Origin of the sequence: Marinibacterium profundimaris, from assembly GCF_002210095.1 — a bacterium.
GTDB lineage: Bacteria > Pseudomonadota > Alphaproteobacteria > Rhodobacterales > Rhodobacteraceae > Marinibacterium > Marinibacterium profundimaris.
Genome location: NZ_AQQR01000007.1, coordinates 1 through 57,441, shown reverse-complemented (window position 1 = coordinate 57,441; position 57,441 = coordinate 1). Strand labels below are relative to the sequence as shown.

53 protein-coding genes (1 of these 53 only partly in view) are annotated in these 57,441 nt (G+C 68.4%); 30 read left to right on the top strand and 23 right to left on the bottom strand.

Annotated features, from left to right (window positions below; all coding sequences use genetic code 11):
• From ATO3_RS16815 to ATO3_RS16805, 3 genes are all read left to right on the top strand, one after another.
• Positions 1–1,499 carry the 3' portion of an ATP-binding protein gene (locus ATO3_RS16815; RefSeq protein ID WP_088651047.1) on the top strand. It extends 790 nt beyond the left edge of the window, so 1,499 of the gene's 2,289 nt are visible here — the last part of the coding sequence; its start codon lies beyond the left edge, outside the window; it ends in the stop codon at positions 1,497–1,499.
• Entirely contained in the window at positions 1,486–2,091 is a 606-nt protein-coding gene (locus ATO3_RS16810) for a response regulator transcription factor (RefSeq protein WP_088651046.1), read from the top strand. Before ATO3_RS16815 ends, ATO3_RS16810 begins: the two co-directional genes overlap by 14 nt.
• A 432-nt stretch (positions 2,092–2,523) precedes the next feature.
• On the top strand, positions 2,524–3,390 hold the full coding sequence (locus ATO3_RS16805; RefSeq protein WP_158217988.1) for a cobalamin B12-binding domain-containing protein: 867 nt from the start codon (positions 2,524–2,526) through the stop codon (positions 3,388–3,390).
• Between the two features lie 9 nt (positions 3,391–3,399).
• On the opposite strand, the gene idi is transcribed toward ATO3_RS16805, so the two are convergent.
• The 6 genes from idi to ATO3_RS16775 all read right to left on the bottom strand — a co-directional run bounded on the left by idi (position 3,400) and on the right by ATO3_RS16775 (position 9,647).
• Complete coding sequence (gene idi / locus ATO3_RS16800; protein WP_088651044.1) at positions 3,400–3,933, bottom strand: isopentenyl-diphosphate Delta-isomerase; 534 nt, start codon at positions 3,931–3,933, stop codon at positions 3,400–3,402.
• Positions 3,930–5,102 (bottom strand): geranylgeranyl diphosphate reductase, encoded by a 1,173-nt coding sequence (locus ATO3_RS16795; protein WP_088651043.1) that lies wholly within the window; start codon positions 5,100–5,102, stop codon positions 3,930–3,932. Before ATO3_RS16795 ends, idi begins: the two co-directional genes overlap by 4 nt.
• A 2-nt stretch (positions 5,103–5,104) precedes the next feature.
• The gene (locus tag ATO3_RS16790) at positions 5,105–6,388 is read right to left on the bottom strand and encodes a BCD family MFS transporter (protein WP_088651042.1); all 1,284 of its coding nucleotides are present in this window, start codon (positions 6,386–6,388) and stop codon (positions 5,105–5,107) included.
• A 1-nt stretch (position 6,389) separates the two neighbouring features.
• Entirely contained in the window at positions 6,390–7,295 is a 906-nt protein-coding gene (gene chlG / locus ATO3_RS16785) for a chlorophyll synthase ChlG (protein WP_088651041.1), read from the bottom strand.
• 83 nt (positions 7,296–7,378) lie between these two features.
• Positions 7,379–8,809, bottom strand: a complete 1,431-nt coding sequence (gene ppsR, locus ATO3_RS16780) for a transcriptional regulator PpsR (RefSeq protein ID WP_088651040.1) — start codon at positions 8,807–8,809, stop codon at positions 7,379–7,381.
• Between the two features lie 37 nt (positions 8,810–8,846).
• The gene (locus tag ATO3_RS16775; RefSeq protein ID WP_088651039.1) at positions 8,847–9,647 is read right to left on the bottom strand and encodes a cobalamin B12-binding domain-containing protein; all 801 of its coding nucleotides are present in this window, start codon (positions 9,645–9,647) and stop codon (positions 8,847–8,849) included.
• 326 nt (positions 9,648–9,973) lie between these two features.
• On the opposite strand from ATO3_RS16775, the gene bchF reads away from it, so the two are divergent.
• From bchF to ATO3_RS16700, 15 genes are read left to right on the top strand one after another with little or no spacing between them, the layout of a single operon-like run.
• The gene (gene bchF, locus ATO3_RS16770) at positions 9,974–10,462 is read left to right on the top strand and encodes a 2-vinyl bacteriochlorophyllide hydratase (protein ID WP_088651038.1); all 489 of its coding nucleotides are present in this window, start codon (positions 9,974–9,976) and stop codon (positions 10,460–10,462) included.
• Complete coding sequence (locus ATO3_RS16765) at positions 10,459–11,748, top strand: ferredoxin:protochlorophyllide reductase (ATP-dependent) subunit N (protein WP_088651037.1); 1,290 nt, start codon at positions 10,459–10,461, stop codon at positions 11,746–11,748. Before bchF ends, ATO3_RS16765 begins: the two co-directional genes overlap by 4 nt.
• Positions 11,745–13,286, top strand: a complete 1,542-nt coding sequence (gene bchB / locus ATO3_RS16760; protein ID WP_088651036.1) for a ferredoxin:protochlorophyllide reductase (ATP-dependent) subunit B — start codon at positions 11,745–11,747, stop codon at positions 13,284–13,286. Before ATO3_RS16765 ends, bchB begins: the two co-directional genes overlap by 4 nt.
• Positions 13,276–16,842 carry a magnesium chelatase subunit H gene (locus ATO3_RS16755; protein ID WP_088651035.1) on the top strand — a complete coding sequence of 1,189 codons (3,567 nt, stop codon included), beginning with the start codon at positions 13,276–13,278 and terminating at the stop codon, positions 16,840–16,842. Before bchB ends, ATO3_RS16755 begins: the two co-directional genes overlap by 11 nt.
• 58 nt (positions 16,843–16,900) lie before the next feature.
• The gene (bchL, locus tag ATO3_RS16750) at positions 16,901–17,797 is read left to right on the top strand and encodes a ferredoxin:protochlorophyllide reductase (ATP-dependent) iron-sulfur ATP-binding protein (protein WP_088651034.1); all 897 of its coding nucleotides are present in this window, start codon (positions 16,901–16,903) and stop codon (positions 17,795–17,797) included.
• Positions 17,794–18,477: a magnesium protoporphyrin IX methyltransferase gene (bchM, locus tag ATO3_RS16745; protein ID WP_408630822.1), complete on the top strand. Its 684-nt coding sequence runs from the start codon at positions 17,794–17,796 to the stop codon at positions 18,475–18,477. The genes bchL and bchM overlap by 4 nt, the downstream gene beginning before the upstream one ends.
• A 38-nt stretch (positions 18,478–18,515) precedes the next feature.
• Entirely contained in the window at positions 18,516–19,919 is a 1,404-nt protein-coding gene (locus ATO3_RS16740) for a PucC family protein (RefSeq protein WP_088651175.1), read from the top strand.
• Positions 19,920–19,968: 49 nt separating this feature from the next.
• A complete protein-coding gene (puhA, locus tag ATO3_RS16735; protein ID WP_088651032.1) occupies positions 19,969–20,742 on the top strand; it encodes a photosynthetic reaction center subunit H in 774 nt (257 codons plus the stop codon).
• Between the two features lie 2 nt (positions 20,743–20,744).
• Complete coding sequence (gene puhB, locus ATO3_RS16730) at positions 20,745–21,368, top strand: photosynthetic complex putative assembly protein PuhB (RefSeq protein ID WP_088651031.1); 624 nt, start codon at positions 20,745–20,747, stop codon at positions 21,366–21,368.
• A 4-nt stretch (positions 21,369–21,372) separates the two neighbouring features.
• The gene (gene puhC / locus ATO3_RS16725; RefSeq protein WP_088651030.1) at positions 21,373–21,867 is read left to right on the top strand and encodes a photosynthetic complex assembly protein PuhC; all 495 of its coding nucleotides are present in this window, start codon (positions 21,373–21,375) and stop codon (positions 21,865–21,867) included.
• Complete coding sequence (locus ATO3_RS16720; RefSeq protein ID WP_088651029.1) at positions 21,867–22,163, top strand: hypothetical protein; 297 nt, start codon at positions 21,867–21,869, stop codon at positions 22,161–22,163. Before puhC ends, ATO3_RS16720 begins: the two co-directional genes overlap by 1 nt.
• Entirely contained in the window at positions 22,160–23,308 is a 1,149-nt protein-coding gene (gene acsF / locus ATO3_RS16715) for a magnesium-protoporphyrin IX monomethyl ester (oxidative) cyclase (RefSeq protein ID WP_233152188.1), read from the top strand. The genes ATO3_RS16720 and acsF overlap by 4 nt, the downstream gene beginning before the upstream one ends.
• Positions 23,308–24,132, top strand: coding sequence for a putative photosynthetic complex assembly protein PuhE (puhE, locus tag ATO3_RS16710; RefSeq protein ID WP_088651028.1), 825 nt, complete (start codon positions 23,308–23,310; stop codon positions 24,130–24,132). Before acsF ends, puhE begins: the two co-directional genes overlap by 1 nt.
• Positions 24,122–25,336 carry a 5-aminolevulinate synthase gene (hemA, locus tag ATO3_RS16705; protein WP_088651027.1) on the top strand — a complete coding sequence of 405 codons (1,215 nt, stop codon included), beginning with the start codon at positions 24,122–24,124 and terminating at the stop codon, positions 25,334–25,336. Before puhE ends, hemA begins: the two co-directional genes overlap by 11 nt.
• Before the next feature lie 36 nt (positions 25,337–25,372).
• Positions 25,373–25,813 carry a c-type cytochrome gene (locus tag ATO3_RS16700; RefSeq protein ID WP_088651026.1) on the top strand — a complete coding sequence of 147 codons (441 nt, stop codon included), beginning with the start codon at positions 25,373–25,375 and terminating at the stop codon, positions 25,811–25,813.
• A gap of 118 nt (positions 25,814–25,931) precedes the next feature.
• Here ATO3_RS16700 and dxs read toward each other — a convergent pair whose 3' ends face one another.
• The 13 genes from dxs to ATO3_RS16635 form a co-directional block, all read right to left on the bottom strand.
• A complete protein-coding gene (gene dxs, locus ATO3_RS16695) occupies positions 25,932–27,860 on the bottom strand; it encodes a 1-deoxy-D-xylulose-5-phosphate synthase (protein ID WP_088651025.1) in 1,929 nt (642 codons plus the stop codon).
• Between the two features lie 104 nt (positions 27,861–27,964).
• A complete protein-coding gene (gene pufC / locus ATO3_RS16690) occupies positions 27,965–29,050 on the bottom strand; it encodes a photosynthetic reaction center cytochrome PufC (protein ID WP_088651024.1) in 1,086 nt (361 codons plus the stop codon).
• Positions 29,047–30,039, bottom strand: coding sequence for a photosynthetic reaction center subunit M (gene pufM, locus ATO3_RS16685; RefSeq protein ID WP_088651023.1), 993 nt, complete (start codon positions 30,037–30,039; stop codon positions 29,047–29,049). Before pufM ends, pufC begins: the two co-directional genes overlap by 4 nt.
• 14 nt (positions 30,040–30,053) lie before the next feature.
• Complete coding sequence (gene pufL, locus ATO3_RS16680) at positions 30,054–30,878, bottom strand: photosynthetic reaction center subunit L (RefSeq protein WP_088651022.1); 825 nt, start codon at positions 30,876–30,878, stop codon at positions 30,054–30,056.
• A 123-nt stretch (positions 30,879–31,001) separates the two neighbouring features.
• A complete protein-coding gene (pufA, locus tag ATO3_RS16675) occupies positions 31,002–31,169 on the bottom strand; it encodes a light-harvesting antenna LH1, alpha subunit (protein WP_088651021.1) in 168 nt (55 codons plus the stop codon).
• Positions 31,170–31,182: 13 nt separating this feature from the next.
• On the bottom strand, positions 31,183–31,332 hold the full coding sequence (pufB, locus tag ATO3_RS16670) for a light-harvesting antenna LH1, beta subunit (protein WP_088651020.1): 150 nt from the start codon (positions 31,330–31,332) through the stop codon (positions 31,183–31,185).
• 132 nt (positions 31,333–31,464) lie between these two features.
• Positions 31,465–31,689 carry a cytochrome PufQ gene (gene pufQ, locus ATO3_RS16665; RefSeq protein ID WP_088651019.1) on the bottom strand — a complete coding sequence of 75 codons (225 nt, stop codon included), beginning with the start codon at positions 31,687–31,689 and terminating at the stop codon, positions 31,465–31,467.
• Entirely contained in the window at positions 31,686–33,161 is a 1,476-nt protein-coding gene (gene bchZ, locus ATO3_RS16660) for a chlorophyllide a reductase subunit Z (protein WP_088651018.1), read from the bottom strand. Before bchZ ends, pufQ begins: the two co-directional genes overlap by 4 nt.
• On the bottom strand, positions 33,161–34,711 hold the full coding sequence (gene bchY / locus ATO3_RS16655) for a chlorophyllide a reductase subunit Y (RefSeq protein ID WP_088651017.1): 1,551 nt from the start codon (positions 34,709–34,711) through the stop codon (positions 33,161–33,163). Before bchY ends, bchZ begins: the two co-directional genes overlap by 1 nt.
• 3 nt (positions 34,712–34,714) lie before the next feature.
• A complete protein-coding gene (locus ATO3_RS16650; protein ID WP_088651016.1) occupies positions 34,715–35,713 on the bottom strand; it encodes a chlorophyllide a reductase iron protein subunit X in 999 nt (332 codons plus the stop codon).
• Complete coding sequence (gene bchC / locus ATO3_RS16645; RefSeq protein ID WP_088651015.1) at positions 35,710–36,651, bottom strand: chlorophyll synthesis pathway protein BchC; 942 nt, start codon at positions 36,649–36,651, stop codon at positions 35,710–35,712. The genes ATO3_RS16650 and bchC overlap by 4 nt, the downstream gene beginning before the upstream one ends.
• Positions 36,652–36,754: 103 nt before the next feature.
• Positions 36,755–37,858: a methyltransferase gene (locus ATO3_RS16640; protein WP_088651173.1), complete on the bottom strand. Its 1,104-nt coding sequence runs from the start codon at positions 37,856–37,858 to the stop codon at positions 36,755–36,757.
• A gap of 10 nt (positions 37,859–37,868) precedes the next feature.
• Entirely contained in the window at positions 37,869–38,732 is an 864-nt protein-coding gene (locus ATO3_RS16635) for a polyprenyl synthetase family protein (RefSeq protein ID WP_088651014.1), read from the bottom strand.
• Between the two features lie 93 nt (positions 38,733–38,825).
• Between ATO3_RS16635 and crtD the strand changes: the two genes are divergently transcribed.
• Together crtD and crtC are read left to right on the top strand one after the other, a co-directional pair.
• A complete protein-coding gene (gene crtD / locus ATO3_RS16630; protein ID WP_088651171.1) occupies positions 38,826–40,436 on the top strand; it encodes a 1-hydroxycarotenoid 3,4-desaturase CrtD in 1,611 nt (536 codons plus the stop codon).
• Positions 40,424–41,263 (top strand): carotenoid 1,2-hydratase, encoded by an 840-nt coding sequence (gene crtC, locus ATO3_RS16625; protein ID WP_088651172.1) that lies wholly within the window; start codon positions 40,424–40,426, stop codon positions 41,261–41,263. The genes crtD and crtC overlap by 13 nt, the downstream gene beginning before the upstream one ends.
• Before the next feature lie 4 nt (positions 41,264–41,267).
• Here the strand turns inward: crtC and tspO are convergent, their stop codons facing one another.
• From tspO to ATO3_RS16610, 3 genes are read right to left on the bottom strand one after another with little or no spacing between them, the layout of a single operon-like run.
• The gene (tspO, locus tag ATO3_RS16620) at positions 41,268–41,759 is read right to left on the bottom strand and encodes a tryptophan-rich sensory protein TspO (RefSeq protein WP_088651013.1); all 492 of its coding nucleotides are present in this window, start codon (positions 41,757–41,759) and stop codon (positions 41,268–41,270) included.
• Positions 41,756–42,802 carry a 15-cis-phytoene synthase gene (gene crtB / locus ATO3_RS16615; RefSeq protein ID WP_088651012.1) on the bottom strand — a complete coding sequence of 349 codons (1,047 nt, stop codon included), beginning with the start codon at positions 42,800–42,802 and terminating at the stop codon, positions 41,756–41,758. The genes tspO and crtB overlap by 4 nt, the downstream gene beginning before the upstream one ends.
• On the bottom strand, positions 42,799–44,391 hold the full coding sequence (locus ATO3_RS16610) for a phytoene desaturase (RefSeq protein ID WP_088651011.1): 1,593 nt from the start codon (positions 44,389–44,391) through the stop codon (positions 42,799–42,801). Before ATO3_RS16610 ends, crtB begins: the two co-directional genes overlap by 4 nt.
• 105 nt (positions 44,392–44,496) lie before the next feature.
• Between ATO3_RS16610 and crtA the strand changes: the two genes are divergently transcribed.
• The 5 genes from crtA to ATO3_RS16585 are packed head-to-tail and all read left to right on the top strand — an operon-like array spanning position 44,497 to position 49,409.
• A complete protein-coding gene (gene crtA, locus ATO3_RS16605; RefSeq protein WP_088651170.1) occupies positions 44,497–45,204 on the top strand; it encodes a spheroidene monooxygenase in 708 nt (235 codons plus the stop codon).
• Complete coding sequence (bchI, locus tag ATO3_RS16600; RefSeq protein WP_088651010.1) at positions 45,201–46,205, top strand: magnesium chelatase ATPase subunit I; 1,005 nt, start codon at positions 45,201–45,203, stop codon at positions 46,203–46,205. Before crtA ends, bchI begins: the two co-directional genes overlap by 4 nt.
• Positions 46,202–47,872, top strand: coding sequence for a magnesium chelatase subunit D (locus tag ATO3_RS16595; protein ID WP_088651009.1), 1,671 nt, complete (start codon positions 46,202–46,204; stop codon positions 47,870–47,872). Before bchI ends, ATO3_RS16595 begins: the two co-directional genes overlap by 4 nt.
• Before the next feature lie 3 nt (positions 47,873–47,875).
• A complete protein-coding gene (bchO, locus tag ATO3_RS16590; RefSeq protein WP_088651008.1) occupies positions 47,876–48,769 on the top strand; it encodes an alpha/beta fold hydrolase BchO in 894 nt (297 codons plus the stop codon).
• A gap of 13 nt (positions 48,770–48,782) precedes the next feature.
• A complete protein-coding gene (locus ATO3_RS16585) occupies positions 48,783–49,409 on the top strand; it encodes a hypothetical protein (protein ID WP_143747294.1) in 627 nt (208 codons plus the stop codon).
• A 214-nt stretch (positions 49,410–49,623) separates the two neighbouring features.
• On the opposite strand, the gene ATO3_RS16580 is transcribed toward ATO3_RS16585, so the two are convergent.
• On the bottom strand, positions 49,624–51,048 hold the full coding sequence (locus ATO3_RS16580; RefSeq protein WP_233152187.1) for a helix-turn-helix domain-containing protein: 1,425 nt from the start codon (positions 51,046–51,048) through the stop codon (positions 49,624–49,626).
• Positions 51,049–51,162: 114 nt separating this feature from the next.
• Between ATO3_RS16580 and ATO3_RS16575 the strand changes: the two genes are divergently transcribed.
• From ATO3_RS16575 to ATO3_RS16555, 5 genes are all read left to right on the top strand, one after another.
• The gene (locus ATO3_RS16575) at positions 51,163–52,341 is read left to right on the top strand and encodes a pyridoxal-phosphate-dependent aminotransferase family protein (RefSeq protein ID WP_088651006.1); all 1,179 of its coding nucleotides are present in this window, start codon (positions 51,163–51,165) and stop codon (positions 52,339–52,341) included.
• A gap of 47 nt (positions 52,342–52,388) precedes the next feature.
• A complete protein-coding gene (locus tag ATO3_RS16570; protein ID WP_088651005.1) occupies positions 52,389–53,342 on the top strand; it encodes an HpcH/HpaI aldolase/citrate lyase family protein in 954 nt (317 codons plus the stop codon).
• Positions 53,343–53,360: 18 nt separating this feature from the next.
• Positions 53,361–54,536, top strand: coding sequence for a malate--CoA ligase subunit beta (locus tag ATO3_RS16565; protein ID WP_088651004.1), 1,176 nt, complete (start codon positions 53,361–53,363; stop codon positions 54,534–54,536).
• 14 nt (positions 54,537–54,550) lie between these two features.
• On the top strand, positions 54,551–55,447 hold the full coding sequence (gene sucD / locus ATO3_RS16560) for a succinate--CoA ligase subunit alpha (protein ID WP_088651003.1): 897 nt from the start codon (positions 54,551–54,553) through the stop codon (positions 55,445–55,447).
• Between the two features lie 371 nt (positions 55,448–55,818).
• A complete protein-coding gene (locus ATO3_RS16555) occupies positions 55,819–57,354 on the top strand; it encodes an arylsulfatase (protein WP_088651002.1) in 1,536 nt (511 codons plus the stop codon).
• The last annotated feature ends 87 nt before the right edge of the window (positions 57,355–57,441 follow it).

The window sequence follows — 57,441 nt, the reverse complement described above, 5'->3', positions numbered from 1 at the left end:
GTGTCCGCGCGAGCCTGTCGATCTCGCTGATCACCAACAACCAGCTCTGGGGGCTGGTCGCCTGCCACCATTATTCGGAACGCCAGATCTCCTCCAGCCGGCTGCGCTTTGCCGAGCTGGTCGGCGGGACCACCTCGGCGCTGCTGCAAAGCATCGAGAACACCAACCAGCTGCGCAAGAGCATCGAGGCCGAGAAGACCGCCTTCCGGATCGAGCAGGAGGCCCGGCACGGCACCGCGCTGCGCCAGCTGGTGGCGGACTGGGCGCCGGTGCTGATGGAGCTGATGGACGCCCAGGGCATGATCCTCGTGCAGGGAGAAAGCGTGATCCGCTTCGGCGCGGTGCCGGAGGAGGCGCTGGATCTCTCGCCGCTGCGCGGGCTGATGTCGGACGGGGTCGCGACCACCTCGAACCTGTCGTCGGTGATCGGGATGGACGAGACGCAGATGCAGGCCGCGGCCGGCGCCGCGATGCTGGAACTGTCGGGCGACGGGCGCGACTACCTGGGCTTCCTGCGCAGCCAGTTCGAGGAAACGATCCGCTGGGCCGGCAAGCCCGACAAGATCGAGACCCAGACCGAAGACGGCGTCATCCGCCTGTCGCCGCGCGGCTCCTTCGCGCTCTGGCGCGAGGAACGGCGCGGGCACAGCCGCCCTTTCGACCAGCACGACCGCGACGCGCTGCGCATCCTGCGCCGGGCGCTCTTTGCCCTGAACAGCCTGGAACACGAACGCGCCGCGCTGGAGGCGAAGAATGCCGCCGAGGCCGAAGAGCTGCGCCTGCGCCACGTGCTGCTGGACGCCGCGCGGGCCAGTTCGATGGGAGAACTGGCCTCGGCCATCGCGCATGAGCTGAACCAGCCGCTTTCGGCCATCGCCAATTTCGTCAACGCCTGCCGTCAGGAGCTGATGAATGCCGGGACCGCCATTCCCGAACGCGCGGGGCGTTTGATGGACGAGGCCGTGGCCGAGACCGACCGCGCCGGCGAACTGGTACGGCGGGTCCGCGATTTCATCTCGCGCGGGGATCTGAACGCCGATCTGATCGATCTCAACGCCACGATCCGGCAGGGCGTGGACCTGGCTGTCATGGCCAGCCCCCTGCCCCGCCTGAAGGTGACGTTGAAGCTGGATCCCGACCTGCCGCAGGTCTGGGCCGATCCGGTCCAGATCGGGCAGGTGGTGCTGAACCTTTCGCGCAACGCGCTGACCGCCATGGGCGGCAGGGACCCGCAGGTGCTGACCGTCACCTCCAGCCGCGAGGGCGACGCGATCCGGGTCGCCGTGCACGATACCGGCCCCGGCATCCCGGCCGAGCGCCGGCGACGCCTGTTCGAGCCCTTCCACGCCTCGACGAGCGAGGGGATGGGCATCGGCCTGTCGCTCTGCCGCTCCATCGTCGAGGCGCACGGCGGCCGGATCTGGGCTTCCTGCTCCGACGAGGGCGCCACGCTCCTGTTCCAGTTGCCAATGCGGAGACCGCGCCGTGGCGAAACCTGACAGCGCCCCATGCATCTATGTGGTCGAGGATGACGAGGCGGTTCTGTCCTCGCTCTGCGCCCTGCTCGAGTCCCATGGCTACGCCACGGTGCCCTGCCGCTCGGCCGAGGCGTTCCTGCAGGTCTTCGACCCGGCGGTCCCGGCCTGCATGGTGCTGGACCTGCGCCTGCCGGGGATGAGCGGGATGGAACTGCAGGCGCACCTGGCCACGCTGGGGCTGACGCTGCCGATCGTCGTGGTCACCGCCCATGGCGACATCCGCATCGCGGTGCAGGCGATCCGCTCCGGCGCGGTGGATTTCATCGAGAAACCCGCCCGCGCCGACGAACTCCTTGACGCGATCCGATCGTCCTGCGACACCCTCGGCAACCAGGCGCCGGCCGAGATCCCCAGAAAGATCGTGGCGGACCGTCTGGCGAAGCTGACCGCGCGCGAACGCGAAGTCCTGGGTCACTTGCTGGACGGCAAGCTGAACAAGGAAATCGGCGCCGAGCTGGGCATCAGCCAGCGCACGGTCGAGGTTCACCGCGCGCGCATCCGCGAGAAGATGCAGGCGCGGGGCATCGCCGATCTCATTCGAATGCTGGGGTAACACGCCGCTGCGCAGTTTATACGTAGTTCTGCGTAGGGGACGACCCGAACTAGCTTGCGGGCTTGGCCACCCTCTAGGCTGAAATCAGGGAGAGGAATACCGGTCGTCCGGAGGCATCAGCAGTGCCTGTCCGGCGCGCGTGGAACATGTCCGAGGGAGCCATTCGGACCGCGGGATCGCAGACTGCCCGAAAGGCGGGGATCGGTGCATCGGAAAAGCATCCGTTCCGACGTCGGGCAGGCCTGACCGGCGGGCCGGCAGCCGACCGGCACAGGCGGCAGGCGCCACCGACAGTCTTGGCATGTCAGCAGGTGCAGCTTGCTCTTCCAGAGGGCCTTCTTCAGGGCCCGGCGCCTCCGCCGGTGATCGGGGGTTCGCGGGATCCCCCATGGCATGCGGGGCGCCCCGCGACAGACAGGGGGGAGAGACAAGGTGCACGACGGAAGACCACAAAGTGTCCCCATACCGTTCCTGCCGGAGCAGATCCTGGGCGAGATCGGCCGGCTCGATCCCCGCTTCCCCGAAATCCTGGTCAGCGGCCTGGCCGAAGAGGCGCTTCGGCGCGTGTCGGCGCGCGCCGAGCCCTGGCGCAACACCGCCGGCCGTCCGTCATCCGAGGATCTTGAGACCTTCTGCAAGGCGCTGGTGGCCGGGGACGACCGCGAGGCCATGGACATGATCGTCGAGATCCGCGCCGAGGGCGTCGCCTTCGAGGCGATCTACCTCGACTACCTCGCCCCTGCCGCTCGGATGCTGGGCGACTGGTGGCAGGAGGACCGGGCCTCCTTCGTCGAGGTGACGATCGGCACCGGGCGGCTGTTCTCGCTGCTGCGCGATCTGAAACCCTCCTTCGCGCCGATCCCGGCACGGCAGGAGATCTCGGTCGTTTTTGCCTCGGTCCCGGGCGAAGATCACACGCTGGGCGTGCGCATGGCCGCCGACCTGTTCCGCGAGGACGGCTGGGACGTCGCCCTGAAGGTCGGGCTTTCGCATGACGACCTGGTGGCCGAGATCGAGCGCGCCCCGCGCAGCATCGTGGGCCTGTCGGTGGGCGGGCGGCATTCGCTCGACGCGTTGTCGCGGCTGGTGGTGGCCCTGCACCTGCATTGCCCCAACGCGATGCTGCTGGCCGCCGGGCAGGATGTCGAGGAGATCCGGCCCCACCTGACGTTGATGGGGCTGGACGGCATCGCGCGCGACCTGACCGACGCGCGGGCGCAGATTTCTTCGCTGTGGGATCGCGAGATGCAGCGCCGGACCCGGCTGCGCGACAGCAGGCCGGAGGGCAAGGGCGCCTAGCGCGCGGGCTCAGCCCGGCTCAACCGCCTCGGCCGCCGCGCGGATCACGCCGTCCGCCAGGTAGATCCTGAGCCATGGCGTGTAGGCCTCCGGCCGCTGGCGCACCTGCCTATCCAGCTCGCGCAGGGCGATCCACCGGGTCTCCATCACCTCGTCCGGATCCGGTGCCAGCACCGGGCGGCGCGCGACGTGGCCCGCAAAGACATCCACCACCTCGTGTTCGAACATCCCGCCACCCACATCGGCCCGGTATTCGACGCGGCCCATCGGCGCCAGGCCTATGCCCGTCAGCCCCAGCTCTTCGCGCAGGCGCCGGCTGGCACAATCGGCGACCCCTTCGCCCCAATGCGGATGGGTGCAGCAGGTGTTCGCCCAAAGCCCCGGCGTATGGTACTTCGCCAGGGCCCGGCGCTGCAGCAGCAGCGCGTCACCGCACAGGACAAAGACCGACACCGCCATGTGCCGCAGCCCGTCCAGATGCACCTGCAGCTTGTCGACCGGCCGAAGCCGCCCGTCCACCCAGGCCGGAATCGCCCCGGTCACGTGCGCACCGCCGAGACCAGCCCCGACAGATGCGCCAGGTTCTTGAACCCGATCTTCAGATGCGCCATCGGCCGGGCGCGCACGAGGCGCTTGTTCATGTAGGCCTCGAAGGTCAACCTCTGCACATCGACATCGTGGCACAGCGACACGAAGCGTTCGCGCCGGTCGTCCGAGCGGTAATAGGCGTTCTGCATCGACGCCAGCACGCGGAAGACCGTCTTGTGTTCGCGCATGAACAGCCTGCGGGCGAGCCCCAGGTCCGAGGCCCGGCCGCTGGCCAGGCAGGCCGAGGCGGCGCTGGCCGCGACCCGCCCGCCGACCATGGCGTAATAGATCCCTTCGCCCGAGCTGGGCGCCACGACGCCTGCGGCATCGCCCGCCAGCACCACGTCGCGCCCGTTGTCCCAGCGGTCCATCGGCTTCAGCGGGATCGGCGCGCCCTCACGCCGGATCGTCTGGCACCGGTCGAGCCCGTGCGCCGCGCGCAAATCCGCCGTGGCCTGCTTCAGGTCGAAGCCGCGCTGCATGGATCCCATGCCGACGCTCGCGCGGCCCCCGTGCGGAAACACCCAGCCGTAGAAGTCCGGAGAGATCCGCCCGTCATAGACCACGTCGCAGCGGTCGGGATCGTATCCGCCGCCCTCGGGCGCGGCGATGATCTCGTGGTAGGCGATGACATAGGGCGTGGCATCGCCGCCCGGCACCTCCTCGGCCGCCACGCGCGACCGGGCGCCATCGGCCCCGATCACGATCCGCGCCCGAAGCGAACATTGCTCGCCGGTGGCACGGTCGCGGTAGATCACGATGGGGCCGTCCTCGCGCACGATGCGGATGAAGGTGCCGGTCTTCCGTATGGCCCCGGCGGCCTCGGCCCGGCTGCGCAGGAAGCTGTCGAACTCCTCGCGGTCGACCATGCCGACAAAGCCGTCCTCGATCGGGATATCCACCCGCCGGCCCGTCGGGGACACCATGCGCGCGGTGCGGATGCGCGCCACCAGCAGGTGGTCGGGCACGTGGAAATCGGCGATCAGCCGCGGCGGGATCGCCCCGCCGCAGGGCTTGATCCGCCCGTCCCGGTCCAGCAGCGCCACGCTGTGGCCCGAACGGGCGAGGTCCTCGGCCGCGGTCGCCCCGGCCGGCCCTCCTCCTACGACGACGACATCGAACATGGTCATTCTCCCGGTGCAAGCGTTGTCATGCGCGGCGGCCCTGCGGCGACCACGCGAAGCGCCATAAGGGCTGTCAGCGCGAATAGTCCGGCCTCGGCCAAAAAGACCGTGCCGAAGGCCGGCGCATCGGTCATGGCCTGGCGCGCGACATCCACGGCCGCCGCGCCGGTCAGCCCGCCGAAGCCCGCCGCGATGGCCTGCGCCGCGCCCCAAAGGCCCATCCGCGTGCCCTCGCGCCCCGCACGGCCCTGCCCGGCCAGCGCCATCATCGACCCGATCGCCGCCACGGCGAAGATCCCGTTGAAGACCCCCAGCGCCACGACCGCCGGCATCAGCGTGCCCGGCAGCGCAGGCCCGCCAAGCGCCGAAATCACCCCTAGGCTCGCAGCAGAGCCGAGACAGCCGACGATCACCCATGTCCTGAGGCTGCCGATCCGCAGGCCCGTCGCCGCGATCCCGACCGTCAGCATGCCGAGGAAGACGCCGCCGTTCTGCGCCCCTGACAGCGAGGTCGACTGGCCCGGCGTGAAGCCGAAGACAAGGCCCGCGTAAGGTTCAAGGATCAGCTCCTGCATGAAATAGGCGGTCATCGACAGGAAGACGAAGATGGTGAAGTTGCGCGCCTGAGGCTCGGCCCAGACCTCGCGCAGCCCCTCGCGGAACCGGGTCGGACGATCGGGCGCAGGGCGGATTGGCGCTCGGCCTTCGATCCCTGCCACCGCCAGCAGCGTCACCGCCACAGCGCCGCCCGCCACCGTGGCGACGACCTGCATCAGCCGCGCGGGCGTATAGGGATCGAGGAAAAGCCCCGCCGTCGCCGCCGTCACCGCGATCCCGGCAATCATCATCAGCCAGGTGATCGTCGCCGCCGCCGCCCGCCGCTGTGGCGCGACAATGCCGGCCAGCAGCGCCAGAAGAGAGGTTCCCGAGGCGCCGACACCCAACCCGATCAGCGCATAGGACAGGACCGACACGGCCAATCCGGCCGCGAACGACGTCGCAAACAGCACGACCCCCGCCGCGGCACCAAGGGCACCAAGCCCCAGAAGGACCATGCCGGCGACGATCCACTGGGTCCGATGCCCGCCCCTGTCCGACAGGAAGCCCCAGTTCGGCCGCGTGACCTGTATCCCGTAGTGAAGCCCGACCAGCGCTCCGGGCAGCACCGCCGGCAGCGCCATCTCGACCACCATCAGCCGGTTCAGCGTCGAGGTGGTCAGCACCACGATGGCGCCCAGGGCCATCTGCACCAGCCCCAGCCGGACGATCGTGATCCAGCCTGCCATCTCAGCCTCCCATCCCGCGCAGGGCGAAGGCGGCGACCATCATGCCCCCGACATAAAGCATCACGCCCGTGCCGTTGTACCAGGGCGCCCGCCCCTTCGGGTCGCGCATCAGCACGCGCATCGCCGCGCCCTGCGCCATCAGCATCACGGCAATCACGCCGGCATGAAACGGAAGATCCCAGGCCATCAGCAGCCCCACGACCACCACCTGCGGCACAGCCATCACGACGCAGGCCACGCGCGCCGCCCGCTCCGGCCCCAGAACCACCGGAAGGGAGCGCACTCCGGTCAGCCGGTCGCCCTTCAGCGCCTTGAAATCGTTAAGGGTCATGATCCCGTGGGCACCGGCCGCATAAAGCAGCGCCACCAGTATAACGGGCCCGGAGGGCGCCCCGGCCGACAGCACCGCCGCCCCGGTGAACCATGGCAGCCCCTCATAGCACAGTCCCACCAGCCCCGGGCCCAGCACGCCGGACCGCTTCAGCCGGACCGGCTCGGCCGAATAGGCCCAGGCGGCGGCGACGCCGAAGACGGTGGCGCCGAAGCCCCAGGGGCCCAGCACCGTGCCCAGGGCCAGCGCCAGCAGGCTCATCGCAAGGGCGATCCACAGGCCCCAGCGGCCCGGGATGGCGCCGGAGGGAATCGGCCGGTCGGGTTCGTTGATCGCATCGACGTGACGGTCGCACCAGTCGTTGGCGGCCTGGCTCATCCCGCAGACCACCGGCCCGGCCAGCACCATGCCCAGAAGAACCGCCACCGGCGCGGCCGTGACCGGCACGCCCGAGGACACGACACCACAGAGATAGGCCCAAACCGGGGGAAACCATGTGATCGGTTTGATCAGCGTCAGAACGGCCCGCGGCTGAGGCAGGCTCCGGTCCGACTTATGCGCAAAGGTGACACCCATAGTGTCAACTAAACTATACAATCGAGAGTCTGGGAAGTGTTTTCTGAGGCCCCGCACCCGGGCCTTGCGCGTCCGCGTCCGCCTCAGGCGTCGTTGTCGCCGCCGATCAGCCCGTGCTTGCGCAGCTTGACGTAAAGGCTTTGACGCGACAGGCCCAGCATCTCGGCCGCCGCGACGCGGTTGTTGCCGGTCAGCTGCACGGCGGTTTCGATGCAGATCTTCTCGACCACGTCCGAGGTGGCCGAAACCAGTTCTTTCAGCGAGGCGGTGCCGACCAGGTCCAGCACGCTCTTCATCGCCTCGTCGCTGATCGCGGCGGGGCCGGCCTCGCCGTCGACGATGTCAAGCTGCTGGATTTCGCGCATGATGAACCCGAAGCCCAGGTCGCCGCCGCGCTGGAGCAGCCGGGTGGCCGAGATCTCGACGCTGGCGCGCGTGCCGGTGACGCCGGCCACCTGTGCCGCGTAGCTGCGCATCCGCCCCTTTCGGGTGGCCGCATCCAGGATCAGTTTCATGTCGATCCCGCCGCGCACCAGGAAATCCGCCAGCGTCCGGCCCCGCACGTCGCGCAGCTGCGCGGCATCGGTCAGCGTCAGGAAGGCTTCGTTGGCATCGCGGATCTCGCCCTGGGTATCCGTCAGCACCATGGCGTCGCTGGTCGCGCTGAACAAAGCCGAGAGCGACTGCGCGACCTCGAGGCCCTCTCCGGCCTCGTCATCGACCGAGACCAGGCTGCAAAGCATGTAGAGATCGCCGGCCGCCCGGAAGAACTCCGGATAGATCATCAGGACCTTGCCGTTGCGCCGCGCGACCACCTCGATGCCGCGCGAATCTTCGGCCGAGGCAGCGCCCTGCAGGCTGTCAGAGAACTCGCTTGCGCGGCGTCCTTCGAAGACCTGGGCAAAGGAGCCGCCCGTCAGCGTGTCGACCTTGCTGCCCAGCAGCTCCGCCGCGGCGGTATTCAGGTCGCGGATGCGGCCCTTCTGCGGCTCGACCAGAAGGATCGGCGTCTCCGACGCTTCGAGCACGACGCGATAGAAGGTGGTCTCGGCCCGCAGGCGCTGCTGGTCACGTTCGCGGGCAAGCTGTTCCTTGATCAGCCGCTGCTGCACCTCGGCGATGGGCTGCATGTCGCGGCCCAGCAGCAGCATGGCCTGCGACCCGCGCACGCGGTGCAGCGTGTAGCGGATCGGGAATTCCCAGGTCGCGTTGTCGAAATGGTTCAGCTCGATCGGCCGGGGCACCAGATCGGGATCGGCGCGCATGGCCTTCATCCGCTCATCCAGCTTCACTCGGCTTTCCTCGGTCAGGAAACCGTCCAGCGGGCGCCCGACCCAATGATCGAGACATCCAAGCGACGGACAATCGGGATTGACGGAGATGCCGGTGACCGCGCCGTCACCGTCAATGCAGACGGCGATGTCGGCGGCCTGTTCGAACAGGTTGTCGATGCTATCGCTGTCGGGAAGGGCACCAGCGGTCAGCGGCTGAGAACTGGGGCCCTGTCGTGTCACTTTCCGCTCCTTGCACCGGCTCGCCGCGCACAGCTGCCTACCCCATGGTTTCGGCTGCCAGTGGGGCGGCAATGGTTTTCAGACCGCATCGCTCGACCGCCTCGCGTGCCGTTCTAACCGCATAATCGGCTCCCGTCCTGTCGGCAACCGTCATGGTGTCGGTAACTGCGCGCCCACCAACGACAATGGGGGGCACGTGGTCAAGCCTTGACCGCAGTTCGTCGACAAGCTCCGCGGTCTTTTCCAGGGTCGCCGGCGTCGCGGCCGACAGACCAAGCACCGAAAACCGCTGCTCGCGCAGCAGCTCGGCGATCTCGTCCGAGGTCAGGCCGAGACCCATGTGCACCCAGACGCCGTGCCGCCGCAGCTGTTCGGCGGCGACGAAGGCGCCCAGGGAATGATCCTCGAACCCCGGCACGATCATCAGCATCGTCTCGCCCATCGGAACACAGCGGTCGAACCGCCCGGCCACGCCGTTCGGGCGCTCGCGATAGAGCGCCTGCAACCGGCCCGCGCCGACGGTGACATCGACGAAACTCGCCAGGTCGCGCACCCAGAGCTCGCCCAGGTGCCGCGCGGCGGCGGGGATGTAGTAGTCGTGAAGCTCGGGCGTACCGATACCGTGCGACATCATCGAGGCGAGCACGGCGCGGTGGCTGGTCTCGGCCTCGGACATCAGCGACTCGGTCAGCCGCAGGACCCATCCGGACCGGTCCGGCGGCGCGCCGGTCTGGCGGCCGGCGGTGACCCGGCGAAGCGCGGATTCGACCAGGAAGCGAATGGCCTGGTTCTGCCTTGCGTGGAGTTCGGAACCGCTGACGGCCGCATTCGTACCCATCGCCACCTCCCAGTCGACATATTGGGCCTGCTCTTTCGCCTTACGGGTCTTGCGCCGTTTCGGATCACTTTGCATCGCACCTGCGGGCGTGTCAATTTTGATTGACAGTCAGAGCGCGGAACGCACATTCAAGATACTGGATTCCTTGGGCATAATTTTCACCATCCATTTCAATACCTTTTGAATCAAGACGTCATGGAAAACGTGCTGACCTATTGCGGCAGCAGCCATGCGAGGGCCCACCCTAAACTAAGTGTAAATTAAAGTTGACACTTTGGAGCGTCCCCCCGTAGCATCACCCTACCGAAAGAGATCGTGAGGGGAACATGACGCTTCGCGCGCCCCAGGGGACCAAAGCCCCGACACTCTACACCGAGGCGCAACGCGCCCGGCGGGATACCAGCAGATGGACAATCGTGCAGGGCATACTGGCGCCCGCACAGTTCCTCATCTTCCTGGTTTCGCTGGTGCTCGTGCTCCGGTTCCTGACCACCGGCGAAGGCTACGCCGCCGCGACGCTGTCGATCGTGGCCAAGACCGGCGCGCTCTACCTCATCATGATCACCGGCGCGATCTGGGAGAAGGAGGTCTTCGGACAGTACCTCTTTGCCCCGGCCTTCTTCTGGGAGGACGTGTTCAGCTTTGCCGTCATCGCCCTGCACACCGCCTATCTCTGGGCACTCTGGACCGATGCGCTGACCCCCAACGGGCTGATGATCCTCGCACTGGCCGCCTATGCCACCTACGTCGTCAATGCCGGGCAGTTCCTGCTGAAACTGCGCACCGCGCGGCTGCAGATGCAGGCCGCGTCATGACCCGGCAGGATCCTCCCCCACCCGCCGGCGGCGGCTGCCGCAACGCCCCGATCCTGCGCCAGCGCGGCCAGCACGAGGTGTTCTGCGGACTGACCGGCATCATCTGGCTGCATCGCAAGATGCCGGACGCCTTCTTCCTTGTGGTCGGTTCGCGCACCTGCGCCCACCTGCTTCAATCGGCCGCCGGCGTGATGATCTTCGCCGAACCCCGCTTCGGCACCGCGATCCTCGAGGAAACCGACCTCGCCGGCCTCGCCGACGCCCAGGAGGAGCTGGAACGTGAGGTCGCGCGTCTGCTCTCCCGCCGCCCAGATATCCGCCGGCTGTTCCTCGTCGGTTCCTGCCCGTCCGAGGTCATCAAGCTGGATCTCGCCCGCGCGGCCGAACGGCTGTCGGCCCGGCACGGACCGGCGGTGCGGGTCCTGAACTACTCCGGCTCGGGCATCGAGACGACATTCACCGAAGGCGAAGACGCCTGCCTCGCCGCCATGGTGCCCGACCTGCCCGAGACGCAGGACCGCCAGCTTCTGGTGGTCGGCGCGCTCCCGGACGTGGTCGAAGACCAGGCCCTGGCCCTGCTCGATCAGCTCGGGATAGGCCCGGTGCGCGTTCTCCCCGCGCGCCGGGCCGGCGGCGATCTTGGCATCGGCCCTGGCACCAGATTCGCGCTGACCCAGCCCTTCCTCGGCGACACTCATGCCGCTCTGGAACGGCGCGGCGCGCAGCATGTTCCCGCGCCAATCCCCTTCGGCGAGGAGGGCACCACCGCGTGGCTTCGCGCCGTGGCGCGGGAATTCCAGGTCGATCCGGACCGTTTCGACGCGGTCACCGAAGCCCCCCGCGCCCGCGCCCGCCGCGCCATCGCGCAGGCGGCCGGACCGCTGAAGGGCCGCTCGGCCTTCTTCTTCCCCGACAGCCAGCTTGAAATCCCGCTGGCCCGTTTCCTGGCCCGCGAATGCGGCATGGACCCGCTGGAGGTGTCGGCCCCCTATATCCACAAGGGCATCGTCGGCCCCGACATGGACCTGCTGCCGCCCGTGCCGGTTCTGGCCGAAGGGCAGGACGTGGAAAAGCAGCTGGACCGCTGCCGGGCCGCGCGGCCGGACCTGACGATCTGCGGCCTTGGCCTTGCCAACCCGCTGGAGGCCGAAGGGCTGGCCACCAAGTGGTCCATCGAACTGGTCTTCACCCCGGTGCATTTCTACGAACAGGCCGGCGATCTCGCGGCGCTCTTCGCCCGCCCCCTGCGCCGCCGCGACGCCCTGCAGTTCGAGGCGGCGCCATGAAGCTGTCGATCTGGACATACGAAGGCCCGCCCCATGTCGGCGCCCTGCGCGTCGCCACCGCGATGAAGGGCCTGCACTACGTGCTGCACGCGCCGCAGGGCGACACCTATGCCGACCTGCTCTTTACCATGATCGAGCGCCGCGACCGCCGCCCGCCGGTCACCTACACCACCTTCCAGGCCCGCGACCTCGGGTCCGACACCGCCGCGCTTTTCCGCAACGCCTGCCAGGCCGCCTATGACCGGTTCCGCCCCGAGGCGATGATCGTCGGCGCCTCCTGCACGGCCGAGCTGATCCAGGACGATCCCGGCGGCATGGCCGAGACCATGGGTCTTCCGATCCCGGTGATCGCGCTTGAGCTTCCGTCGTACCAGCGGCGCGAGAATTTCGGCGCCGACGAGACCTTCTTCCAGATCGTGCGGGCGCTGGCCGGCCCGATGGACAAGACGGCCCGCCCCACGGCCAACCTGATCGGCCCGACGGCGCTTGGGTTCCGCCATCGTGACGACGTGACCGAGGTGACATCGCTGCTCAACGACATCGGGATCGACGTCAACGTAACTGCCCCTTGGGAGGCCACGCCCTCGGACATCGCCCGCCTGGACGCGGCGCATCTGAACGTGCTGATGTACCCCGAGACCGGCGAAAGCGCCTGCCGCTGGATGGAGCGGGAGCTTGGCCTGCCCTACACCAAGACGGTGCCGATCGGCGTCGGTGCGACCCGGGATTTCGTAAGGGAAGTCAGCGCCCTCACCGGCCTGCCCGCGCGGATGGACGAGGACCGCCTGCGCCTGCCCTGGTACGCGTCGTCGGTGGATTCCACCTATCTGACGGGCAAGCGCGTGTTCCTTTTTGGCGACGGCACCCATGTCGCCGCCGCCGCCCGGATCGCCCGCGACGAGATGGGGTTCGAGGTGGTGGGCCTTGGCTGCTACAACCGCGAGATGGCCCGCGGGATCCGCGCACTGGCGCGGGATTTCGGCGTCGAGGCGCTGATCACCGACGATTACCTCGAGGTCGAGCGCCAGATCGAGGCGCTCTCGCCCGAGCTGATCCTGGGCACGCAGATGGAACGCCACATCGCCAAGCGACTGGGCCTGCCCTGCGCGGTGATCTCGGCCCCGGTCCATGTGCAGGATTTCCCGGCCCGCTATTCGCCCCAGATGGGGATCGAGGGCGCCAACGTGATCTTCGACACCTGGATCCATCCGCTGGTGATGGGGCTGGAAGAGCACCTGCTGCACATGTTCCGCGACGATTTCGAGTTCCACGACGAGGCCGGGCCCAGCCATCACGGCGGGCACGCCGCCCGACCCGCAGCGACGCCCGAACCGGCGGCCGGGCCGGAAACGGTCGCCCGGACAGAGGGAACAGACAGCCTCCACTGGCTGTCCGAGGCCGAGCGCGAATTGCGCAAGGTCCCTTTCTTCGTCCGTGGAAAGGCACGGAAGAACACCGAAACCTTCGCCGCCGACCGCGGGCTGACCGAGATCAGCGTCGACACCCTTTACGAAGCGAAGGCCCATTATGCGCGATGACGCCCTGACCCCCTATCGCGTCGTGCTTCTGACGCTTGACAGCCACGCCGCCGGCCCCTGCGACCGCGCGGCGACACGGCTGGCCGGGGATTTCCCGGGCCTGTCGATCTCGATCCATGCCGCCGCCGAATGGGGCGAGGACCCTGAAAGCCTGGAGCGCGCCCGCGCCGCAGTCGCGACCGGCGACATCGTGGTATCGAGCCTGCTGTTTCTGGAAGAGCATATCGAGGCGATCCGTCCCGCGCTTGAAGCGCGCCGGCCCGAATGCGACGCGATGGTGGGCATCATCGCCGATGCCAAGATCGTGCGGCTGACCCGGATGGGCACGCTGGACCTGTCGGCGCCTGAAAGCGGCACGCGCAAGCTGATGAAGAAGCTGCGCGGCGGCGGCGGCGGCGATACGAAAGGGGGCCAGGCCCATGACAACGGCGCCCGCAAGATGCGGATGCTGCGCCGCCTCCCCCGGATCCTGAAGCTGATCCCCGGCAAGGCGCAGGACCTGCGCGCCTGGTTCCTGGTGATGCAATACTGGCTGGGCGCCTCGGACGACAATATCGAGGCCCTGGTGCGGTTCCTGATCTCGCGCTACTGCCACCGCCCCGAGTGGCGCGGGGCCCGCGCGCCCGAACCGGCGGATTACCCCGAGACAGGCCTGTATCACCCCGATCTGCCGGGCCGCATGACGACCGATGCCGCGAAGCTGCCCGGACCTGCCGCGCCGCACGCCACCATTGGCCTGCTGATGATGCGCAGCTACGTGCTGTCGGGCGACACCGCGCATTACGATGCGGTCATCCGCGCGCTGGAGGCCCGGGGGTTGCGCGTCTTGCCCGCCTTTGCAGGCGGTCTCGACGGGCGTCCGGCGATCGAGGCCTATTTCCGGGACGACAGCGGCCCCCGCATCGACGCGCTGCTCTCGCTGACCGGGTTCTCGCTGGTCGGCGGGCCGGCCTATAATGACAACGCCTCGGCCGTGGCCCTGCTGAAGGCGCTAGATGTGCCCTATCTTGCCGCGCATCCGCTGGAATTCCTGACGCTGGACCAATGGGCGCGCTCGCCCTCCGGCCTTGGCCCGATCGAGACGACCATGCTGGTTGCCCTGCCCGAGCTGGACGGCGCGACCAACCCCACCGTCTTCGCGGGCCGCCATGGCGAGGACGGCTGCGCCGGTTGTGCCCATGCCTGCCGCCCGCAGTCGCAGCTGCGCGCCATGGCCCCCTGCCCGGAACGGATCGACGCGCTGGCCGCGCGGACCGACAGGCTCGCCACGCTGCGCCGCTCGGACGCGGCCCAGCGCCGGGTTGGCATCGTGCTCTTCGGTTTCCCGCCCAATGCCGGGGCCGCCGGGACGGCCGCCTATCTCGATGTGTTCCGCTCGCTTCACAACACCCTGCATGCCATGGCCGCGCGCGGCTATGACATCACCCCGCCCGCGTCGGTCGAGGAGCTGCGCGATGCGGTCCTGCAGGGCTCTGCCCGGCAATACGGGCAGGAGGCCAACGTCGCCGCCCATGTCCCGGCCGACACGATGGTCGCGCGGACGCCCTGGCTGGTCGAGATCGAACGGCAATGGGGCCCGGCGCCCGGCAAGCATCAGTCCGACGGGGCCGGCGTCTTTGTGCTCGGCGCGCAGTTCGGCAAGGTCTTCGTCGGTCTGCAGCCCGCCTTCGGCTTTGAGGGCGACCCGATGCGGCTGCTGTTCGAACGCGGCTTCGCGCCGACCCATGCCTTCGCGCAGTTCTATCTGTGGCTGAAGGACAGCTTCTGCGCCGACGTTCTGCTGCATTTCGGCATGCATGGCGCGCTGGAATTCATGCCCGGCAAGCAGGCCGGCCCCTGCGGCGCCGACTGGCCTGACCGGCTGATCGGCGACATGCCCAACGTCTATCTCTATGCGTCGAACAACCCGTCCGAGGCGACGCTGGCCAAGCGCCGGACAAATGCCGTGACGGTGTCGCACCTGACCCCGCCGCTGGCGACCGCCGGGCTTTACAAGGGGCTGGCCGAGCTGAAGGACAGCCTTGTGCGCTGGCGCGGCACCGCGCCGGATCACCCCGAACACGCCGAGCTTGCGCAGCTGATCGCCGAGCAGGCCGAGGCGGTGGATCTGAATGGCCGCGATCCGCATGCGCTCTGGCTCGAGCTGCTGGACGCCGAGGATGCGCTGATCCCCGAGGGCCTGCACGTGGTAGGCGAGGCGATGTCGGATCAGGCCCGCACCGACATGCTGGCGCTGATCGATCCCGAGGCCCGTGCCGAGGCCGCGCCCCTGCTGCAGCGCGACACCGAGATCCCCGCCCTGCTGAATGCGCTGGCGGGCCGGTTCACGCCTCCGGTCCCGGGCGGCGACTTGATCCGCTCGCCCGCGATCCTGCCCACCGGGCGCAACATCCACGCCTTCGATCCGTTCCGCATGCCCACGGCCTTTGCCTGCCGGGACGGCGCGCGTCAGGCGCAGCTGCTGCTCGACACCCACCGCTCGCTGCCGCGCAGCGTGGCACTGGTGCTGTGGGGATCCGACAACATCAAATCCGACGGCGCCGCGATCGCGCAGGCGCTGGCGCTGATGGGGGCCAGGCCCCGGTTCGACAGCTTCGGCCGGCTTTGCGGCGCCGACCTCGTACCGCTGGCAGAGCTCGGCCGCCCCCGGATCGACGTGATCATGACGCTGTCGGGCATCTTCCGCGACCTGCTGCCCTTGCAGACCAAGCTGCTGGCCGAGGCCGCGCTGAAGGCCGCGACGGCCGACGAACCGGAGGCGCAGAACTTCGTCCGCGCCCATGCCCATGCCTATGCCGCCCGGATCGGCTGCGATCTGCAGACGGCGGCGCTGCGCGTCTTTTCCAATGCCGAGGGCGCCTATGGGTCGAACGTCAACATGCTGGTCGATGCCTCGGCCTTCGCCGGAGAGGACGAGCTGGCCGACGCCTTTGAGGCGCGCAAGAGCTTTGCCTACGGCGTCGACGGCAAGGCCGCGCAGAACGGCGCGCTGCTGCAGGCGGCGCTGGCGGATGTGGACCTGGCCTACCAGAACCTTGAATCGGTCGAGCTGGGCGTGACCACGGTGGATCACTACTTCGACACGCTGGGAGGCATCTCCCGCGCGGTGAAACGCGCGCGCGGCGGACAGGACGCGGCGGTCTACATCTCGGACACGACGCGCGGCACCGGCAAGGTCCGCACGCTGGCCGCGCAGGTCGCGCTGGAAACCCGGTCGCGGTCGCTGAACCCGAAATTCCACGAGGCGCTGCTGAAGCACGGCGCCGAGGGCGTGCGCCAGATCGAGGCGCATGTGACCAACGTGCTGGGCTGGTCGGCCACCACCGGCTCGGTCGAACCCTGGGTCTATCAGCGGCTGTCGGAAACCTTCGTGCTGGACGAGGCCATGCGCACCCGCCTGGCCGATCTGAACCCGACCGCGTCCTCGCGCATGGCCAACCGCCTGCTCGAGGCGCACGACCGCGCCTATTGGCAGCCCGATGCCGCAACCGTCGCGGCGCTGCAGCAGGCGGCGGATGCGCTGGAAGACCGGATGGAAGGGGTGGCCGCGGAATGACCTGCAACACCCCGATATGCCCCGAACAGGGAGCCCATGCTCCCGGAAGGAGTTCCACATGAGCCCGAGAGACGACATCCCCGACCTGAAGGGGCGCGACGGCGAAGGCTCGGTCCAGGTGCACCAGGACCCCGAGAGCCGGATCGAGGGGGCCAAGGTCATCTCGGTCTACGGCAAGGGCGGGATCGGCAAGTCGACGACCTCGTCCAACCTGTCGGCGGCCTTCGCAAGCCAGGGCCGCCGGGTCCTGCAGATCGGATGCGATCCGAAGCACGACAGCACCTTCACCCTGACCGGGCGCCTGCAACCCACGGTGATCGACATCCTGAAGGAGGTCGATTTCCACCCCGAAGAGCTGCGCCCCGAGGATTTCGTGACCGAAGGCTGGGGCGGCGTGCAATGTGTCGAGGCCGGCGGACCGCCTGCCGGCACCGGTTGCGGCGGCTATGTGGTCGGGCAGACCGTGAAGCTGCTGAAGCAGCACCACCTGCTCGATGACACCGACGTGGTGATCTTCGACGTGCTGGGCGACGTGGTCTGCGGCGGGTTCGCGGCCCCGCTGCAGCATGCCGACCGGGCGTTGATCGTCACCGCCAACGATTTCGATTCCATCTATGCGATGAACCGCATCATCGCCGCGGTGCAGGCCAAGTCGAAGAACTACAAGGTGCGGCTGGCCGGCTGCGTGGCCAACCGCTCGACCGCGACCGACGAGGTCGACCGCTATTGCGCGACGGTGGGCTTCAACCGCATCGGCCACATGCCCGACGTGGATGCGATCCGCCGCAGCCGTCTGAAGAAGAAGACGCTGTTCGAGATGGACGACGATCCCGACATCCTGCGCTGCCGGGCCGAGTACCTGCGCCTTGCCGAGGCGCTCTGGGCGGGAACCGATCCGCTGGCCCCCGCCCCCATGGAAGACCGCGACATATTCGAGCTGCTGGGGTTCGACTGATGGATTATGCCCGCACCCTCACCCGGGTCGAAACCTATTTCGACCGCACCGCGCTCCACGCCTGGGAGCGTCTGACCAGCGACGCGCCGGTCTCGCGGATCCGCGAGACGGTGCGGCGCGGGCGCGACGAGATGCGCGCGCTGATGTTGGCGCGGCTGCCCGAGGACCTTTCGGGCGCACGGGTTCTGGATGCGGGCTGCGGCACCGGGCAGATGAGCTGGGCTCTGGCCGCCCGCGGCGCCGATGTGGTGGCCGCCGATATCTCGCCCGCGCTGATCGAGATCGCGCGTCAGCGGATGCCGGCAAAGCACCTCTCCCGCGTCACCTTCCGGGCCGGCGACATGCTGGACGCAGGGCTTGGGCGGTTCGACCACGTGATCGCGATGGACAGCCTGCTGTATTACGACCGCGCCGACACGGCCGCGGCGGTCGCGAAACTTGGCGCGCGCTGTTCGGGCCGGGTGATCTTTACCGTCGCGCCGCGCACCCCGCTGCTGATGGCGATGTGGCAGGCCGGCCAGCTGTTCCCGCGCGCCGACAGATCCCCCACCATGGTGCCGCAATCCGCCGCCGCGCTGGCCCAGGCTTTGCGCGACACCCATGCCTCGGGCGCGCTGAGCGTGCTCGACCGGGTCAGCAGCGGCTTCTACATCTCGCAGGCGATGGAGTACGCATCGTGAAGCTGCTCAATCCCCTCCGCCACCTGCCGCTGAGCGCGATGCCCTTCGCGAATGCGACAAGCGAGGGGCTGCCCATGGGTCAGCTGTTGCGGTTGTCGCTGTTCCAGGTTTCGGTCGGCATGGCGACGGTGCTTTTGCTGGGCACGCTGAACCGGGTGATGATCGTCGAGCTGTCGGTCCCGGCCTCGGTCGTGGCGGCGATGATCGCGCTTCCGGTGCTGGTGGCGCCGTTCCGGGCGCTGCTGGGCCACAGGTCCGACACCCACCGCAGCGCCATCGGCTGGAAACGCATCCCCTACCTCTGGTTCGGCTCGCTCTGGCAGATGGGCGGGCTGGCGGTGATGCCCTTCGCGCTTCTGGTGCTGTCGGGCCAGCAATCCACCGGCCCCGCCTGGGCGGGCGAGGTGCTGGCCGGTATCGCCTTCCTGATGACCGGCCTGGGGCTGCACATGACGCAGACCGCCGGTCTGGCGCTGGCCACCGACCGGGCGGATGAAGAGACGCGGCCGCGGGTCGTGGCGCTGCTTTACGTGATGTTCCTGCTGGGCATGGGGGTCTCTGCGCTGGTCATCGGCTGGCTGCTGACGGATTTCACCCCGCTGACCCTGATCCGTGTCGTGCAGGGCGCCGCCGTCGTCGGCATCGTGCTGAACCTGGTCGCGCTCTGGCGGCAGGAAAAGATCCGCCCGATGAGCCGCGCCGAGCGCGCCGCCCCGCGTCCGCGCTTCCGCGACGCCTGGGCCGACCTGGTCGCCGGCGGACAGGCCGGGCGGCTTCTGGCGGTGGTCTTTATCGGCACCATGGGCTTCACCATGCAGGACGTGCTGCTGGAACCCTATGGCGGAGAGATCCTGCATCTGCCGGTCGCCGCCACGACGGTGCTGACCGCACTTTGGGCCGGCGGCGCGCTGCTGGGCTTTCTGATCGCCGGTCACCGGCTGGCACGCGGCAGCGACCCCTACCGCCTTGCGGCGACAGGGCTTCTTGCCGGGATCGTCGCCTTCTCGGCGGTGATCTTCGCCGCGCCCATGGGCTCTCATCCGGCGTTCTTCGCCGGCGCGGCCCTGATCGGCTTCGGCGCCGGGCTCTTCGCCGTCGCCACCCTGACCGCCGCGATGGTCCTGCCCGCGAAGGGCACCGCCGGCCACGGCCTGGCGCTTGGCGCCTGGGGCGCCGCGCAGGCCACGGCGGCAGGGCTTGCCATCGCCCTGGGCGGCGGGCTGCGCGACGTGGTCAATTCCATCGCCACCTCGGGCAGCTGGGGCGCGGCGCTGAACACGCCCGCCACCGGCTATTCCTTCGTCTACCACATCGAGATCGGCCTGCTGTTCCTGACCCTTGCAGCGCTTGGCCGGCTCGCCCGTCACGCCTCGCCCCCCGAAGCGATCAATGGACCGGCCCAGGCAAAAGCCCCCATCGGGCTGGCCGAGTTCCCAACATGACCGGCGCCTTCCAGACGACACCGGCCAACGACCCAGAAAGGACCCTGACATGACTGGAACCTTCTTCGCCAATGTCGATCTGGCCAGCCTCTCGCTCTGGATCTTCGTGATCTTTTTCGTCCTGCTGATCTGGTACCTCCAGCGCGAGAACATGCGCGAGGGCTATCCCCTGGAGGATGACGACGGCAACCCGTCGGCCAACCAGGGGCTGTTCCCGGTGCCCGACGACAAGACCTTCCTGCTGCCGCATGGCCGCGGCACGCTGACCGTGCCCTCGGGCCAGCATCCGGACCGCGGCGACCTGGCCCTGGCCAAGTCCGCCTCCGGCAACGGCTTTCCCTTCCTGCCCACCGGCGATCCCATGGCCGACGGCGTCGGTCCCGCCTCCTGGGCGCCGCGCCGGGATGTGCCCGAGCTCGACGGCAAGGGCCATCCCAAGATCGTGCCGATGTCGGCCACCGACGGCATCCAGGTCTCGGCCGGGCGCGATCCGCGCGGCCTGCCGGTGGTGGCGGGCGACGGAGAGATCGTCGGCACCGTCACCGACATGTGGATCGACGAGCCCGAACAGATGGTGCGCTACCTCGAATACGAACTTGAGGCCGGAATGGGCGAAGGCAAGCGGCTGGTGCCGATCACGCTGACGCGGATCTGGTCCAACCGGGTCAAGGTACGCACGCTTTACGCCCACCATTTCGCGGGCGTGCCCCGCCATGCCTCGCCCCGGCAGGTGACCCTGCTCGAAGAGGACAAGATCTCGGCCTACTACGCCGGCGGCACGCTCTATGCGAGCGAAGCGCGGCTTGAACCGCAGTGGGGATGACAATGTCTCACGACGATTTCGCCTTTGAACCCATCCCCGGCCTGCCCGAACACCTGCCCAAGGGCGAGCACCTGCTGTGGCAGGGCCGCCCCGATGCCATGGCCCTGGCCCGCGAGGCGCTGAACCTGCGCTGGGTCGCGGGATATTTCGCTCTGCTGGCGCTTTGGCGCTTCGGGGCGATCCTGGACGAGGGCGTCGGCGCCGGACTGGCCATGGCGGCCCCCTTCCTGCTGCTGGGTGCGGTGGTCTGCGGGCTGCTCTGGATCGTGGCCTTCCTGCAGGCCCGCGCCACCGTCTACACGATCACCGATGCCCGTGTCGTCATGCGGATCGGCGCGGCGCTGACGCTGACGCTGAACCTGCCGTTCCGCCAGATCGCAAGCGCCGGGCTGGACCTGCGCCGGGACGGCACAGGCACCATCGCGCTGGACCTGGCCGAAGACATCCGGCTGTCCTGGCTGGTCTGCTGGCCGCATGTGCGCCCCTGGCGGTTGCGCAAGCCGCAACCGGCGCTGCGGGCCATCCCCGATGCCGCGCGCGTTGCCGGCCTGCTGGCCGAGGCGGCCGAGACCCGCATCGCCACCCCCGAACTGTCCCGCGCGCCCGCCGCGCTGGCCGCGGAGTAGATCGATGACCGAAGCCACCCGCATCCGGAACCTGACGCCCCGGATCCACACCCCGGACAAAGAGCTTGTGCCCCGCGCCCTGGTGCGCGGCGTGGCGGCCCTGATGTTGTCGGCACTGGCGCTGGTCACCTATGCCCGCGTCACCGACCGCCCCCTGATCGCCACCGCCCCCACGGGCGACGAAGCGGTCCGGCGCGATCTGCTGATCTCGGGCGATCTGTCCGGGCGCGCCACGGTCACGGCCATGAACGGGACCGTCATCGCCGACCTCACACCCGAAGAAGGCGGCTTTGTCTCTGGCGTCTGGCGCGTCGTCCTGCGCGAACGCGCCAATCACCGCGTGCCCCTGGACGGGCCGGTCACACTGATCGGCCATGCCTCGGGCCGCCTGTCCATTCACGACCCCGCAACGGGGTGGAGCGCCGACCTGATGGGATTCGGCGCGGATAACGCCAGGGCCTTTGCCCGGCTTCTGGCCCAACCGGAAGGAGGCCGATGATGGGATGGCTTACCCGAGATATCGAACACGCGCCCTGCACGGTGGAAGTCAGCCACCGGTTCGAAAGCCTGCACGCGCATGTGCGCTTTGACAACGGGGCGGTCGTCTACCCCGGTGACGCGGTGCGGGTGAAGGGCCCCGAAATCATGGCCCCCTTCGGCCATGTCGTCCGAGAAAGCCGCGAGGCCACGATCGTGCGCGCCTCGCGCCTTGAACGCCTCTGGACCCGGCTGACCGGGGACATCGAGGTCATGGAACTCTGCGAATTCTCGTTCTCCGAGGAGGCCAAGCTATGAACATGCAGACACCCGGGATGCGCGCCTCTGGCGCGACACATACCGCCGACGCGACCACCGCCGAGGAAGGCCTGGCGATCCAGGAGGCACAGGCGAAGTTCGACAGCGACACGGCCACCGGGCTCGCGATGCAGAACACCCTGCTGACGCCGCGCTTCTACACCACGGATTTCGACGAGCTGGACGCGATCGACGTCACCTCGGTCCGCGACATCTGGGACGAGCTGATCGCCGAGATGCAGGCCGATCCGAACAAGGGCCATTTCAAGAAGAACGAGGACTGGGACCATGTCGACTGGGACGGGATGGAGCCGGAGCTGAAGAAGGAATTCATCGACTTCCTGGTCTCCTCCTGCACTGCCGAATTCTCGGGCTGCGTGCTCTACAAGGAAATGAAGCGGCGCGGCGCCAACCCCGATGTCACCGGCCTGTTCCAGCTGATGGCGCGGGACGAGGCGCGGCACGCGGGGTTCATCAACGATGCGCTCCGCGAGGCAGGCGTGGCGGTGAACCTCGGGTTTCTGACCAAGGCGAAGAAATACACCTATTTCCGGCCGAAGTTCATCTATTACGCCACCTACCTCAGCGAAAAGATCGGCTACGCGCGCTACATCACGATCTTCCGCCATCTCGAGGCGCATCCCGAATACCGCTTTCACCCGATCTTCAAGTGGTTCCGGGAATGGTGCAACGACGAGTTCCGCCACGGCGAGGCCTTTGCCCTGCTGATGAAGACCGACCCCAGGCTGACCCGCGGCGGCAACGTGCTGTGGATCAAGTTCTTCCTGACGGCGGTCTATGCCACCATGTACATCCGCGATCACCAGCGCCCGGCCTTCCACGAGGCCCTTGGCGTCGATACGGATTGGTACGGGCACGAGGTCTTTACCAAGACATCCGAGATCTCGAAGCAGATCTTCCCGATCACGCTGGATATCGACAACCCGCGCTGGACCGCCAACCTGAAGCGGCTGCGGCAGGCCAACACCGACCTGACCGAGGCCGCCGACCGGCGCGGCCCGGGCGGCATGCTGGCGCGGCTGGGCGCCCGGATCCGCGCGGGCATGTTCTTTGCCCGTCTCTACCTTGTGCCCGCAAAACACCACGAGGTGCCCGACAATCCCCGGATGGAGCCGGGGTACTGATGGCCAGCCCCTGGATCGCCGCGCTGTTCGCGCTGTTTCTCTGGTGGTTCCTCACCGGGGCGATCCTGATGGCCGTGCGCCATGCCGAACGGGCCGGGCGGCGGGCACCTCTGCTGTGCACGCTGGCCGCCCTGCCCCTGCTGGGCTTCGGGCTTTGGGGGCATTTGACCACCCATGGCGATCCCGCCCCCGGGGCCGTCTATGGCGGCTTCCTCGCCGCTCTGGCGATCTGGGCCTGGGTCGAAACCGCATTTCTGACCGGCACAGTGACCGGGCCCAACACCCATCCCTGCCCGGAGAACCTGCCCGAATGGGAACGCTTTGTCCGGGCCTGGGGCACGGTCGCCTACCACGAGATGCTGCTCGCCGCGCTTCTCGTCGCGCTCTGGATCCACGGGCACGGCGCGGCCGGGGGCACGGGGCAGGCCTTCGGGCTCTGGACCTTCACCGTGCTTTACGCGGCGCGCATCTCGGCCAAGCTGAACCTCTATTTCGGCGTCCCGCGCATCAACACCGAATTCCTGCCCCGCGCGCTGGGGCACATGGCCAGCCACTTCCGCATCTCGCGGCTCAACTGGCTCTTTCCCGTCTCGGTCACCGCGCTGACCCTGGCCGTGGCCTGCTGGCTGGAACGCCTGCATGCCGCCACCACCCCGGGCGAGACCATAGGCTTTGCGCTGCTGGCCGCCCTCACATCGCTCGCGTTGCTGGAGCACTGGCTCATGGTGCTGCCGCTCCCGGATGCGAAACTTTGGCGCTGGATGCTGCCCGCGCCCAAACAGACCGAAACGACGGCAAGACCGGAGGGACATCATGGATTTTGACGCCATGTTCAACGCACAGCTCGACGACCTGAAGCAGGAAGGCAATTACCGCGTCTTCGCCGAGCTCGAACGCCGCTGCGGCGCCTATCCAAGGGCCAAGTCCCATGACGATCTGACGCCCGACGAAGTCACGGTCTGGTGCTCGAACGATTACCTCGGGATGGGCCAGCACCAGGACGTGCGCGACGCGATGAAGGCCGCCGTTGACAGCTGCGGCGCCGGGGCCGGCGGGACACGCAACATTTCGGGCACCAACCACCACCACGTGCGGCTTGAGGCCGAGCTTGCCGATCTGCACCGCAAGGAGGCAGCGCTGCTCTTCACCTCGGGCTACGTGTCGAACTGGGCGGCGCTGTCGACGCTGGGCAGCCGGATCCCCGATGCGGTGATCCTGTCGGACGCGCTGAACCATGCCTCAATGATCGAGGGCATCCGCCATTCCCGCGCCCGCAAGGTGATCTGGAAGCACAACGACCCCGAGGACCTGGACCGCAAGCTTGCCGTGCTGCCCGCCAACGCGCCCAAGATCGTGGCCTTCGAATCCGTCTATTCCATGGATGGCGACATCTCTCCCATGGCCGAGATCGTCGAGGTCGCCGAGAAACACGGCGCGATGACCTATCTCGACGAGGTCCATGCCGTAGGCCTCTACGGCCCGCGCGGCGGCGGCGTGTCCGAACGCGAAGGTCTGGCGGACCGCATCACCCTGATCGAGGGCACGCTGGGCAAGGCCTATGGCTGCGTCGGCGGCTACATCACCGGCTCGGCCGCGCTGTGCGATTTCATCCGCAGCTTCGCCTCGGGCTTCATCTTCACCACGGCCCTGCCGCCGGCGGTGGCGGCGGCGGCGCTGACCTCGGTCCGGCACCTGAAGACCAGCCAGGTCGAAAGACAGGCCCAGCGCCGCCAGGTCGCCCGCCTGCGGGCGAAGCTGGACGCGCAGGGCATCCCGCACATGGACAACCCCAGCCACATCATCCCCGTGATGATCAAGGACCCGGTGAAGTGCCGCATGCTGTCGGACATCCTGATGCGTGACTGGGGGATCTACGTGCAGCCGATCAACTACCCCACCGTGCCCAAGGGCACCGAACGGCTGCGCTTCACCCCGTCGCCCCTGCACAGCGACGCCGATATCGACCGGCTGGTCGAGGCGCTCACCGTGCTGTGGAAGCAATGCGCCCTGGCCCACGCGGTGGCCTGAGATGCGCCGAATTCCAACCACACCAAGGAGGAAAAAATGAAACACCTGATGGCCGGCCTTGCCGGCTTGCTGCTGGCGGCGCCCGTCGCCATGGCCCAGGACGCGGACGGTGACCCGGCGGCCGGGGAGAATGATTTCAAACAATGCCGCACCTGCCACGCGATCACCGATGCGGATGGCAACGACATCGTCAAAGGCGGCAAGGTCGGCCCGAACCTGTACGGCGTGGTCGGCCGGCAGGCCGGAACATACGAGGATTTCCGGTATTCCGATTTCATGATCGCCGCCGGAGAGGCCGGGCTAAGCTGGAACGTCGAGGATTTCACCGTCTACGTCCAGGACCCGACCGCCTTCCTGCGGGACTATCTTGACGACCCGAAGGCACGCGGCAAGATGGCATTCAAACTGATGAAGGAAGAGCAGGCCGCCGATATCTGGGCCTATCTCGTCTCGGTCGGGCCGGGCGGCGAAAGCTAAGCCTTACTCCCGCCGGGCCGGACACGGCATCACCGACACGCAGTTTGCGATCGCGGCCACCCCTGGCCGCGATCTCTTTTTGCATCACGTGTCCTGCAAGGCGGACCCGCCCCTCCGGTTACCGCACGGCCGAGAGGCTGACGATTGTCGCGGCCTGGCCCAGCGCCGTGCGGGCGGTGGCGGCGATGTCGGCGGCGGTCATCTTCGCGTCGGCATACATCTCGGCCGGGGCGGCCTGGTCGATGAACCGGTCGGGCAGGCAGACATTGCGGATCGCCAGCCCCCGGTCGAAGGCGCCGTTGCGCGCCAGCGCATGCATCACCTGCGAGCCGAAGCCGCCCTCGGCCCCCTGCTCCACCGTCACCAGCGCCCGGTGCGTGCGCGCGAGCTCCATGATCAGGTCCAGGTCCAGCGGCTTGGCAAAGCGTGCGTCGGCGATGGTGGGGGTGATCCCCTCTTCTGCCAGAAGGGAGGCCGCGGCCTGCACCTCGTACAGATGCGCGCCGAAGGACAGGATGGCCAGGTCCTCGCCCTCCTGCACCACGCGGCCCCGGCCGATCTCAAGCACCGTGCCCCGCTCTGGCAGGGCCGCACCGGTTCCGGCGCCCCGCGGATAGCGGAAAGCGATCGGCCCGCTGTCATGCGCGGCGGCTGTGGCGACCATGTGGACCAGCTCGGCCTCGTCGGCGGCGGCCATCACGGTAAAGCCGGGCAGGCAGCCGAGATAGGCGATGTCGTAGGCGCCGGCGTGGGTCACGCCGTCGGCGCCCACCAGCCCGGCCCGGTCGATGGCGAAGCGCACCGGCAGGCCCTGGATCGCCACGTCATGAACCACCTGGTCGAACCCGCGCTGCAGGAAGGTCGAATAGATCGCGCAGAACGGCTTCAGCCCCGAAGCCGCCATGGCGGCAGCGAAGGTCACGCCATGCTGTTCGGCGATGCCCACGTCGAAGACGCGCGCCGGGAAGCGTTTGGCCATGATGTCGACGCCGGTGCCCGAAGGCATGGCGGCGGTCAGCGCCACGATATCGGGATCGCGCGCAGCCTCCTCGGCCAGCGCCTTGCCGAAGACCGAGGTATAGCTGGGCGGCCCGCCCGCCTTCTTGGCCTGCTGGCCCGTGGCGACATCGAATTTCGACACGCCATGGTAGCGGTCGGCGCTGGTCTCGGCCGGGGCATAGCCCTTGCCCTTGACCGTGCAGCAATGGATCAGAACCGGGCCCGTCGCCCGCGCCCGCGTGGCCCGCATAACCTGCAGCAACTGGCCCATGTCATGCCCGTCGACCGGCCCGACATAATCGAACCCCAGCTCCTCGAAGATATTGCCGGTCCCGGCCATGCCGGTCACCAGCTGCCGGGCGCGCCGGGCGCCCTCGCGCATGGGCGGCGGCATCACCGACTCGAAATCCTCGGCCATCAGACGCAGCCGCGCGCGCGGCCGGTCCGCCCCCAGCCGCCCGAGATAGGCGGCCATGGCGCCGACGGGCGGCGCGATGCTCATCTCGTTGTCGTTGAGGATCACGAAAAGCCGACGGCCCTGGGCGCCCGCGTTGTTCAGCGCCTCGTAGGCAAGACCCGCGCTGAGCGCGCCATCGCCGATCACGGCGATCGCGTCGCCCGCAGGCCGCCCCATGTCGCGGCCCACGGCAAAGCCCAGCGCGGCCGAGATCGAGGTGGAGGAATGCGCCGCACCGAAGGGATCGGATGCGCTTTCCGAGCGTTTGGTGAAGCCCGACAGCCCGTCCTTCTGGCGCAGGGTGCGGATGCGGTCGCGGCGGCCTGTCAGGATCTTGTGCGGGTAGCATTGATGCCCGACATCCCAGATCAGCTTGTCCATCGGCGTGTTGAACACCGCGTGCAGCGCCACCGTCAGCTCGACCACGCCAAGGGACGAGCCGAGGTGCCCGCCGGTTTCGGACACGACCGAGATCAGCTCGGACCGCAGCTCGCCCGCCAGGGCAGAGAGGTCGCGGTCGGACAGGCGGCGCAGGTCCGCCGGCCCGGCAACGGTGTCGAGGATGGGTGTATGTGGGTTCTGGTCAGTCATCGCTGCCCCCTTTGGTGGTCCTGGGTGGCGTCGCCCGCTTGGGGTTACCCGGGGCGCGAACGGCGCGATGGAGGGGCCGGGGCGCGAGAGGCGCGCCCGGGCCGTCAGTTTCCGTAGTCCGGCGCCTCTGTCGTGGCGAGTTCCGGGTAGTTTCCGATCACGTTGGTGCCGCGCAGCGGTTGCTGCTCGCCGTTGTGACAGGTGCCGCAGCCGACCTTGGGGCCATCGCCATGGGGGCCCAGCCGCTCGGGCGGAAGAACCTCGGCCAGCGGCAGCAGGTAGTCGTTGTTCAGCTCCTGCACCATCAGGATGCCCAGGCTCGCCGTCGCCCATTGTGGCGTGATCTGGCCCCCGTCATAGAAGGCACGGGTGTTGTGGCAAAGCGTGCAGTTCACCCCGAGCGAGTTCGAGAAGTAGTTCATCAGCGCATAGGTCCGCTCGGCATTCTGGATGCCCGGATAGCCATCCTGCCCGGGGATCCCCGCCGCGCGGCTGTCGAGGTCATGGACCGCGATCAGCTCGCCGTCGACCAGGTATTTCTGCAACGCGTCCGAGGGCAGCGAGGTATAGGAGCTGAGCGGCGTCACCCGGTTCTGCACGGCTGCCCATCCCTCGGCCGCCATGACCGTGGGCGTGGCGATGAACCAGGCCTGCTCGGGCACCGGCTGGCCGCGGTGGCAGGTGTAGCAGGTCACGCCGACCTCGCGGTTGGCATTCACGTGACCGTCCCAGCCTTCGTTGATGTTCTGGGTCATCTCGATCATGCGCCGCGCGACGATGGTCTGGTAATTGTCGGGATCCTCCAGCAGGTCGGGGATGCCGGTCCAGGCGCGCATCGCGCTCACCAGCCTTTCGTAGTTCTCGGGCGACAGGTCCGCCAGCAGCGGCTCGGCCCCCTCGATCTGCGACCCGGCGGTGCGGCCGCCGACCTGGGGCGGCACCGGCTCGGTGCTGGTGGCCAGGAAGGCCAGCGCGTCGGGATCGGGCGTGACCAGCACGCTTTCGCGCTTGGGCACCGACATGCCGGTGCCGCGTGGCCCGGTCTGCAGGCTGTCGGTGGCCAGGGGCGGGCCCATGGACACCAGCCAGATCGCCGCGATCACCGCCACCCCGCCGGCCCCGTAAAGGATGGCCGGGCGATAGACATCAACAGGATTTTCCCTGTTCCACTTTGTGAACCACTCGATCATTCTACCGCTCCCTGGCCGGTGAAGGCCTCGTAGGACCCATAGGCGTCATACCCGTAGGAGCCGTCGTACATCGGTGCGAAGTAATGCTCCTGGGCCCAGATGAACCAGTTGTCGACCACCGTGCCGGTCAGCAGGATGCCGATGCCGCCGGTAATCGGGGTGAGCACCGCGAACCACCAGGCCCAGCGGTGGATGCCCTCCATCGTGGCGTTGAACCCCATGGTCCAGCGCCAGAACAGCGCTGCGCGTTCCGACGCCGTGCCGCGGTCCACGATCTGCTCAAGCTCGCGGTCGCCGCCGAACCGGCTGACGGCCAGGATCGTCGCGCCATGCATGGCAAACAGCAGGCACGAGCCATAGAGGAAGACGATCGAGAGGCAGTGGAACGGGTTGTAGTAGAGGTTGCCGTAGCGGATCGAGAACGCCGTGGTCCAGTCGAGATGCGGGAAGATGCCGTAGGGCACGGCCTCGGACCAGGATCCCATCAGGATCGGCCGGAAGAGGCCCAGCACCAGGAACAGCCAGATGGCGCTGGCGAAGGCCCAGGCCACGTGCTTGCCCATCTTGTGCTGCTCGGCCAGCAGGTAGGTGCGCAGCCACCATGTGCAGACCGAGACCAGCAGCAGGAACGAGGCGATGATGTACCAGCCGCCGTCCTGCAGCGGCGGGATGCGCAGCCCGTATTCGGGGCTTGGCGGCTCCAGCGCCAGCCAGAAGCCCTGCCGCAGGAATTCCGGGATCGACCAGTTCACCTGCGCCAGCATGTTCAGCCCGATGATGTTCAGGCAAACGATGAAGGTCATGGCCGAGACCAGCCCCGTCCAGCCCAGGTAGATCGGCCCCAGCTGGGCGTTGCCCACCCAGCCGACCAGGCTGCTGAAGAACGGCTTGACGGCGCGCTCCTCCATCATGTTGTTTTCGTTGTCCAGGCCCCATTCCGGTGCGCCCTGCACCTGGACCTGCGTGAATATGTTCATGTATTCAGCCATCGCTCAGGCCCTCCTCACGGCCAGATCGGCAGGTCAAGCCACCAGTTCCACCATTCCGGCCAGCCCTTGGTCCAGACGGGCCCGGAAATGATGATGCAGACGGCGGAAAAGAAGACGGCGTTGATCGCCAGCAGGAAGCCCAGGCGGTGGATGCCCAGCGTGCCGATGGAATACCCGATGAAATCGCGGAAGAACGTGTCCTCGTGATCGGGGGTCTTCATCTCCTCCCCCTTTTCGGGGTTGGCGGCGCTCAGGATCAGGCCGCCATGCAGCGCCAGCGCGAAACAGGTCGCGAAGAACAGCGTGACCGCCAGCATGTGCGCAGGGTTGTAATGGAAATGCAGGTAGGCGTAGCCGGTGTTCGACACCCAGTCGAGGTGGCTGAAGATCCCGTAGGGAAAGCCGTGCCCCCAGGCCCCCATCAGCATCGGCCGGAAGATCACCAGCGTGACATAGGCCAGGATCGCGAAGGCGAAGGCGATGGGCACGTGATAGCCCATGCCCAGCTTGCGGCAGATCTCGACCTCGCGCAGGGCCCAGCTGACGAAGGCGCCAGTGGCGCAGATCGTGATGATCTGCCAAAGCCCGCCCTCCATCAGGGGCGCGGCGCCCAGACCGTAGGACAGGTCGGGCGGTGCGATATTGATCAGCCAAGGGTTCCATGTCCCCTGATCCGCGGCGCCCCATAAGATCAGGATCGTGCCGAGAGCGGCAAAGAAGATCGTGGTGACACCGAAGAAGCCCACGAAGAAGGGCCCGACCCAGAAATCGAAGAGATCCCCGCCGACAAGCGTGCCTCCTCGTATCCGGTACTTGCGTTCGAAACTGAGTAGCGCCATCTGGCTTGCCTCCCCGCCGGGGTTGCCTGGGCCAGAAGGCCCGGTCGGCCGGCGCATGTGCCTGTTGGATTGCCACGGGCGGGTCCTCCGCCCGTGGCGTTTTTCAGAGCGATATGCCCGGGCTCATTCGTCGGCCATGGCGCGCGACGCGGCGGCATTCTCGAACCAGTTGACGCCGTTGGACAGAACCACGAGGTGGATCATCACGGCCAAAAGGAAGAGAAAAACGCCCTGCGCAACGAAGACGCGACGCGGATCGAAGATGAGCCAGATCTTGTAGAACTTTGACATCAATGATCCTCCCTCAGAACCAGGGAGCCCAGATGTAGGTCGCAAGATGCGCGACCACTGCAATCGCCACGAACAGCCAGAGGCCACTCATGTAGACCGAATGCAGCTCCTGGGCCTGCTCGTCGGTGAGACCTGTAAAAGACAGGTCGGTATTATCAGCCATGAACTTTCCTCCGGAACGCTATGCTGACGCCGCTTCCCCCGCGACAAGGGCCGTCGGCCCGCCTTGGCGGGGCCTCGGGATTCCACCCGCCCTTCGGGACGGGTAGCCGGTTGCCCGGTCTGGCGGTGAAGCTCAGACCGAGAAGATCAAAGGCGTTGTCCGGTCCGCCTCGGCCCAGGCACGGGCGAGCGGTCCGGGCAGACGGAACGTCTGCCGCCGAAGCACGTCGCGCAGCCAGCCGACGCAGCAGAACGGCAACGCAATCACGAGAATGCAGGCGAAATAGACCCAGAATTCGGCGGTGCGCCGATATCCGGACGGGTTTCGCGGCGGCGGGTTTGTCGCTTGGAGTGTCATCGGCCTTCCTCCTCCTGGAACGCAGTCTCTGGCGAAAGCGCATCCACCGTCTGGCGGTCGACGCGCGCCGCGCCCTTGTCCAGCGCGGCCGTCTCGGCGGCATCGCGCAGGGTCTTGGCGGCGGAAATCCGGGTCAGAACGGGATGGCGCGCGACGATGGCATCCAGCGCCTGCGCGGCGTCCTCGTCCCAAGGCAGATCGCGGCGCAGCGGTGTCGGTGTCGCCGGCGCCGCATCCATCTGCGAGGCCAGCGGCAACACGTGGAACAGCGCATCGAAAAGCCCGTTGCAGATCTCTTGCAAAAGGTAGGTGGCCCCCGCGTAGCCCATGAAGGGCGTCCCCGTGGCCCGCCGGATCGCGGCGCCCGGGAAGCTTGCCGGGATAAAGGCCGGTTTCGGCCCATGACCCGCCTCGCTTTCGGCGAGGTAGATCTTCTCGTTGATCGAGCCCATCAGGATCATCGGCCGGTGTTCGGCCATCAGGGCGCGCACCTTGTCGTTGTCGGTCTTGGTTCCCGCGACCCGGGCCACGGCAAAGGCACAGGGCAGCCCCAGGTCGCCTTCAAGGTAGTGCCGCACACCCCGGGCGTAGGTCTCGTTCGCGACGATCCCGAAGCCGGCGGTGGCAAAGAAATCCTGCGTGACCGAGCGCCAGAGGTCCCAGACCGGCTTGATCGTCGAATGTTTCTCGCGCGCGATGAAGGGCTCGGGGTCCAGATCCAGGATCTCGCCCAGCTTGCGCAGGAACAGGGTGGTCGATTCAATTCCCACCGGCGCCTGCAGATAGGGCTTGCCCAGAAGCTCGGCCAGCCCGCGCCCGAATTCGCGGTACATCACCACGTTGGCGTCGGCATTCACCAGGTTGCGCATTTCGGCCAGGTGCGCGCCCAGTGGCAACACCATGTTGACCTCGGCCCCGATCCCCTCGACCAGGCGGCGGATCTCGGCCAGGTCCGAGGGCATGTTGAACGTGCCGTACATCGGCCCGAGGATGTTGACACGTGGCTTCGCGCCCTCTTCGCGCTTTGCCTCGCGCGGCATACGGCCCTTGGTCATGCCCCATTCGGTGAACAGCCAGGTCATCGCCCGGTCGGCCGACTGCCACTGGTCCTCGTCGATGGTGCGCGGCAGGAAGCGCTGGATATTCGTGCCCTGCGGCGTCACGCCGCCGCCGATCATCTCGGCGATCGAGCCTGTGACAACCACCGCCGGCAGCGCCGGATCCAGGGTGCCCCAGGCGCGTTTCATCGCGCCCTCGGTGCCCTCGCGGCCCAGCTCCTCCTCGCCCAGCCCGGTCACCACGATGGGCAGTTCATGCGGCGGAAGCGCGTCGGTGTAATGCAGGACCGAGGTCACCGGCAGGTTCTCGCAGCCGACCGGCCCGTCGATCACCACCTGCAGGCCCTTCACGGCGCAGAAGGCATAGACCGCCCCCCAGTAGCCGCCGGCCCGGTCATGATCCTGCACCAGCATCAGATCATCTCCTGCGCCGCGGCCGCGCGCCGCTTCTTCTCGATCTTCTTCAGGTTCTGCGCCCGGAACTCGGGGCGCAGGTTCGGCGCGCCTTCCCATGTTCCGGCGGTATCCCCCGTGCCCACGCCGTCGAAAAAGGCGCGCATCCGGTCCATCCGGTCCTTGCCGGCGATGGCCGCGTTGACCACCTCGGCGAGGCTGCCGGCCCCGGCCGGGCCCATCAGCGGGCGGGCGGAAATAAGATTGGTGAAGTAGAGCGCGGGGATGGCCATCTCCTTGGCCTTCTGCACCACCGGTGTCGTGCCGATGGCCAAGTCCGGCCGGTTCGCCTCCATCGCCGCAAGATCGTCTTCCAGCGAGGCGCGGAATTTCACCGTCACGCCCTTCGCGGCGAGCCATGCGGCATCGTCTTCGGACCAGGGCGTTTTCGGGCAGGCCGTGCCGACATACGGCACCTCGGCCCCGCTTTCGATCAGCAGGCGCGCGACCAGCAGCTCGCTGCCCTCGTAGCCCGACACGGTGACCCGGCCCTTGACCGGCGCGGCCTGCAGCGCGCCGCGGATCGCCGGAAGCATGGCATTCTGGGCCGCCGCGATCTTGTCGGAGGCCACGCCGAAGGCGTCGCCCACCGCCGCCAGCCACGCCGCCGTCCCGTCATGGCCCACGGGGGCCGATCCAAGCACGGGCCGGCCCGCCGCGCGGAATTCACGGATCGTTGCGGTATAGAACGGGTGCAGTGCCGCCACCGCCCCGCAATCCAGCGCGGCATAAAGCTCGCGCCATTCGCGGCAGGGCACCACCGGCCCGGCGGCCAGCCCCATCGGCGCCAGCATCCGGCCGATCATCACCGGATCGGCAGGAAACATCTCTCCCAGCAGGGTCAGCGTGGGGCGGTCCGACACGCCGGCCTCGGGCGCGGCCACCGGGCCGGCCTCGGCCTCGGCCCGGGCATAGGCCAGCATCGCGCCGGCCAGCACGTCCTTCGCCTCGGCATGGGTCGGCACGCCGAAACCCGGCACGTCGATGCCCACGATGCGCACGCCGTTGATCTCGTCCGGCAGCAGCCGCAGCGGCACGCCCGAGGCTGTCGGCACACACAGGTTCGTCACCACGATGGCGTCGAATTTCGCCGGATCCGCCATGTCATGCACCGCGGCGCGGATGTCTTCGAACAGCTTGCCTGTCACCAGCGATTCCGAGTTGAACGGCACGTAGCCCACCGACCGCCGCGCGCCGTAGAAGTGGCTTACGAAGGTCAGGCCATAGACACAGCAGGCCGACCCGCTCAGCACCGTGGCCACCCGCTTCATGCGCAGGCCCACGCGCAGAGAACCAAAGGCCGGGCACATGCTTTGCGGCTTGTCATGCGGGCCCTTGGGATAATCCTTCGCGAATTGCGCCAGCAGTTCGGACTGGCCCGCCATCTCGGCGGCTTTCGCCAGCTCGGGGCCGGAATGACACCCTGCGCCATCGGCCGGTGCGGCAGTCTCGGGCTTACCCCGGATCACCTCGGCCTCGGCGGTGCTGTCATATGTCACTTCACCTGCCACTGCTCATGCCTCGTCATAGATGACTTCGAGCGACGGCTTGGCCACCGCGTTCTTGCCGCGCATGTCCGCATCCGTCGCCGGTTCCAGAACCACGCCCGCGCCGGTGTCGGAGCCGTCGAACAGACCCAACAGCGCGTCCTGGTCCAGCGGAGTCGGCCGCACCGGCGGCGCGCCTGCCACGTTCTCGGCCAGCTCGGCGAACAGCGCGCCCCAGGGGCTCTGCCCCGTGCCGACGATCTGGTAGGAGGCCGACTTGCGCCGCAGGTCATCGTCCTGCGGGATCGCGGCCAGCACCGGCACACCGGCGGCCTCGGCAAAGGCCTGCGCCTCGCCAGACCCGTCGTCCTTGTTGATCACCAGCCCGGCGACCCCGACGTTGCCGCCCAGTCCGCGGAAGTATTCCACCGCCGAACAGACGTTGTTGGCGACATAAAGCGACTGCAGGTCGTTCGAGCCGACAAGGATCACCTTCTGCGCCATGTCCCGCGCAATAGGCAGGCCAAAGCCGCCACAGACCACGTCGCCGAGGAAATCCAGCAGGACGAAATCGAAATCCCAGTCGTGAAAGCCCAGCTTCTCGAGCAGTTCGAACCCATGGATGATCCCGCGCCCGCCGCAGCCCCGGCCCACCTCGGGCCCGCCCAGCTCCATGGCAAAGACGCCGCCCCGCTTGAAGCACACGTCGCCGATGGCAACCTGCTCGCCCGCCAGCGATTTGCGCGTCGAGGTCTCGATGATCGTGGGACAAGCCTTGCCGCCGAACAGCAGCGAGGTCGTGTCGGATTTCGGATCGCAGCCGATCAGCAGCACCCGCTTGCCCTGCTCGGCCATCATGTGGCTGAGGTTGGCCAGCGTGAAGGACTTGCCGATGCCGCCCTTGCCGTAGATCGCGATGATCTGCGTCTTCTTCGTCGGCTCCCGGTCTGCGATATCGGCCAGATCTTCGTGGGCCTCGTCGCGCAGACGCTGGTCAAAGCTCTTCAGGTCGGGTGCGTCCTTCATGCTGCGTCTCTCCAGTCCAGAACCATTTTCAGACAGGCCGGGTCCTGAAAGGCGGTGCGATAGGCCGCGCCCGCCCCCTCTGCCGGTGCCTCGTGTGTGATCAGCCCCTCCAGCGAGAGAGCGCCGCTCTCCACCAGGGCTGCCGTTACGTCGAGATCGTCGCGGGTCCATTCCGCGGCGATGCGCAGCCGGGCTTCCTTCAGAAAGGCCGGCGGATAGGCAAAGCGGATGCCGTCGGCGTAGAAGCCGGCGAGAACGATCTCGCCCCCCTTGCGCAGCCGGCCCATCAGCTGGTCCAGCACGGCGGTGTCGCCCGAGGCGTCGTAGATCGCCGCGTAATCTTTTCGCGTGTCGTCCTCCGGCGCCAGGACCTCGTAGCCGGTCGCGCCCCCGCGCCGGGCCGGATCCTTTTCCCAGACGACGGGGGCAGGCGCGCCGGCGGCGATCGTCAGCCGCGCCAGCAGCCGGCCCATCGCGCCATGGCCCACGATCAGCCCGGGCATCGTCTTGCCCAGCCCGGCCATCGCGTGCCGCGCCGTGGCGGCCAAGGCCAGAAGCGCGCCGCGGGCGCCCAGCGTGCCGTCGATCCGCACCACACGGTCGGCCGGCACGACGACCCGCCCGGCAGCACCGCCAAAGAGCCCATAGGCGTCCTGGTAGCAGTTCGCGCCGGGGACAAAGACATGTTCGCCGATCCTGACGCCCGAACCGGGCGCGGCGTCGACCACTTCGCCCGCGGCCTCGTAGCCGGGAACCAGCGGGTAGCCCATGCCGGGGAACGGCGGCATGCGGCCGCTCCAGAAAAGCTTTTCGGTGCCGGTGGAGATACCGGAATGGCGGATGTCGACCACCAGGTCCCCGTCGCCCGGTTCGGTCAGGGCCAGGCTTTTGACAGCCAGATCCCCGGGACCATTCAGCACCACAGCGCGGGTTTTCATTGTCACCTCCCGTGATCCGGAGTTGTCTCGGATCACCTTGTATCAGTGTAGACGGACACCCTTAGTTGTCAATCTTTGTTTACACTTTGCGGAAAGAGCTCTGTCAGCCCGGCTTTACACAGGTCAGCACCGAGGTGATGTAAGACCGACGCGGACGCGGCGCATGAATGCGGCCGAATCCCGCGGCCCGGCACAGCGCGCCCAGCCGCTCGGCCGAGCGCACGCGCCCGGTGCCCATCGCCATCGTGTAGAAGGCGAAATAGACATCCGTGGCCCGGTCCGGCCGCGCCCCGCCCGACATCGGTTCGGACAGGATCAGCCGCCCGCCCGGTGGCAGCGCATCGAAGACCCGCGCCAGCAGCGCCTCGACCGTGGCATCGTCGTGGTCATAAAGCACCCGCACGAGCGAGACGGCATCCGCACCGCCGGGCAGCGCACCATCGCGGAAGCTCTGCGGCCAGAAGGTGACGCGGCCCTGCAGGTTCCCATGGTCGAACCGGTCACGCGCGGCCGGGATCACCTCGGGCAGATCCACCAGCATCGCCGACAGCCCGGAAGACCGCCGCAACGCCGCCTCAAGGAAGGCGCCCGATCCGCCGCCCACATCCATCAGCACCGAGATCCCGCGCAGCGGCACCTGCCGCAGCGTGTCCTCGGCCACCAGCACCTGCGATTGCGCCATCAGGTCGGAATAACGCCCGGCGGCGACCTGTTCGACACCGGCGCCGTACACATAGGGCCAGAACTGCGCGAGTTCGGTCGTGCCCTTGCCGCGCAGCAAGGTCTCGGGGTCGGCCATGTCGGTGTAGAAGGCGCGATTGTGCCGGATCATCTGTTCCAGCCCCGGCACACCCAGAATCGCGGCACCCCGCCGGGCCAGGGCATAACGCCCGTCGCGCTGCTGCTTCAGCAGTCGCAGAGCCACACCGGCCCGCAACAGCACCTCGAGCCGCTCGGCCGGAATATGCAGCCCAAGCGCCAGCTGGCCGACCCGGGCGGGCGCCTCGAACAAACGGCGCAGCAGCCCCAGATCGACCAGCGCGCTCAGCACCTGCGAGACGACAAACCCCTGCAGAATATCGAAGATCTCGGCGCCATCCCGGCGCGCGAAGCCACGGGCCAGGGGCAGGCGGGCGGCCAGGCTCTGGAATCGCGGCGCGGCGATCAGCCGGTCCAGGCGAACCCCATGCCACCGGCGACGCGCCACCGCCACGACCTCAGGCCCGGTATCGGGCCGGCATTCTGGGCACGATCCGCTGAGATTGCATCCGCACCATCTGCGCCAGCGCCGCCTCTCCCGGGCAGGAGGGGATCGACGAGATCGCCCCGGCGAGAATGTCGTTCAGCCGATCGAAGGCGCCCTTGACGCCCAGCTCGGCCACCGCGTTGGGCCGCCCGTGCAAGGCGTCCTGGCCCCCCGGCTTGCCCAGCGCCTCCTCGCCCATCAGGGCATCGCGCAGATCGTCGGCAACCTGGAAAGCCTCGCCGATCAGCGCGCCCAGGTCGTTCCAGGCCTCGCCGTCATGACCGGCGGCAATCGCGCCCATCTCTGTCGCGGCGATGAACAGCGCCGCGGTCTTCGACCGGTGATAGGCGCCCAGATCGATCTGCGGCTCGCTTTCCCAGCCCTGACCGGCACAGATGCCGTTCGGCATGCCGGTGCGCCGGGCCAGCGCCCGGATCAGGCGCATGGTCCGCCCGTCCTCGCCCGCGCGGGCCAGAACCTCGAAGGCCAGGATGATGAGGGAATCGCCGGTCAGCACCGCCAGCGGCTGGGAATAGGCGCAATGGACCGACGGCTTGCCGCGCCGCAGCCCGGCATCGTCGAAACAGGGCAGATCGTCATGCACGAGGCTGGCGCAATGGATCAGCTCCAGCGCGGCCGCCGCGGCATCCGACAGTTCGGGCCGGTCGTCTCCGCAGGCCAGCGCGACGGACATCAGGATGGTGGGCCGGATCCGCGCCCCGCCCGGCAAGACGGCATAGGGCAGCGCCTCGGCCAGGGCCGCGGGCGCAAGCCCGCCCTGCGGGATCTCGAGCGCCCGCCCAATCGAAGCCTCGATACGATCCACAATCGCCATTCCGGTTCTCCCGCTGGGTCGTGTCCCGAACTTGAGACACCAAATGTGTAAATCAAACTGGACATTTTGGACCCGCAAGTCAACAATTCCGACATGCGCAGGACGGACACCAGGACCCAGCGCCCGAAACCGGGCCCGCAGGTCGTCATCGTGGGCGCCGGCATCGCCGGGCTGGCGGCGGCGGCACGGCTGGCACATGCCGGCCTGCCGGTCACCGTGCTGGAGCGTCACGACCACGTCGGCGGCAAGCTGCGCGCCCTGCCCTCGGTGGCCGGACCGGTCGATGCCGGGCCGACGGTTCTGACGCTGCGCCCGGTGTTCGAGGCGCTGTTCGACGCGATCGGAGAACGCCTGAACGATCATGTCACGCTGACCCGCCAGCCGCTGCTCGCCCGACATTTCTGGCCCGACGGCAGCCGGCTGGACCTGACCGACGACGAGGCGACCAATGCAGGCGCCATTCGCGCCTTTTCCGGCGACCGTGCCGCGCGCGACTATCTGGCGTTCAGCGCCCGCGCCCGGGCCCTTTTTGCCGCTTTCGACGGGCCGATGATGCAGGCGCCCGCCCCGCGCCTGTCGCGGCTGGCCGGCGCCCTGCTGCGTCGCCCGCTGCTTGTGCATCAGATGGCGCCCTTCAGCACACTTGCCGGCATGCTGGGTCAGAGCTTCTCGGATCCGCGCCTGGCCCAGCTGTTCGGCCGGTACGCCACCTATGTCGGGGGCTCGCCCTATGAATCTCCCGCCCTGCTGTCGCTGATCTGGCAGGCCGAGGCGGCCGGGGTCTGGACGGTGGAGGGCGGCCTGCACCGCCTTGCGCAGGCCCTGGCCCGGATCGCCGGAGCGCGGGGCGCCTGCATCCGGCTGGGCGCCCATGTGGACCGGATCGAGACGGAGCATGGCGTCGTCACCGGTGTCACACTCGCCGACGGCACGCACATCGCGGCCGACATGATCGTGTTCAACGGCGATCCGCGCGCGCTGACCTGCGGCGCGCTCGGCCCCGGCTGCCGCCCTGTGGCGCCCGGGGTGATGGCCGAAGCGCGCGCGCTGTCCGCCGATGTCTGGGCCTTCGCCGCCCGGGCAAGAGGGCCCGAGCTGACCCATCACAACGTCTTCTTCCGCGACGACCCGAAACCCGAATTCGACAGCCTCGCCCGCGGCCGGCGCAGCCCTTCGCCGACACTTTACATTTGCGCCCAGGACCGCGGCCATAACCAGGCACCGCCCGACGTGGAGCGTTTCGAGATCATCGCCAACGCGCCGCCGCTCGCTCCGGCGGCCCCCGAAACCGACACCGAAACCGAGGCCCGGCCATGCCCGACAGAGACCTTCGACACGCTGGCCCGGTTCGGCCTGACCTTCGATCCGCTGCCCCCGACATCCTGCCTGACGACGCCGGCGGAGTTCGACCGCCTGTTCCCGCACTCCCTCGGCTCGCTCTACGGGCAGAGCCCGCACGGGATGATGGCCGCCTTCCGCCGCCCGACGGCGCGCACGGCGATCCGGGGTCTGTATCTGGCGGGCGGCGGCACGCATCCCGGGGCGGGGCTGCCGATGGCGACGCTCTCCGCCCGGCATGCGGCCGAGGCGATCTTGGACGACCGAACTTCGACCTCTCGGTCCCGCCGGACGGATACGCCTGGTGGTATGTCGACGGGCTCAGCGCCGACCACCGGCGCGCCGTCAGCGTCATCGGGTTCATAGGGTCGGTCTTTTCGCCCTGGTACGCCTGGTCGGGGCGCCGCGCGCCCGAAAACCACGTCTGCCTCAACGTCGCCACCTACGGGCCCGGCGGGCGTTTTGCCATGACTGACCGGGGCCGGGCCGCGCTGCGACAGACGGCGGATCGGCTCACCATCGGCCCCTCCGCGATGCGCTGGACCGGCGATCGCCTGGTGATAGACATCGACGAACGCGGCGCGCCGCCGATGTTCGGGCGGTTGCGCGGGCGGATCACCCTGACGCCCTCGGCGATCACGGGCGTGGAACTGCCGCTGACCCCCGATGGCGCGCATGTCTGGCGCCCCTTCGCGCCCACCGCGACCATCGACGTCGCGCTGGACGGGGCCGGATGGCAATGGACGGGCCACGGCTATTTCGATGCCAATTTCGGGACAAGCGCGCTGGAGGCCGATTTCGCCAGCTGGACCTGGGGCCGCTTTCCGACGCGCGCGGGCAGCACCTGTTTCTACGATGCGCGACGCCGCGATGGCAGCATGCTGTCGATGGGGCTGGCCTTTGGCGCCGATGGCAGCGCCCGGCCGGTCACCCCGCCGCCGCCCGCGCGCCTGCCCCGCAGCCTCTGGCAGCTGGGCCGCGAAACCCGCGCCGATGCCGGCCAGACCCCGGCCCAGGTGCGCCCGATGCTCGACGCGCCGTTCTACTGCCGGTCGGCCGTCCGAACCTGTATCGACGGAGAAGAGACGGTTGGCGTGCACGAGGCGCTCGACCTCGACCGTTTCCGCTCGCCCCTGCTGAAACCGATGCTGGCCATGCGGGTGCCGCGCCGCGCCGGATGGCGGTTCGACTGACCGGTCAGACCTCTGGCGCCGCCTCTGCATCGGCGTCGGCGTCGGCATCGGGGTTCAACCGCAGCACCGAGAGGTTGAGCGCACCCGCCACCGTCACCCAGGCCAGGTAGGGCAGGAACAGCATCCCCGCGATCCGGTCCACCGACCACAGCATCACCATCGCCACCGCGACCGACAGCCAGAGCGCCACCAGCACGACCAACCCCAGCCGCAGCTTGTGCAGCCCGAAGAAAACCGGCGTCCAAAGGGTGTTGAGCGCGATCTGCAGCGCCCAGAAGGCCATCGCCAGCGCATTGTCCGGCTGCACCGCCACCCGCGCGCCGGCCGCCGCGATGCAGATGTAAAGCGTGGTCCAGGCCACCGGGAACAGCCAATTGGGCGGGGTCCAGGAGGGCTTGGCCAGCTGGTCGTACCAGCGTCCGGGCGGGAACAGGCCGCCGGTGGACCCGGCGGCGAAGCAGGCGGCGAGGAAAACGAAGAAACAGATCCAGATCATGCAGTGGAACTAGGGCGCGCATGGTGGCCCAGCAAGTCCGCTTGTGCCTGAAGATCCCGGCGCTTGACGCTGGCGAAGGCCGCGCAGAGCACATCGGCCCGATCCCGCGCCGTCCCGGGGCAGGCCGCAGCGTCGACCAGAAAGGCGGCTTCCGGCAGCGGACGCGCGTAGATCACCGGCGAGCGCGGCAGGACCGACACCACCCCGGCGCCAAGCGCCGAGCGCATCAGCCAGCCGATCTTCTGGGCGCCGGTCGTCCGTGCCCGGTGCTGCACCGAATCGCAGCCCAGACGGTCCAGCTGCGCCCCGATCCCGGCATAGATGTGACGCGCGGCAAGGATGCCCGGACGACAGGACGGCGGCAGCGCGCCAACCCCGGCCTCGGACCGGACATAAAGCCCATCCGCCGCGCGCAGCAGCCGGCGGATCACAGCCCCCAGGGCGGGCGACATCGCTGGCCGGGCCAGGAAGGCACGCGGGTCGATCCCCGCCTCCGCCAGCCAGTCCAGCGGCAGATAAAGCCGGCCTTCCCGCGCGTCCTCGCCCACGTCGCGGGCGATGTTGGTCAGCTGCATCGCCACGCCCAGATCGCAGGCCCGCGCCAGCGCGTGCCGGTCGCGCACGCGCATCAGGACGCACATCATCGCCCCCACGGTCGAGGCGACGCGCGCGGAATAGGCCCTGAGCTCGGACAGGTCCCGATAACACCGGCCCTCAGCGTCCCAGGCCAGCCCGTCCAGCAGAGCATCCGGCAGGGCGCGGGGCATGTCGAAGGCCTCGACCACGCGGGCAAAGGCCCTGTCCTCGGCCACATCGCGGGGCCGCCCGGCATAGACCCGGTCCAGCCGGTCGCGCAGCCGCGCCACGGCCGCCGCCTTGCTCTCGTTCAGGTCCACCGCGTCATCCGCCAGCCGGCAGAAGGCATACAGCACCAGCGCCGGTTCGCGCACCCGGCGCGGCAGCAGACGCGAGGCCGCATCGAAGGACCGCGACCCGGCCCGGATCGCGGCGGCGCAATGGTCGATATCGTCGGAATGGCTCATGTCGTCCTCGTGCTCACGCTGTCGGGCAATGTCCGGGGCAAAGTCTCGCGGAGGATGGCCGGGTCCGGCACCAGACGGTCCAGCACCTCGGCGCTGGCCACCACGCCGGGCAGCCCCGCGCCGGGATGGGTGCCCGCCCCGACAAGGTAGAGCCCCGCGATCTCTTCGCTCACGTTGTGCGGCCGGAACCAGGCGCTCTGCAGGATCCGCGGCTCCAGCGAGAAGCCGGCGCCATGCGGGCTGAGATAGCGGTCGCGGAAGGTGTCCGGTGTGAAGACCCGGCTCGCCGTCACATGCGCGCCGAGGCCCGGCAGAAGCTGGTCCTCCAGCACTGCCTGCACCTTGCGGCGGTAAGGCTCGGCCATCTCGGCCCAGTCCACCGGATCGGCATGGCCCAGATGCGGCACCGGGCTGAGCGCATAAAAGGTATCGTCCCCCTCGGGTGCGACAGTGGGATCTGTGACGCTGGGCCGGTGGACATAAAGGCTCATGTCCTCGGCCAGCCGGCCGGTGCGGAAGATGTCGCGCACCAGCCCTTCGTAACGCGGTCCGTTCAGGATGGTGTGATGGCCGGCGTCGGGCCACATGTCCCTGGTGCCGCGCGTGCCGAAGTACCAGACGAACAGGCCCATCGACCACCGCGCCCGCTTCAGCCGCCGCCCCGTCCAGCGCCGTTTTCGCCCCGCGATCAGCCGGTCGTAGGTATGCCCGGCATCGGCATTCGACACCACGATATCCGCCGGCGCGATCTCGCCCCCGTATAGCCGGACACCGGCGGCGCGCCCGTCGCGCACCAGGATTTCGTCGACCTCGGCGCCATAGCGCAACTGCCCGCCCTGATCCTCGACCACCCGTGCCATCGCCTGCGCCATCGCCGCGACCCCGCCGATCGCGTAATGCACGCCAAAGCTGCTCTCCAGGTGGCTGACCAGCGTGTACATCGAGGTCACGCGGAAGGGATCGCCGCCGATGAACAGCGGATGGAAGGACAGCGCCATGCGCAGCCGCGGGTCGCGCACGCGGCGGGAGACATAGGCATGAACCGAACGGTCGGCGCGCAGGGCGGCGAAGGTCGGCAGCACCTTCAGCAGATCGCGGAACCGGTGCATCGGGCGCCGGCCGAGATCCTCGAACCCGAAGCGGTAGCGCGCCTCGCTCTCGCGCAGGAACCGCGCGTAGCCTGCCAGATCGTCCGGCGACAGACGCGCCACCTCGGCTCGCGTCGCCTCGGCGTCGCTGCGCGCCGCGAAACGGCTGCCGTCGGGCCAGCGGATCTCGTAAAACGGGTCAAGCGCGCGCAGGTCGACATCGGCGTCGAAATCGCGCCCGCAGGCGCGCCAGAGATCGCGGAAGAGCTGCGGAGCCGTCACGATGGTGGGGCCAAGGTCAAAGCGGTGACCGCTGTCCCAGAGGCAGGAGCCGCGACCGCCGGGGCCGTCCAGCCGGTCCAGCACGGTGACCCGGTAGCCCCGCGCGCCCAGCCGCATCGCCGCCGCCAGCCCGCCCAGTCCGGCGCCGATGACCAGCACTCTGGGAGCGGGGGCGATGCCCGCCTGTCCGGCGAGGCTGGGGCGGACATGTGTAAACATGAATCAACCGTACATGTGTAAACCTAATTTGACAATCTCGGTGATTTGCCCTTCCTTGGGGCGGGACGACGTGCCAATGTAAGCCAACAGGGGGAGGTCAGAGCCATTCAGACGGTCAGCCTCAGCTTCTATCGTTTCGACGCCGCGACGGACCGGCTGTGGGCCTTCGCGATGATGGGTCTCGCACGGCCTGCCCTGCGGCGGATCCCGGGACTGGAGTTCTGGAAACTCTGCGGCGCCGGGACCGGAGAGGGCTTCACCCCGCTGCCCGATACCGGCGTCTGCGCGATCCTCGCCGCCTGGCCCGACCGCGCCACGGCCGAGGCCCGCCAGGCCGAAACACCCCTCTTTCGCCGCTACCGCGCCCGCGCCGCCGAAAGCTGGACGATCTACCTTGCCCCGGTCTCCTGTCGCGGCGCCTGGTCGGGTGTCGCACCGTTCCGCACGACTGAAGACGTGCCGGCGGGGCCCATCGCCGCCCTCACCCGCGCGACCCTGCGCCTGCCCGTGGCGCTGCGCTTCTGGCGCCGCGTGCCGGACATCAGCGCGATGATCGGGCAGGACCGCAACGTGCTCTTCAAGATCGGCATCGGCGAGGTGCCGCTGCTGCACCAGGTCACCTTCTCGATCTGGCCCGACGCGGCCGCGATGGCCCGCTTCGCCCGCACCGACGGGCCCCACGGCCGCGCCATCCGCGCCGTCCGCGACGGCGGCTGGTTCCGGGAGGAGCTTTACGCGCGGTTCCGCGTGCTGGGCGACAGCGGCACCTGGGGCGGCACCCGCCCCCTGGACAGCCGGGAGCGCGCGGCATGACCCGGGCCTTCCCCTTTTCCGCCATCGTCGGCCAGGCCGACATGAAGCTGGCGATGATCCTCACGGCGGTCGACCCCGGCATCGGCGGCGTTCTGGTCTTCGGCGACCGGGGCACCGGCAAGTCCACCGCCGTCCGCGCGCTGGCCGCCCTGCTGCCGCAGATCACCGCGATCGAGGGCTGCCCGGTGAACTCCCCCACCCCCGAAGACGTGCCCGACTGGGTCGAGACCGCCACCGGTCAGCAGGTCCGGCGCCCCACACCGGTGGTCGACCTGCCGCTGGGCGTGACCGAGGATCGCGTGACCGGTGCGCTCGACATCGAACGCGCCCTGACCCGCGGCGAAAAGGCGTTCGAACCGGGCCTTCTGGCCCGCGCCAACCGGGGCTATCTCTATATCGACGAGGTCAACCTGCTGGAGGATCACGTCGTCGACCTGCTGCTCGACGTGGCGCAGACCGGCGTGAACGCCGTCGAACGAGAGGGCCTGTCGATCCGCCACCCGGCGCGTTTCGTGCTGGTGGGCTCGGGCAACCCCGAGGAGGGCGAGCTGCGGCCGCAGCTGCTCGACCGGTTCGGCCTGTCGGTCGACGTGCGCTCCCCCGATACGATCGAGGAACGAGTCGAGGTGATCCGCCGCCGCGATGCCTTCGAGACCGACCACGCCTGCTTCATGCAGCGCTGGGAAATCGAGGATGCCAAGGTCCGCGATGCCATAACCGCCGGGCGCCTCGCCCTGCCGCTGACCCGGACGCCGGACGAGGTGCTGCACGATTGCGCGGCGCTCAGCGTGGCCCTGGGCGTCGACGGGTTGCGCGGAGAGCTGACGATGCTGCGCGCCGCCCGGGCGCTCGCCGCCTACGAAGGCACCGCCGCGCCCGACCGCAGCCACCTGCGCCGGGTGGCGCCGCTGGCCATGGGGCACCGGATGCGGCGCGATCCGCTGGACGAGGCCAGCGCCACCGCCCGCGTCACCCGCGCCGTCGAAGAGGTGCTGGCATGACCGACGATCCGTGGGCTCGGACGCTTGCGGCGCTGGCCGCGCTCGCGGTCGATCCGGCGCTGAAGGGACTGACACTGCGCGTCCGTGCCGGCCCCGTCCGCACGGCCCTGGACCACGCGCTGACCGCCCTGCCGGGCCCGATGCACCGGATCCACCCCGCGCTGAGCGACGAGGCGCTTTTCGGCGGGATCGACGTGACGGCCTCGCTCGCGGCGGGGCGGCAGGTCCGCTCGGGCGGGCTGGCCGCAGGGCCCGCGATCCTGCTGCTGCCCATGGCCGAACGCGTGCCGCCCGGCCTGGCCGCGCGGCTGGCGCAGCTGCTGGACAGCGGCACCGGCCACCGGCTGATCCTGCTTGACGAAGGCGCCGATGCGGAGGAATGCGCCCCCGCCTGCCTGCGCGAGCGCCTGGCCTTCGCCACCGACCTTACCGCCCTGCGCCATGACGAGACGACAGGCGGCCTGCCCGCGCCCGCCGACCTGGACGCGGCCCGCCAGCTGCTGCCGCGCGTCACCGCCCCGCCCGAGGCCGCCGCAACGCTCACCGGGCTTGCGGTGCGCTTCGGCATCGACAGCCTTCGCGCGCCGCTGCTCGCCCTGCGCGCGGCCCGCGCGCTGGCCGCCCTGAACGACCGCGCGGCGATCGGCGACGACGACCTGCGCCGGGCCGCCGAACTGGTCTATGCCCCCCGCGCGACCTGCCTGCCCGAGGCCCCGCCGGAGCCCCCCGATCCGCCTGCCCCCGATGACGACCGGCCCGACGACGAGGCCGCCGACGGACAGACCGAACACCTCGACCGGATCCCGGACGAGATCCTCGTGGAGGCCGTGCGCACCTGCCTGCCGCCTGAACTGCTGAACGGGCTGCACAGGCACCCCACCCGCACCGCAACCGGCAGCGGCGCCGGCGCCCGGCGCAAGGGCAACCGCCGTGGCCGCCCCCTGCCCGCCCGGCCCGGCCGCCCGGACGGCCGCGCCCGGATCGACCTGTTGGCGACCCTTCGCGCGGCGGCCCCCTGGCAGACCCTGCGAAGACGCGCGCGCCCCGACGGGCCGCACATCCACATCCACCCCGCAGACATCCGCCTGAAACGCTGCGAGGACCGCTCCGACCGCCTGCTGGTCTTCCTCGTCGATGCCTCCGGCTCCACCGCGATGACCCGCCTGGCCGAGGCCAAGGGCGCGGTGGAACTTCTGCTGGGGCAGGCCTATGCCCGTCGCGACCACGTGGCACTGATCGCCATGCGCGGCACCGGCGCCGAGCTGCTCCTGCCGCCGACCCGGTCGCTGGTGCAGGCGCGCCGCCGGCTGACCGCGCTGCCCGGCGGCGGCGGCACCCCACTGGCCTCCGGCCTGGGCGAAAGCCTTTCGGTCGCGCGATCCGCGCGGCATCACGGGCTGGCCCCCGCGCTGGTCCTGCTGACCGACGGCAAGGCCAATATCGCGCTCGATGGTACCGCGAACCGCGCGCAGGCCGCCGCCGACACCGACCGCCTTGCCAGCGCGATCCTGGCCGCGGACCTGCCCGGCCTGCTGATCGACATCTCGTCCCGGCCCGCTCCGGCGACCGCCCCGCTGGCCCGCGCGCTCGGCGCCCATCACCTGTCGCTGCCCCATGCCGACGCGCCCCGCATCTCGCGCGCGGTCACGGCGGCGCTGGCGGGCTAGCCCATGGACCGGAGCCGCGACCTGCCCAGCTGGCCCCATGCCGACCTGTCGCGCTTCTGTCGCGTGGGCACGAATGACTGGCACGTACAGGAGACGGGGCGCGGGCCGATCTTGCTGTGTCTGCATGGCTCCGGCGCCTCGACCCACAGCTGGCGCGATCTGCTGCCGCTCTGGGCCCGCGACTGGCGGGTGGTGGCCATCGACCTGCCGGGCCAGGGGTTCACCCGCTCGACCACCCTGCGCCGCTGCGGCCTGGACCAGATGACCGAGGATATCGCCCGTCTTTGCGCCACGGAAGGCTGGGCGCCGGCGGCCATCGTCGGCCATTCCGCCGGCGCCGCCATTGCCCTGTCTCTTTCCAGCCACCTGCCCGGCCCCCCGGCAGTCGTCGGCATCAACGCCGCACTCGGCAGGTTCGAGGGCGTCGCCTCCTGGGCCTTCCCGCTGCTCGCCCGGCTGCTGGCGCTGAACCCGCTCACCTCGACGATCTTCACGCTGGGCGGCCCCAACCCGGCCCGCGCGCGCCGGCTGATCGAAGGCACCGGCTCGCGGCTGGATGCCGAGGGCCTGGGCTATTACGCGCGCCTCATCGGCGACCGGCAGCATGTAGAGGCGACGCTGCAGATGATGACCCAATGGCAGATCGACCCGCTGATCGCGAGGCTGCCGCAGATCGAAAGCCCGACCCTCCTGATCGCGGCCGAGGGCGACCTTGCCGTGCCGCCCGCAACCTCGGACATCTCCGCTCGCCGGATCCCCGGGGCCGAGGTCGTGCGGCTGGCGGATCTTGGCCATCTCGCCCACGAGGAAGCGCCCGACCGGGTGGCGGAATTGGTGACAGACTTCCTTCGGAGTGTCATCCTGCAACCCGACCGGACCCGGAGCGACTGCCGATGAGACACCACCGCCCATGCCGGAGAAGGCCACCATGTCAGATGCATCACGTGATCTTAAACTTCAGGAACAAGGAGTTGAGCAAGTGTTCTCGCTTAGCCAACAGGTCTATCTGAAAACCGGTTTCGTCTTTGTCGCTGTTTTCTTCCTGGCGCAGGTCGGAGGGCTGGATGGCGGCGCCGGGCTGCTCTGGGGCCTCGTCGCGGCCATTACGGCGCTGTTCCTGCTGCGCCAGAACCTGAGGGTCAGCGGCGGGCCGGATGTGCTGAAGGACAAGACCACCGTCGACGCCTTGCGGCGCACGGTCAGTCTTGTCACGTCCGGCACGCCACCTTCCGCGACCCCGGCGGCACCGGCATCGGACCCGCAGCCCGCCAAGGCCGCGGTTGCCCAGTCCGGCCTGCCCCCGCGCCTGTCGGCCCCGCGCGGCGGGACCGCGGACGACCTGAAACAGATCAGCGGCGTCGGCCCCAAGACCGAGGCGTCGCTGCACGAGATGGGCTATTACCATTTCGACCAGATCGCCGCCTGGACCCCCGAACAGGCCGCCCAGGTGGACGAAGCGCTTCCCGCCACATCGGGCCGCGCCGTCCGGGACAATTGGGTCGCGCAAGCGCAGAAGCTGGCGACGGACGGCGCGTAGGCACAGCGGACAGTCAGGCCGGGCCTATTGCTCAGGTAGACGCGGTCGCCCCTGCGACGCGGGCCACCGCGCCCGCGTGACCTCATGCGCCCCATGCCGGTCGACCGAACGCGTCGCCCTGCCCCCCCTCGGCGCAGTACCATGGGGGCAAAGCGTCTGCAGGCCCCGGGGGCCTCGCGGAGGGCGGAACAGCGCGGGGATGCCAGCCACCACGCTAGGTCGAGTAGCGTGTTTCCCCACGGCGGTGAATATCCACGGGCTCTGTCAGAATCATTGCGTTGTGGGCGCGCTGGTCGCAGTTCGCCCTGGGGCAGATGCGGCAATTGATGCCGACCTCGGTGACCCTCGAGTTGGCTTGCGAAAGATCCTCGACATATCCGATCCTGGACAGGTGATCGATGCTGCAGCCCATGGCGATGGCCAGGCGCTTGTCCTGCGAATGGCGTGTCAGGCGGGGCCGGTTCACGGTGCAGGCAAAGACGAAGAAACGGCTGCCATCGGGCATTTCGACAAGTTGCGGCAGGATGCTGCCCGGGCGGCGGAACGCGGTATGCACGTCCAGCCTGGGGCATGCGCCGCCGAACTCCGCCAGATGGAAACCGGTGGAATTGAACCTCTTGGTCACGTTGCCCGCCTTGTCGATGCGCAGGAAGAAAAAGGGCACGCCCTCGGCCCCCTTGCGCTGCAGGGTCGTGGCACGGTGGCAGGCCTGTTCAAAGCTCACTCCGAAGCGCAGGGCCAGGTGCGCAAAATCATACTTGCAGGCCAGGGCCTCCTTCAGGAACGCGTCGTAGGGCATCAGCACCGAGGCGGCGAAGTAATTGGCCAGCTCCACGCGGCAGCGGTTCAGGCCTGCGGGCGCGTCGCTGTCGAGCCGGGTCAGTATGGTGTCGATCACCTCGCGCTGTTCGATCAGCCCGATGACATGGGCCAGCTGAAACGCCCGGTTGGGATGGTTCAGCCCTTCCGAAAGGCGCACCTCGCCCCGGCGCTCATCGTATTCCCGCAACGTGCCGGGCATATCGGCCACGGGCACGAGCCGGGTGTTCAGACCAAGCCTGTCCTTCAGCCGGGCCTTGAGGGCCGCGTAGATGTCGTCGCTGTCGCAGGGGCCATCGGCCCAGAATTGCGCGGCCGCCTCTTCCAGCTCGGGGAAATGGTTTCGGTTGTCGCGGAAGAAATCATGCACCACGGATTCGGGCGAGGCGCGCAGGATGCTGAGATTGGTTTCACTGGCATTGGAGAGCACCAGAAGCTGGTCGGTCGTCGCGCGGTAGGCATTATGCAGCTTCAGCAGGCTCTGCGCCACGTCCGGCGCATGCGACAGCAGCGCCCGCAATTGGGGCAGATCCGGGCTGGTGCCCGCGAACAGGGGATCCTGAAACGCCGCGCGCAGATGGCTTAGCGTCGCCGCATCATCGTCGTCCGACAGGTCGCGCCAATCGACACCGTAGGCTTCGAACAGCCGCAACAGGACGGGAACCGAGACGCTGCGCTCGTTCTTCTCCAGCATATTCACGTAGGAATTGCTGATGCCGAGGGTCTTGGCCATCTCGGCCTGGGTTTGCTTGGCCTCGCGCCGCAAGCGCCGAAGCCGGGGCCCGATGAAGGTTTTCATCAGCATGTAATACGCGACCATTCACAACTTCACAAGTTTCTCGAACTGTGAATTTTTGCGTTCACAGCAGGACCCGGTTGCTTTTGCAGCATCGGATGGTCGGGCGTTAGGCAGGTCTCAGACAAGGAGATCACAATGCGAACCGGACAGTCACATCACTTCGACCTGGGCCCGGCCTGCCTGCCCGACGTGCTGCGGCAGGACATGCGCGGCCCCGATGTCGCGGACCTGGCATCGGGCCTCTTCGAGGATATGAAATCCGTTCTGCGCTGCGAGACCGGCAAGGTCATGTTCTGTCCAGGCTCGGGCTCGGTGGCCTGGGAAGCCGCACTCACGAACACGCTGAACCGGGGCGACAAGGTGCTGATCGCGCGGCACGGTCAGGTCTCCTCGCGCTGGGTCGAGATGGCGCAGCGGCTGGGACTTGATGTCGAGGTGATCGATGCGGCCTGGGGCGCGGGCGTGCCCGTCGAGGAAATCGACGCGCGGCTGGGCAAGGATTGCAGAGACGAGATCAAGGCGGTGTTCGTCACCCACAACGACCCCGCGACCGGCGTCACCTCGAACGTGGCAGAGCTGCGTCGGGTGCTGGACGGCAATTTCCACGACGCGCTCCTGTTCGTGGATGGTACCTCGTCGATCGGTGCGCTGGACTTTCGGACGGAGGCCTGGGAGGCCGACCTTGTCGTGACCGGCAGCGAGGGCCTGATGCTGCCTTCGGGACTGGGCATACTGGGGGTCAGCGAAAAGGCGCTCGAGGCGTCCCGGACAGCCAACATGCGGCGCGCCTGCTTTGACTTTGGCGACATGCTGAAGATGAACGCGGACGGGCTGTTGCCCTGTGCGCCCCCGATCCATCTCCTTCACGGCCTGCGCATATCGCTCGACCGGATTGCCGCCGAAGGCCTGGACAACGTGATTGCCCGCCACAAGCACCTTGCAGAAGGCGTGCGGCGCGGAATTTCCGCCTGGGGTCTGTCGCTGGTGGCCGAACATCACGCGCTTTACTCCAACACCGTTTCGGCCATCCGGGTGCCAGACGATGTCGATGCGCGCGACGTGCTGCGCATCGCCAATGACGCGTACAACACCGTCTTCGGAAGCGGCCAGGGGCCATTGGCCGGCAAGGTGTTCCGCATCGGGCACCAGGGCGATCTGAACGAAGCCATGTGCCTGACCGCACTCTCGATCGCTGAAATGTCGCTCTACAGGGCCGGCGCGCCGCTGCAGCTGGGCGCAGGTGTCGGAGCGGCGCAAAGCTGGTTCGCCGGCGCCGCCTCGGGCCAGCCGACATTCCGCATCGCGGCCGAATAGGCGCGCGCCCCGGCGCAGATTTCCACCCCCAATCGACGGAGACCTTCATGTCCCACACCCTGCACCCATTGCGCAAACAGCGCCTTCAGCGTTCGGAGCTGGCGGTTCCCGCGTCGAACCCGACCATGATCGACAAGGCGGCGGACAGCGCGGCGGATTTCGTCTTTCTCGACCTCGAAGACGCGGTCGCCCCGCCCGAAAAGGCGCAGGCGCGAAAGAACGCGATCCAGGCCCTGAACGACATCGACTGGGCCGCGAAAGGCAAGACCGTGTCGGTGCGGATCAACGGGCTGGATACCCAGTACATGTACCGCGACGTCGTGGATCTGATGGAACAGGCGGGCAGCCGCGTGCACACGCTTCTGGTGCCCAAGGTGGGCGTGCCTGCCGATCTCTACATGGTGGAGGCGATGGTGAACCAGGCCGAGCAGGCCGGGGGCCTCTCTACCCGCGTCGGCATCGAGGCGCTGATCGAGACGGCGCTTGGCATGGCGAATGTCGAGGCGATTGCCCAATTCGGAGGGCGCCTGGAAGCGCTGCATTTCGGCGTTGCGGATTACGCCGCCAGCATGCGGGCCAGAACGGTGAACATCGGCGGGCTGAACCCGGATTATCCCGGCGACCAGTGGCATGGTTCGATCACGCGGATGGTCATTGCCTGCCGCGCCTATGGCCTGCGCGCCATCGACGGCCCGTTTGGCGATTTCAGCGATCCCGAGGGCTATGTGGCGGGCGCGCGCCGCGCCGCCGCACTGGGATGCGAGGGCAAATGGGCGATCCATCCCAGCCAGATTGCCATGGCCAATGACGTCTTCAGCCCGCCGGAGGCCGAAGTCAGCAAGGCCCAGCGTATCATCGAAGAATTGCGCACCGCCGAAGCCGAGGGCAAGGGGGCGGCCAGTCTCGACGGCAAGATGATCGATGCGGCCAGCGAGAAGATGGCGCGCAACGTGATCGACACGGCCAAGGCCATCGCCGCCAAGACCATCGCCGCCGAATAAACAACCGGAGGAAACGACGTGGATATTCACGAACATCAAGCCAAGGAAATCCTGGCCCAATTCGGTGTGCCCGTGCCGCGGAGCGGACTTGCCTTCTCGCCGGAACAGGCCGCCTTTCGCTGCCGCGAACTGGGCGGCGGGCGCTGCGTGGTCAAGGCACAGGTCCATTCGGGCGGCCGGGGTGAAGCGGGCGGCGTGAAGCTCTGCGACGGCGACGCCGAAACCCGCGAATACGCCGCGACACTGCTGGGCACGACGCTGGTCACCAAGCAGACCACGGCCAGCGGCAAGCGCATCGACCGCCTCTGGGTGGAAGAAGCCTCGCAGATCGCCCGCGAGCTGTACCTGGGCTTCGTGCTCGACCGTAAATCCGAACGCATCATGATCGTCGCCTCGGGCCATGGCGGAATGGAAATCGAAGACCTGGCCGAGACCGATCCCGACAGCCTGATCCGGATGGTCATCGACCCCGCCGCAGGCCTGGTCGAATATCAGGCCCGCGAGTTGAGCTATCAACTGGGCCTCGAAGGCCAACAGGTCGGGCAGATGGTGACGGTCCTCAAGGCCTGCTACCGCGCCTATCGCGACCTCGATGCGATGATGGTCGAAATCAATCCGCTGGTCGTCTGCGAAGACGGTGCGCTGGTGGCTCTGGATGCCAAGATGTCCTTTGACACCAACGCATTGTTCCGCCGCCCGCAGGTCGGCGCATTGCGCGACCCGGGCCAGGAGGATCCGCGCGAAAGCTTGGCCGCGGATCACGGGCTGGCCTATGTCGGGCTGGATGGCGACATCGGCTGCATCATCAACGGGGCCGGGCTGGCCATGGCCTCGATGGACATGATCCAGCTTGCGGGCGGTGCCCCTGCCAATTTTCTCGATATCGGCGGAGGCGCCAGTCCCGAGCGTGTCTGCCAGGCGTTCCGCACGGTGCTGTCGGACAGCAACGTCAGCGTCATCCTCGTGAACATCTTCGCCGGGATCAATCGCTGCGACTGGATCGCCAGCGGCGTCATCCAGGCCTACACCGAACTGGGCATCGCGATCCCGGTCGTCGTGCGCCTGTCGGGCACCAATGTCGACGCCGGCCGCAAGCTGATCGCCGAAAGCGGTCTGCCGATCATCAGTGCAAACACCCTGGCCGAGGCGGCCGAAGCCGCGGTTGCCGCCCGCCCGCCCGCCCTGGCGGCATAACGGAGGACATCATCATGGCCATTCTCATCACCGAAGAGACCCGCGTCGTCGTTCAGGGCCTGTCAGGCCGGATCGGGCAGTTCCATGCGCAGGAAATGATCGAATACGGCACCCGGGTCGTGGCAGGCGTCACCCCCGGCAAGGGCGGCACCACCGTCCTGAACCGCCCGGTCTTCAACACGGTCCGCGACGCCGTGGAGGCAACCGGCGCAGACCTCTCGCTGCTCATCGTGCCGCCCCCGCAGGCCGCCGACGCGATGATGGAAGCTGCCGACGCGGGCATTCGCACGGCAGTCTGCGTCACCGATGGCATCCCCGCGCAGGACATGATGCGCGTCAAACGCTTCCTGCGGCGCTACCCGCGAGACCGCAAGATGCGGCTGATCGGCCCCAACTGCGCCGGCATCATCAGCCCCGGCAAGGGCTTCGCCGGCATCATGCCCCCGCATATCTACACCCCGGGCCGCGTCGGCATCATCGGCCGATCCGGCACCCTGGGCTACGAGGCCGCCTCACAGATGAGCGCGCTGGGCATCGGCATTTCCTCCTCGATCGGGATCGGTGGCGACCCGATCAACGGGTCGTCCTTCAAGGACATCCTGGACCTGTTCGAGGCCGATCCCGAGACAGACGCCGTGATGATGATCGGCGAGATCGGCGGCCCGCAGGAGGCCGAGGCCGCAGCCTTTGTCCGCGATCACATGACCAAGCCGGTGGCGGCCTATATCGCCGGGCTCGCCGCCCCGAAAGGCCGCCAGATGGGCCATGCAGGCGCGATCATCTCCGCCTTCGGGGAAAGCGCCCAGGAAAAGGTCGACCTGCTCTCCTCGGTCGGCATCACCGTGGCCCCCCACCCCTCCGCGATGGGGGCCACGGTGGCCGCGGTGCTGGGCCACAAGGCCGCCGCCTGAGGCCTGCGAGAGCTGCGCAAGCGCCGGTGCTGTCGTCTGCGATCTGATCGCGACCGTAGCCTTGCGCCGCCTGCCACGCCTGCGGAAAGCCCCCCGCCCACCGGGCGCGGCAGATACTCCACAACCTCGGCGTGGTGCCGCCATCGAAGGCCGGCGCCACGCTGCTTTTCCAGATGATCCCCGGCGCCAAGCCGGGCGCCGCACCCATCACCGGCACGCCGCGGGCATTGAGGGGGAAGCCCGGCAATCCGCGCGCGCCGGGCAAGTCCATGCGACTGCTGCCATTGTCTGGACCAAGGGGTTGCCGAATTCCTGATCTGTGCCAGACTGAACTGACTTCCGTCGAACAGTTTCAAAGTGGAATCCGTTACATGCGTAAGCTAGTAACCCTGTCCCTTGCGGCGCTGGGCCTCGTGTCCTCACCGGCCCTGTCCCAAGAGGCCGACAAACCCAACATCCTGGTGATCTGGGGTGACGATGTCGGAATGTGGAACATTTCGGCCTATCACCGCGGGATGATGGCGGGCGAAACGCCCAATATCGACCGGATCGCCAATGAAGGCATGCTCTTCATGGATCACTATGCGCAGGCCTCCTGTACCGCGGGGCGTGCGGCCTTCATCACCGGGCAGTACCCGATCCGCGTCGGCCTTGCCACCGTGGGCCTGCCGGGCGCGCCGCAGGGTCTTTCGACCGAGGACCCGACGCTGGCGGAAATGCTCAAGGCCGAGGGCTATCGCACGGGTCAGTTCGGCAAGAACCATCTGGGCGATCAGGACACCCACCTGCCCACGAACCACGGCTTCGACGAATTCTTCGGCATCCTCTACCACCTGAACGCGGGCGAATACCCCGAGCAGCCGGATTATCCCGCGCAGGCCTTCGAGGACGCGGATCTTGCGCAGCGCGGTATCATCCATTCCTTCGCCACCGAGGACGGCGGGCAGGAGATCGAGGACCTGGGTCCCTTCGGCACAGAGGTCCAACGCCACCTGGATCAGGATGTGCTGGTCGAAAGCAAACGGTTCATCACCGAGGCGGTGGAGTCCGATGAGCCCTTCTTCGTCTGGCACAACACCACGCGGATGCATTACCGCACCAACCTGGACGAGCATTACGACGGGATCACCGGTCTGGGGAATGTCTATGCCGACGGCATGGTCGAAATGGACGACGACGTGGGCGAACTCTTGGCGCTGCTCGACGAGCTGGGCGTGGCAGACAACACGATGGTGATGTTCTCCACCGACAACGGCGCGGCCTCGAACTCCTGGCCCGATGGCGGCAACCAGCCGTTCCGTGGCGAAAAGGGTGTCGGCGGCTACGAGGGGGCCTTCAAGGTCCCGATGATGGTCAAATGGCCGGGCCTGGTCCCCGAAGGCACGACCATCGGTGAACTGATGACCATGGAGGACTGGATTCCCACGATCATGAGCCAGCTCGGCCAGCCGGACCTGAAGGAACGCCTGCTGGAGGGCACCGAGATCGGCGACACGACCTACAAGGTGCATCTCGATGGCTATGATCAGACGCCAATCCTGACCCAGGAAGGGCCGTCCAACCGCAAGGAGTTCTTCTTCTTCTCCGAAACGACGTTCCACGGCCTGCGCTTCGGCGAGTGGAAGTTCCTGTTCACCGCACAGGACCGCTGGTTCAACGGCCAGCAGTACGAGATGACCTCGCCGCTGATCACGCGTCTCGACCTCGACCCTTTCGAACGGTTCCACGACGCCCGCGGCTTCGACGAGTGGCAGGAAAACCGGTCCTGGGCGATCGGGCCGGCGCTGGGGCTGGTGAACAAGTTCGTAAGCTCCTTCGAGGAATTCCCGCCGCGCATCGCCAGCTTCTCGACCTCGGTCGAGGACATGTCGAAGACGATCATGGACGCGGCCCCCGCGCCGCAGTGAGCCTTTAAGCCAGGACCAAAGCCTCGCGCACCCGGACTGCAAGGTGAGCTACCCCCCAAATTTCGGACACTGACATAAGCTATGATT

Coding starts and splice junctions, on each gene's coding strand:
- pufM (WP_088651023.1), bottom strand. CDS start 30,039: ATGGCTGAATACATGAACATATTCACGCAGGTCCAGGTGCAGGGCGCA.
- bchI (WP_088651010.1), top strand. CDS start 45,201: ATGACCCGGGCCTTCCCCTTTTCCGCCATCGTCGGCCAGGCCGACATG.
- ATO3_RS16635 (WP_088651014.1), bottom strand. CDS start 38,732: ATGGCGATTGTGGATCGTATCGAGGCTTCGATTGGGCGGGCGCTCGAG.
- bchZ (WP_088651018.1), bottom strand. CDS start 33,161: ATGCTGGTGCAGGATCATGACCGGGCCGGCGGCTACTGGGGGGCGGTC.
- acsF (WP_233152188.1), top strand. CDS start 22,160: ATGAACATGCAGACACCCGGGATGCGCGCCTCTGGCGCGACACATACC.
- crtD (WP_088651171.1), top strand. CDS start 38,826: ATGCGCAGGACGGACACCAGGACCCAGCGCCCGAAACCGGGCCCGCAG.
- ATO3_RS16595 (WP_088651009.1), top strand. CDS start 46,202: ATGACCGACGATCCGTGGGCTCGGACGCTTGCGGCGCTGGCCGCGCTC.
- ATO3_RS16720 (WP_088651029.1), top strand. CDS start 21,867: ATGGGATGGCTTACCCGAGATATCGAACACGCGCCCTGCACGGTGGAA.
- pufL (WP_088651022.1), bottom strand. CDS start 30,878: ATGGCGCTACTCAGTTTCGAACGCAAGTACCGGATACGAGGAGGCACG.
- ATO3_RS16790 (WP_088651042.1), bottom strand. CDS start 6,388: ATGGCAGGCTGGATCACGATCGTCCGGCTGGGGCTGGTGCAGATGGCC.
- ATO3_RS16700 (WP_088651026.1), top strand. CDS start 25,373: ATGAAACACCTGATGGCCGGCCTTGCCGGCTTGCTGCTGGCGGCGCCC.
- chlG (WP_088651041.1), bottom strand. CDS start 7,295: ATGGGTGTCACCTTTGCGCATAAGTCGGACCGGAGCCTGCCTCAGCCG.
- ATO3_RS16580 (WP_233152187.1), bottom strand. CDS start 51,048: ATGGTCGCGTATTACATGCTGATGAAAACCTTCATCGGGCCCCGGCTT.
- pufQ (WP_088651019.1), bottom strand. CDS start 31,689: ATGACACTCCAAGCGACAAACCCGCCGCCGCGAAACCCGTCCGGATAT.
- puhE (WP_088651028.1), top strand. CDS start 23,308: ATGGCCAGCCCCTGGATCGCCGCGCTGTTCGCGCTGTTTCTCTGGTGG.
- ATO3_RS16740 (WP_088651175.1), top strand. CDS start 18,516: ATGCCCTTCGCGAATGCGACAAGCGAGGGGCTGCCCATGGGTCAGCTG.
- ATO3_RS16575 (WP_088651006.1), top strand. CDS start 51,163: ATGCGAACCGGACAGTCACATCACTTCGACCTGGGCCCGGCCTGCCTG.
- puhA (WP_088651032.1), top strand. CDS start 19,969: ATGACTGGAACCTTCTTCGCCAATGTCGATCTGGCCAGCCTCTCGCTC.
- dxs (WP_088651025.1), bottom strand. CDS start 27,860: ATGACTGACCAGAACCCACATACACCCATCCTCGACACCGTTGCCGGG.
- bchL (WP_088651034.1), top strand. CDS start 16,901: ATGAGCCCGAGAGACGACATCCCCGACCTGAAGGGGCGCGACGGCGAA.
- tspO (WP_088651013.1), bottom strand. CDS start 41,759: ATGATCTGGATCTGTTTCTTCGTTTTCCTCGCCGCCTGCTTCGCCGCC.
- ATO3_RS16610 (WP_088651011.1), bottom strand. CDS start 44,391: ATGTTTACACATGTCCGCCCCAGCCTCGCCGGACAGGCGGGCATCGCC.
- ATO3_RS16775 (WP_088651039.1), bottom strand. CDS start 9,647: ATGGGTACGAATGCGGCCGTCAGCGGTTCCGAACTCCACGCAAGGCAG.
- ATO3_RS16650 (WP_088651016.1), bottom strand. CDS start 35,713: ATGAAGGACGCACCCGACCTGAAGAGCTTTGACCAGCGTCTGCGCGAC.
- bchC (WP_088651015.1), bottom strand. CDS start 36,651: ATGAAAACCCGCGCTGTGGTGCTGAATGGTCCCGGGGATCTGGCTGTC.
- puhC (WP_088651030.1), top strand. CDS start 21,373: ATGACCGAAGCCACCCGCATCCGGAACCTGACGCCCCGGATCCACACC.
- ATO3_RS16555 (WP_088651002.1), top strand. CDS start 55,819: ATGCGTAAGCTAGTAACCCTGTCCCTTGCGGCGCTGGGCCTCGTGTCC.
- ATO3_RS16585 (WP_143747294.1), top strand. CDS start 48,783: ATGCCGGAGAAGGCCACCATGTCAGATGCATCACGTGATCTTAAACTT.
- ATO3_RS16795 (WP_088651043.1), bottom strand. CDS start 5,102: ATGTTCGATGTCGTCGTCGTAGGAGGAGGGCCGGCCGGGGCGACCGCG.
- sucD (WP_088651003.1), top strand. CDS start 54,551: ATGGCCATTCTCATCACCGAAGAGACCCGCGTCGTCGTTCAGGGCCTG.
- pufB (WP_088651020.1), bottom strand. CDS start 31,332: ATGGCTGATAATACCGACCTGTCTTTTACAGGTCTCACCGACGAGCAG.
- pufC (WP_088651024.1), bottom strand. CDS start 29,050: ATGATCGAGTGGTTCACAAAGTGGAACAGGGAAAATCCTGTTGATGTC.
- ATO3_RS16765 (WP_088651037.1), top strand. CDS start 10,459: ATGACCCGGCAGGATCCTCCCCCACCCGCCGGCGGCGGCTGCCGCAAC.
- bchO (WP_088651008.1), top strand. CDS start 47,876: ATGGACCGGAGCCGCGACCTGCCCAGCTGGCCCCATGCCGACCTGTCG.
- ATO3_RS16570 (WP_088651005.1), top strand. CDS start 52,389: ATGTCCCACACCCTGCACCCATTGCGCAAACAGCGCCTTCAGCGTTCG.
- bchF (WP_088651038.1), top strand. CDS start 9,974: ATGACGCTTCGCGCGCCCCAGGGGACCAAAGCCCCGACACTCTACACC.
- puhB (WP_088651031.1), top strand. CDS start 20,745: ATGTCTCACGACGATTTCGCCTTTGAACCCATCCCCGGCCTGCCCGAA.
- hemA (WP_088651027.1), top strand. CDS start 24,122: ATGGATTTTGACGCCATGTTCAACGCACAGCTCGACGACCTGAAGCAG.
- pufA (WP_088651021.1), bottom strand. CDS start 31,169: ATGTCAAAGTTCTACAAGATCTGGCTCATCTTCGATCCGCGTCGCGTC.
- ATO3_RS16755 (WP_088651035.1), top strand. CDS start 13,276: ATGCGCGATGACGCCCTGACCCCCTATCGCGTCGTGCTTCTGACGCTT.
- crtB (WP_088651012.1), bottom strand. CDS start 42,802: ATGAGCCATTCCGACGATATCGACCATTGCGCCGCCGCGATCCGGGCC.
- bchB (WP_088651036.1), top strand. CDS start 11,745: ATGAAGCTGTCGATCTGGACATACGAAGGCCCGCCCCATGTCGGCGCC.